The sequence below is a fragment of the Polynucleobacter sp. MWH-Creno-3A4 genome (assembly GCF_018881885.1).
In the GTDB taxonomy this organism is placed as follows: domain Bacteria; phylum Pseudomonadota; class Gammaproteobacteria; order Burkholderiales; family Burkholderiaceae; genus Polynucleobacter.
In genome coordinates this window covers 1-57,671 of sequence record NZ_JACXSA010000002.1, presented here as the reverse complement: position 1 = coordinate 57,671, position 57,671 = coordinate 1, and the positions used below count along the sequence as shown (strand labels likewise).

Below are 57,671 nucleotides of genomic sequence, written 5' to 3'. Positions count from 1 at the left end.
GGAATAGGAAATCAACAAGGTATAGCCATCCGGCTTGGCTTTAGCAACATACTGATAAGCAGTATTTCCACTAGCACCAGGTTTATTGTCCACAATCACGGGCTGCCCAATCACACGACTGAATGGTTCACTTAAGAGTCGCGCAGAAGTATCTACCAGACCTCCAGGAGGATTGGGAACCACCAAGGTAATCGGACGATCCGGAAAGGTTTGTGCCATACCCAGCTGCGCTGCAAGCGCTACAGTAAGCGCTACTAAGGTATTGCGAAATAAACATAGGTATGCCATTGATGTCTCCACAAGTCTTTTTATCGTTGCCCAACCTTCACACTACCAAACACAGCCTGAGCTTCCCGGGGTAAACAACGCCAATAACGCTCATTGGCCACGACCTTGCCATCCAAGGCTGCAGCTGCTTCCCAAGCCCAACGGGGTTTATATAAAAATGCTCTAGCCAGGGCAATTAAATCTGCATCCCCATCTTGCAAAATTGCTTCTGCCTCATGTGGATCGGTAATGAGACCTACCGTCATCGTTGGTAAGCCAGATTGCTCTTTGACAACTTTTGCAAAAGGGACCTGATATCGAGGGCCTAACTGAATGCTTTGTTTTGGTGAAATGCCGCCTGAAGAAATATGCACAAAATTGCAACCCAAGGGTTTTAATTGCTGGGCAAAATTGGCTGTCTCTTCTGGAGTCCATCCACCTTCTAACCAATCACTAGCTGAAATCCGAATACCCAATACCCCTTGATAAGCAGCCCTCACAGCGGCAAATAATTCCAAAGGAAACCGAATGCGGTTTTCAAAAGAGCCTCCGTATTCATCCTGACGTTGGTTGGAGATGGGCGATAAAAATTGATGCAAGAGGTAGCCGTGGGCCCCATGCAGTTCAATACCATCTACGCCGATACGCTGGGCTCGCTCTGCTGCCATCACAAAATCAGCAATAAGCTGTTTGAGTTCTGCCCTAGAAAGTTCATGCGGCAAACGTTCGCCTTCAAGTTGAGCAATCGCTGAAGGTGCGACCATTTGCCAACCACCTTGATCCTGTGCAAGGAGTTGTCCGCCATTCCAGGGAGTAGCACTCGAAGCTTTGCGCCCTGCATGCGCTAATTGAATGAAGACTGGTGTTGCAGGTGCCAACGCTCTCGCACGACCCAACTTATCTTTCAATGCAGCCTCAGTACGATCATCCCAAAGCCCTAGACAGGCTGGAGTAATTCTGCCCTCTGGAGTCACTCCGGTAGCTTCAATAATGAACAGGCCAGCGCCACCATTCAGTAAATTGCCCCAGTGCATGAGATGCCAGTCCGCTGCCTCGCCATTGACGGCGGAATATTGGCACATGGGAGCCACCACAATCCGATTAGCCAACTCCAGGGGGCCACGTGGGGAATTAAGGGTGTAACTTGAAAACAAGAGACTCATGGGGTGCCTTATAAAGCCAAAAAGGCTCAAAATAGACGAAAATTACCGTAAAGCGATAGAATACTTAAAAAGCAGAATATACGAGACAGTGAAGTCCTGCCGGCTAAATTGCCCCAGGGCTTTATTTATCCAAAAACCCCTAAATTACCCTAAATAAGAGACTATGAACGCACCTCAAGCCTTTGAATCCACCGTAGATGTCGGCCACTATATTGGCGGCAACATCGTTAACCCCAAGGATGGGCGCTTTGCTGACGTATACAACCCCACCAAAGGAATAGTAGCCCGTAAAGTGGCTCTGGCTAGCCGTGCTGAAGTCGATGCTGTTGTTGCTGTTGCTCAAAAGGCTTTCGAGTCCTGGAGTCAGACCAGCCCACTACGTCGCGCACGCATTCTCTTTAAGTACCTTGAATTACTGAACGCCAATCGTGATGAATTGGCTGCCATGATTACTGCAGAGCATGGGAAGGTTTTTACCGATGCTCAAGGTGAAGTCACGCGTGGCATTGAGATTTTAGAATTTGCTACTGGCATCCCTGAATTACTGAAAGGCGACTACAGCGAGCAAGTTTCAACAGGTATCGATAACTGGGTTATGCGCCAACCGCTTGGAGTGGTGGCTGGCATCACTCCATTTAACTTTCCAGTCATGGTTCCAATGTGGATGTTCCCTGTAGCAATTGCTTGTGGTAACACCTTTATCCTCAAACCAAGCCCAACAGACCCATCTGCATCTCTTTTCATGGCCAAGCTCTTGAAAGAGGCTGGTTTACCAGATGGCGTATTTAACGTTGTTCAAGGCGATAAAGAAGCAGTAGATGCTTTGATTGAAAACCCAGATGTGAAAGCGGTCAGCTTTGTTGGCTCGACTCCAATCGCTAACTATATTTATGAGCGCTGCGCTCACTTTGGTAAGCGTTCCCAGGCCTTGGGTGGCGCTAAGAACCACATGGTCATCATGCCTGATGCCGATATTGATAAAGCAATCGACGCATTAATCGGCGCTGCTTACGGCTCAGCTGGAGAGCGTTGTATGGCAATCTCAGTAGCGGTATTAGTAGGAGATGTTGCCGAAAAAATCATGCCAAAACTGATTGAACGCACCAAGACCCTCAAGGTTAAGGATGGTATGGAGCTTGATGCTGAGATGGGCCCGATCGTTTCCAAAGCTGCGCTTGAGCGCATCACTGGCTACATTGAGAGTGGCCTAGCTTCTGGAGCAAAGCTCTTAGTGGATGGCCGTGGCTTGAAAGTACCGGGCAATGAGAACGGCTTCTTTATCGGCGGCACTCTGTTTGATAACGTCAAGCCTGATATGAAAATTTACCTTGAAGAAATCTTCGGGCCTGTTCTGTCATGCTTGCGTGTGGCTAACTTTACCGACGCCCTGAATCTCGTCAATTCTTGTGAGTTTGGCAATGGTGTTGCCTGCTTTACTAGTGATGGGAATATTGCCCGAGAATTTGCTCGTCGTGTTCAAGTGGGCATGGTTGGCATTAACGTTCCTATTCCGGTCCCGATGGCTTGGCATGGCTTTGGCGGTTGGAAGAAATCCATCTTTGGCGACATGCATGCTTATGGCAAAGAAGGTGTTCGCTTCTATACCAAACAAAAGAGTGTGATGCAGCGCTGGCCTGAGAGCATTGCCAAGGGTGCTGAGTTTGTGATGCCTACCTCAAAATAAACTCTAGACTTTAGAGTCAAAAAAAATAGCGATCTCCGGATCGCTATTTTTTATCTTGCTTACTCTGACTACTGAAGCGTATTTTTAAGAACCGGAATCATGGGCATGGCCAATACGTCAATGCCCTCTTCCCGCAAAGCCTCTGCCTCATCAAGAGTAGTCTGCCCCCGAATGCTACGCTCTGGGGACTCTTTATAGTGAATCTTTCTAGCTTCTTCTGCAAATGAAGCGCCAACATCCTCTGAACGACCCATCAACTCCCTCATGCCTTTCAGAAACGCTGCCTGCACCTGAGCTTCAAGATGAGTATGGTCAGCACCAGTTAGGGCCACCACTTCACCGCTTAAGTGACCGGTATCGGCTTGGGCAACCGTTAACTCAGTAGAGGAGGATTTAGCAATATGGGGAGCAGAAGGCATGCGGGTGATTTCAGTGCTATCGCACACTGGGCACGCAAGCATTCCTTTGCCTTGCTGGGCAACACAATCTTCTTCAGAGGCAAACCACCCTTCAAAATGATGATCCAAAGGGCAAGCGAGGTTATAAACTTTCATAAAACCTATATAGGGGCAAAAGTACTAAATTCAATACCCCCATTTTAATCGGGTTTATAGCTCAGCTATTCAATTGGGCTTGGGCTCACTAAGCCACGGCGGTAGCGGTCAAGCCAGTACACTGAAATCGTCGTTTTGACGTCTGTAATCTCCCCAGACTCCACCCACTCAATGAGCCTCTCTAAAGGTGCTGCAAAGACGTCTAAAAACTCCTCTTCATCCAATTTGCTAGCCCCAGGCACTAAACCTTCAGCCAGATAGATATCAATAAATTCAGTGGAATACGAGATGACTGGATGGATGCGACGGATAAAGCTCCACTTTTTTGCTGAGTAACCCGTTTCTTCTTCTAGCTCACGCTTCGCACAAAACAATGGTGCTTCATTAGGATCTAATTTACCTGCTGGAATCTCAATACAAGTTTTGGCAATGGGATAGCGATATTGGCGTTCTAAAAGAACTCGACCATCGTTCAAGACCGCAACAATTGCAACAGCTCCCGGATGCGTTAGATACTCCCGAATAGCCTCCTGACCATCCGGCAATGAAACAGTGTCACGCTTCATTTGCAAAAAGATACCGCCGTAGATATCCCCCCCAGAAATACGATCTTCGCGTAAGTGCTGGTCGCCGCCTGGTAAGTCTTCAAATGATTTTTCAGTCATAGCTAGATACCTTCATGCAAAAGAATTTCCCCATCATACAAAACTTCAATGTCCATTGCGTGAGCCACAAACAATAAAGGCTCCAGTCAGGAGCCTTTATTGGTCAAATAAATGAATCTTAGGACCCTAATAGAGTCCGACGCATTGCATCCAAACATAAGCCCATCAAGCTAGAAGGCACTATGCCAAGCACTAGCACCAAGATCGCATTCAATCCCAATATTCCTCTAGCGGCTCCTGATCCACTGACGGTCACCTCATGCTCAGGCTCATCAAAGTACATGACCTTCACGACGCGCAAGTAATAAAACGCACCAATTAAAGAGGCAATCACCGCAATAATTGCCAAGAAGGTGTGTTCAGCATCAACTAAGGCCTCAAGAACTCCAAGCTTAGCTGCAAAACCAACGGTTGGCGGAATGCCTGCCAAGGAGAACATCATGACGAGCCCAATGAAAGCGTACCAAGGATGCTTCTTATTCAAACCCTTTAGACCATCTAAAGTTTCGCAGTCATAGCCTTTGCGAGACAAAGCCATTAATAAGCCGAAAGTTCCGAGTGTTGTTAATACATAAGTAATCACATAAAACAATGAGGCGCTAAATGCATGCTCATCGAATACAGACAACATGCCCAAGAGTACAAAGCCCATTTGCGCAATAGCTGAATAGGCCAACATACGCTTTACATTGGTTTGGGCAATCGCTGTAACGTTACCAACCACCAGCGAGAGGACAGCCAGCAGCACTAGCATTGGTTGCCAATCACCCAAGAGAGGTAATAAGGTATTGACCAATAAGCGGAACAATAATGCGAATGCAGCAAGCTTGGGAGCGGCAGCAATCATCAGGGTGACGGCCGTTGGTGCGCCTTGATAAACATCCGGCACCCACATGTGAAATGGCACAACACCAAGCTTAAAGGCTAAGCCAGCTACGATGAATACCAAACCAAAAGCCATGACTAGATGGTTAATTCGGGGATCAGCTACAGTTTTAAAGATTTCAATCAAATCAAGTGAGCCAGTCACACCATATAGCATCGACATGCCGTAGAGCAAGAAGCCAGAAGCTAATGCTCCCAAGATGAAATACTTAATACCGGCTTCAACACTCTTCTCCTGAGTGTGACGCATTGCTACTAGCGCATAGGTTGGCAGTGCCATTAACTCCAAACCGAGATACAGAGTCAATAGATTGGCGCCAGAAATCAATACAAATTGTCCAAGCAGTGCCAACAATGCCAGCGCAATGAAGTCAGGGCGGAATAAAGCTCGATCTGTGAGATATTGCTTTGAGTAAATCAAAGCAACCAAGACCGCTCCACAGGAGCAGGCTTTTAGTAAATTGGATAGTGGATCTGATTGAAATAGGTCATTCATTGCAACCAGGGTTGGATCACCTAAGCGGCCAACAAAAGCAAAAATCAAGAAAGCGAGCAGAATGATCGAGAAGAAATAAAAGAATCCAACGCCACGTGGGGTATGGAAAATATCTTGCTCAACTCCAGGAGTAGAGGCCACTCTCTCTGGAACAAAAACGCTTGCCACCAACAATAAACAAGTGGCAACCAGTAAAACAAGTTCCGGCATGATGGCGTATAGGTCGAATGCTTGCATTTGCGTTTACTCAGAGTTTGCTTACAGCAACATGCTGTAGCAGATTAATTACGGCTGGATGAATGATGCCAGTAAATGGCTTTGGGTAGATACCCATTCCCAGTACGCAGATGGTCAACACTGTCATCATGAAATATTCACGTGCATTGAGATCTTTTAATGCCTCCACGTGTGCATTATTGACGGCACCAAAGAACACGCGTTTTACCATCCAGAGTGAGTAAGCTGCACCGAGGATCAAGGCAGTAGCAGCCAAGATACCAATGACAAAGTCATAGTCAACTGCAGCCAAGATCACCATAAACTCCCCCACGAAACCAGAAGTTGCAGGTAAACCGCAGTTAGCCATTGCCATCAATACCGCAAAAGCGGTAAATGCTGGCATACGATGCACAACACCACCGTAATCTGCGATTTGGCGTGTATGCATCCGATCATATAAAACACCGATCGAGAGGAACATAGCACCAGCTACGAAGCCATGAGAAATCATTTGCACAATGCCGCCCTCAATACCAAGCGGGCTAAAGAGGAAGAAGCCGAGCGTTACAAAACCCATATGAGCAACAGATGAATAAGCAACCAACTTCTTCATATCTTTTTGCACTAGCGCTACTGCGCCAACATAAATCACTGCTACCAAAGAAAGGAAGATGACAAAAGGTCCAAGGTATTGGCTAGCATCTGGGGCAATTGGTAATGAGAAACGCAAGAAGCCATAAGCTCCTAGTTTGAGCATGATGGCCGCCAAAACTACTGAGCCACCCGTTGGGGCCTCAACGTGAACGTCTGGCAACCAAGTATGCAAGGGCCACATAGGCACCTTCACAGCAAAGGCCATAAAGAATGCTGCAAATAAGAGAATTTGTTCAACAATATCTAAGCGAGCATTTTGCCAAGCCAAGATATCGAAGGTATTCGTGACGTTGTAAAGGTAAAGCATTGCAATCAAGGTCAACAATGAACCTAACAAGGTATACAAGAAGAACTTAAAGGCAGCATAAATGCGATTATGTCCACCCCAAACACCAATAATGATGTACATCGGAATCAAGGTTGCTTCAAAGAATACGTAGAACAACAATGCATCTAGCGCACAAAATACGCCGATCATCAATCCCGAGAGAATCATGAAGGAAGCTAGGTATTGCGAAACCTTTTTATCAATAACTTCCCAGGCGGCAATCACTACAAAAATATTAATGAAGGCAGTTAAAACAATGAACCACACTGAAATGCCGTCAATACCAAGATAGTAATTAATGTCGTAACGCGGAATCCAGCTGAGCTTCTCTACAAACTGCATTCCTGGATTAGCAATATCAAAATGAATAACTAGGGGTAAGGTAGAAATAAACCCAAGGATTGCGCCGATCAGCGCTAACCAGCGAACGCCTGCAGATGGCTTCTCTGACCCATAAAACAAAATAATGAGTCCGAAAACAATCGGGGTCCAGATGGCATAAGAAAGAGTCATAGTGGCTACTTAAGTAACAAAGGCCTAGCGAACAAAAGGCAGGTAAGCATACAAAACCCAAGCTAGCAATACTGCTAAGCCTGCAATCATTGCAAAGGCGTAGTGATAGAGATAACCGGATTGCAAATGGCGGATGACGCCGGCAAAACGCCCTACAGTGTGTGCGCTGCCATTAACAAAGAAACCATCAATCACCTTCTGGTCACCGCGGTGCCATAAGATGCCGCCTATCCAAATGAGGCCTTTCGCAAATACTGCTTGATTGAAATCATCAAGATAGTATTTGTTATCAAATAGCTTCTTAATTGGTGCAAATGCTTCAGCTACCTTGGCGGGTAATTTAGGAGCCCATAGGTAACCGATGGCTGCAGTCAATACGCCAAGGACTACGAGGAGCAGAACCGGGGAAGTAAAGGCATGGATTGCCATGGCAATCGGACCATGGAACTCTTCTTCGAGTTCTTTCATGACTGGATGACGTGCAAGATCAATAAAGATTGAGTCACCAAAATACGTCCCGAATAACAACGGCGTAATCGTATAAAAGCCAATAATGACGGATGGGATAGCTAAGAGGATTAATGGCAAGGTCACTACCAAGGGTGACTCATGGGGTTTCTCGCCGGGTGCCAAACCATGATGTGCGTGATCATCACCCTGCTCTGCATGCTCATGATGGTCATGTGCATGCGCATCAGCGTGACCCCAGCGCGCTTTACCGTGGAAGACCCAGAAGTACAAACGGAATGAATAGAGTGCCGTAACAAAGACGCTCGCCATTACTGCGAAATAGGCAAAACCAGATCCTGGAATATGGCTAGCAGCAACTGCTTCAATGATGGAGTCTTTGGAATAGAAACCAGAGAAGAATGGTGTACCGATCAAAGCGAGATTACCTAGCAGCATCATGAGACAGGTAATTGGCATGTACTTCCACAGGCCACCCATTTTGCGCATATCTTGCTCATGGTGCATCCCTAAAATCACGCTACCAGCAGCAAGGAATAACAACGCCTTGAAGAACGCATGGGTCATCAGGTGGAAAATAGCAACTGGATACGCTGACACACCTAGAGCGATCGTCATGTAACCCAACTGAGACAAGGTGGAATATGCAACAACGCGCTTGATGTCATTTTGGACAATGCCCAAGAAGCCCATGAAAAGCGCTGTAATCGAGCCAATCACCAAGATAAAGCTCAAGGCCACATCAGAGAGCTCAAATAATGGTGACATCCGTGACACCATGAAGATACCAGCAGTAACCATGGTGGCTGCGTGAATCAATGCGGAAATCGGGGTTGGACCTTCCATTGAGTCTGGCAACCAAACATGCAATGGAAACTGAGCTGATTTACCCATCGCGCCGATGAATAAGCAAATACAAATTACAGTGATTAAATTCCAGCTAGTGCCTGGTAATGTTTGCGCTGCCAAAGCGGTATTTTGAGAAAAAATAACGTCGTATTGCATTGAGCCGGTGCTTGCTAGCAATAAGCCAATACCAAGAATGAAGCCAAAGTCACCAACGCGATTGACTAAGAATGCTTTCATATTGGCAAAGACAGCAGACTGGCGCTCAAAATAGAAACCAATCAAGAGATAGGACACAACGCCCACTGCTTCCCAACCAAAGAAGAGTTGGAGCAAGTTATTACTCATCACAAGCATTAACATCGCAAAGGTAAATAAAGAGATATAGGAGAAAAAGCGGTTATAGCCCTCTTCACCATGCATGTAGCCAATCGTATAAATGTGGACCATGAGCGACACAAAAGTCACTACGCACATCATGGTGGCTGTTAATGGATCAATTAAGAAACCAATGTCTAAATTGAGCTCACCCAATTGCATCCAACGATAAACGGTGCCATTGAAGTAAAAACCATCCATTACCTGGGACAACACATTGCAGGACAGTGCAAATGCAATAGTCACACCTAAGATGGTGACGAATTGACAGGCGCCATGACCAATGCGGTTACCGCCTAATTTGGTACCAAAAAAACCAGCGATTATCGAGCCAATGAGTGGCGCCAGCGGAATTGCGCAAAGAACAGGAATATTTAAGGTCAATTGCATGACTAGCCTTTTAGGTGGTCAAGATTGTCAGCATCAATGGTGTCGAGCTTACGGAACAGCACAACCAAGATTGCCAAACCAATAGCTGCTTCAGCAGCTGCCACAGTCAGAATGAAAAATACGAATACTTGACCCGCCATATCTCCTAAGTAATGAGAGAAGGCAACAAAATTCATGTTTACCGCAAGGAGCATCAACTCAATTGCCATCAGCAAGACGATGACATTTTTACGGTTTAAGAAAATACCAACGACGCTGATAGCAAATAGGATTGCACCAAGCACCAAATAGTGAGCTAGAGTGATATTCATTTCTTTTCTCCTCTAGCATCTTGTTTCGCAGCCATATCCGAACCCATTTTGACAATGCGCATACGATCAGCAGCAACGACATTGACCTGCTCATGAATATTTTGCGTTTTAGAGTCTTTGCGATTGCGTAATGTTAGTGCTACTGCCGCAATAATGGCTACCAAGAGGATCACACCAGCAACCTCAAAGGCATAAACATAATCCACAAAAATTAATCTACCCAAAGCGAGCGTATTGTTAGCGGCGATCTCTTCAGGCATCGCCTGAACCGGCACATTTGTACCGATGAAGCTGCGAATGATCACAATCGACAACTCCAGCACAATCACTGCGCCCATTAGGAAGGCAACTGGTAAAAACTTTTTGAAATCACGGCGTAAATGTTCGATATCGAGATCTAACATCATCACCACAAACAAGAAGAGCACCATCACGGCACCAACATAAACCAGAATGAGCGCCAAACTCAAGAACTCGGCCTTAAGCAACATCCACAAGCCAGAAGCGCAGAAGAATGACAGGACTAAGAACAAGGCTGCGTGCACTGGATTGCGAGCTGTGATCACACGAACTGCCGAAATGACGAGCAAACCCGCAAATCCGTAGAAGAAAACAGAAAATAATAAGGATGGATCGAATGTCATAGTCATCTTTGCTCTATCCGCTTAGCGATAAGGTGCATCTGCTGCACGGTTAGCGGCAATATCTTTTTCGTACTTGTCGCCAACAGCTAAAAGCATGTCTTTGGTGAAATACAAGTCACCACGTTTGTCGCCAAAGTATTCAAAAATATTGGTTTCGACAATAGCGTCAACTGGGCAGGCCTCTTCACAGAACCCGCAGAAAATACATTTGGTTAGGTCGATGTCATAACGGGTGGTACGACGAGTACCATCATCACGCTCTGCCGTTTCAATGGTGATGGCATAAGCAGGACATACTGCTTCACAGAGTTTGCAGCCAATGCAACGCTCTTCACCATTTTCATAGCGGCGTAATGCATGCAGACCGCGAAAGCGACTGGATAAAGGTGTCTTCTCTTCTGGATATTGAATCGTAATTTTTGGCTTAAAGAGATAACGACCAGTAATGGACATACCAGTCAAGATGTCTTTGAGCATCAAACTATCGAGGAATTGGGAAATTTTCTTAAACATGATTGATCACCTTATTTCCAGATATTCCATGGCGATACAACCCATGCACCGACAACCACCACCCAAAATACTGAAATGGGGATAAAAATCTTCCAGCCCAAACGCATAATTTGGTCATAGCGATAACGTGGCAATGTCGCCCGCAACCAAATAACGCAAGATAGGAGGAAAAAGGTTTTGCCAAATAACCAGAAGAATCCAGGAATATCGCGCAAAATCGGTAAATCAACAATTGGTAACCAACCACCTAAGAACATGATCGAAGCAACTGCCGCAATCAGAATCATGTTGGCGTATTCAGCTAAGAAGAACATCGCAAAAGACATGCCTGAATACTCAACCATGTGTCCAGCAACAATCTCAGATTCACCCTCTACTACGTCAAATGGATGACGGTTGGTTTCAGCTACGCCAGAGATAAAGTAAATCAGGAACATTGGCAATAATGGCAGCCAGTTCCATGAGAGGAAGTTCAGTCCAATGCTAGCAAAGTATCCCTGCTCTTGAGAGCTAACAATGCTACTTAAATTCAGAGAGCCGGATGTCAGCAATACACATACCAAAGCAAAGCCCATCGCGATTTCATAAGAGATCATTTGAGCAGATGCGCGCATTGCACCCAGAAATGGATATTTTGAGTTGGAGGACCAGCCCGCTAATATGACACCGTAGACACCAATCGACGAAATTGCCATGATGTATAGAAGACCCGCATTGACATCAGCAAGGACCATCTTGGCTTGGAAAGGAATCACAGCCCAGGCAGCAAATGCCGGCATGATCACCATAATCGGCGCAATGAAATAGAGAACCTTGCTAGCCTGAGTTGGCGAAATGATTTCTTTCATCAAGAGTTTTAAGGCATCCGCAATTGGCTGCAATAGGCCCAAAGGACCTACCCGGTTTGGTCCAAGGCGGATATGCATCCAGCCGATCAGCTTTCTTTCCCAAAGGGTTAAGTAAGCAACACAGCCAAACATTGGCAAGACAATAATCACGATTCTCACTAGTGCCCAAACTAATGGCCAGAACGGCCCAAAAATCGCCGCGCCTTGAGTGGTGATGAGGTTCAAGAAATTATCCATCTCGCCCCTTACGCCTTGCTCACAGTTACTGGACCAAACATCGATCCCAATTTCGCACTCGCTATAGTGCCGGCAGAAATTCTGACGGCGCCTGAAGCAAGATTAACTTCTAATATCGCTGGCAGATCAACAGACTGACCTTCTTGAGTCACACGAACCGCGTCACCTTCTTTTAAGCCAAGCTCTGCAAATAATCCTGGATTCAAACCGACTTGGTTGCCACGCTTTGCATCACGAGTCAGCTGTAATGCTGGCGAGCGACGCACAATTTGATCGCCAGCATAAATATTCACATCAGCTAAGCGCTCCAGACCATTCAAAGCCAATGCATTGCTATTGGTAACGGAAGGATTTATCGCTTGATTACTTAAGCGAGTGCAATAATTTTCAGGAAGCGCTTCACCTAAAACTTCTTCGGGCAAGTTAAACAAGAAGCTATCTAGATTTAATAAACCACCAAGAACACGTAAAACTTTCCATGCTGGACGAGAGTCACCCAAAGGCTTGACTGAAGGCTGAACAGTCTGAGCTCTGCCCTCTGCGTTAACGAAAGTAGAAACAGTTTCTGTAAACGGTGTAATTGGCAGAATAACGTCAGCTACCTCAAGCAGATCGGCACTCTGATAAGCGCTCAATGCGATCACCGTATTGGCTTTTGCTAGGGCTGAACGTGCTTGCGTAGGGTTAGGCAAATCCGTATCAGGCTCAATATTCATGAGTAATACCGCCTTGCGATCACCAGAGAGAACGGATTGGACACCAGCACCATTTGCATTGACCAGTGAGGCGCCAACTGCATTTCCACCAACAGGCAAGAATCCTAAAGTAGCACCAGTCTGCTCTGCAATATATTGAGCCAAGACATGCAAGTCTGATGCCTGTGGATGGGCAATTGCAGCTGATCCAATGAATACAGCCTTGCTTGAGCCCGCAAGCAAACTATCTGCAATCTTTTGCGCTTGAGCTGAGACCGGGATATTCGGAGTGCCTGCTGGAGCGGAAACAGACTTCGCTTTCGCTACCGCTAAGGCTACTACACTTAATGTATTGAGCCATGCGCTTGGTGCAGTAGCAATACTATTTGCTGGAATGAGCCAATCATCACCACCCGCATCAATACGCATGAGCTGTAAACCACGTTTCGCTGCGCTACGAATTCTTGCAGCCAGAACGGGTTGATCTTTACGTAAAAAGCTGCCAATGATCAAAGCACGATCAAGTTCACTGACTTTAGCAATTGGCATACCTAGCCACGGAGCGCTTGATGCCGACTGAATATCAGTTTGACGTAAACGGGTTTCAATTTGCTTGGAACCTAAGCCACGTATCATTTTTTGCAAAAGGTGCAATTCTTCAGTGCTAGAAATTGGATGGGCTAAAGCACCAATAGACTCCGGCCCACTTTCTGCAGCGATTGTCTTTAGTGAATGTGCAACATAATCAAGGGCTGACTGCCAGTCAGTCTCTAACCACTTGCCACCCTGCTTCACCATTGGCGTTGTTACACGATCAGCGCTATTTAAACCTTCATAAGAGAAGCGATCACGATCGCTAATCCAGCATTCATTAACGGCTTCATTTTCCAAGGCAACCACACGCATCACTTTGTTGGCCTTCGTTTGAACAGTTGTGTTTGCACCCAAACTATCGTGTGGGCTAACTGAACGTTTGCGTGCCAACTCCCAAGTACGAGCACCATAGCGGAATGGTTTGCTGGTCAATGCACCAACAGGACAGATATCAATCATGTTTCCAGAAAGCTCGGAATCTACCGTTTGCCCAACAAAGGTTGTGATTTCTGAATGCTCGCCACGATTGATCATGCCCAGTTCCATCACACCAGCTACTTCTTGGCCAAATCGCACACAACGGGTGCAATGAATACAGCGGGTCATCTCCTGCATGGAGATCAATGGACCCACATTCTTATGAAACACCACACGCTTCTCTTCGTCATAGCGTGAGTTTGATTTTCCGTAACCCACTGCTAAGTCTTGTAACTGGCACTCTCCACCTTGATCGCAAATTGGGCAATCCAATGGATGGTTAATCAGCAAAAACTCCATTACGGAGCGCTGTGCTTCTACCGCTTTAGCTGAATGGGTGAACACCTTCATGCCTTGTGTCACAGGTGTTGCACAAGCCGGCAATGGTTTTGGTGCTTTTTCAACCTCGACCAGACACATACGGCAATTAGCAGCAATCGATAATTTCTTGTGGTAGCAGAAATGGGGGACGTAAGTACCGAGTTTGTTCGCGGCGTGCATCACCATCGAACCTTGCGGAACTTCTACCGTCTTACCATCTAATTCGATTTCTACCATGCTCACTTTAAGATGTCCCGTGCTCAATAACTTATAAAGGTTGTGCAGAATCTAAGCAGCGCTTATGTTCTACGTGATACGCAAATTCATCCATGTAATGCTTCAACATGCCACGTACTGGCATTGCAGCTGCATCACCTAAAGCACAAATCGTGCGACCCTGAATGTTTGCAGCGACGTCGTTGAGCAGATCCAAATCCTCAGGACGTCCTTGACCGTGTTCAATACGGTGAACAATGCGCCATAACCAGCCGGTACCTTCTCGGCATGGGGTGCACTGGCCACAAGATTCTTCGTGATAGAAATACGATAGGCGCTCTAAGGCACGAACCATACAACGAGTGTCATTCATCACAATCACTGCGCCCGATCCCAACATGGATCCTGCTTTAGCAATGCTGTCGTAATCCATCGTCAGGTCCATCATCTGCGCACCAGGAACTACTGGGGCTGACGATCCACCAGGAATAACCGCTTTCAATGCTTTGCCATCACGCATACCCCCTGCGAGCTTCAAGAGCTCAGCAAATGGCGTACCTAATGGAATCTCATAATTACCAGGATGAACAACATCACCTGATACAGAGAAAATCTTCGTACCACCATTGTTAGGCTTACCAAGATCTAAGTAGGCCTGACCACCAATAGCCAAAATGAATGGCACAGCCGCAAAGGTTTCGGTGTTATTAATTGTTGTTGGTTTGCCATACAAACCGAAGCTTGCTGGGAATGGTGGCTTGAAGCGTGGTTGGCCTTTTTTACCTTCTAAAGATTCCAGCAAGGCAGTTTCTTCACCACAAATGTAAGCACCCCATCCTGGAGAGGCATGCAATTGGAAGGAGAAATCGCTACCTAATATTTTGTCGCCCAAGTAACCAGCAGCGCGCGCTTCTTCCAGGGCTTCTTCAAAGCGTGAATACACTTCCCAGATTTCGCCATGGATGTAGTTATAGCCAACGGTAATTCCCATGGTGTACGCACCAATGATCATGCCTTCAATCAAAGCATGCGGGTTGTAACGCATGATGTCGCGGTCTTTAAAAGTGCCTGGCTCACCTTCATCGCTATTACACACGAGATACTTTTGACCTGGAAATTGGCGTGGCATAAAGCTCCACTTCAACCCTGTTGGGAAGCCTGCACCCCCACGACCACGCAGTGATGAAGCTTTTAATTCCGCGATGATGGCATCAGGGGCTACCTTGTCATTGATGAGTCGACGAAGCTGTTGATAGCCGCCGCGACTTTCGTAATCTTTTAAACGCCAGTTGTTGCCATTCAATCCAGCCAGGATCAGTGGTTTAATGTGACGGTCGTGCAAGCTGGTCATGCTGCTTTCCCTTCTGCACGGAGCTCATTTAATAGAGCATCAATCTTTTCTTTGCTCATGAAGCTACACATCCGCTTGTCATTGACGAGCATTACTGGTGAATCGCCACAGGCGCCCATGCACTCACCCTCTTTCAAGGTAAATGTGCCACAAGGTGTGGTTTCATTAAAGCCAATACCTAAAGTATCTTTTAGATAGCTAGCCGCAGTTTCACCATGAGTTAACTGGCAAGGCAAGTTTGTACAAATCACCAGCTTGTACTTACCAATCGGCTTGGTGTTGTACATATTGTAGAAAGTAGCAACCTCTTCTACTGCAATTGTTGGCATATCTAAGATTTGAGCAACAGTCTCAATCACTTCAGGCGAGACCCAACCTACTTCAGTTTGAGCAGCGATCAAGGAAGCCATCACAGCAGACTGCTTTTGCTCTGGGGGATATTTCGCGACGTTACGAGCAATATCTGCCAGCGTTTTATCGGATAGTTGAAGAGTACTTGTCATTAAATAATCCTTGGCACGCTGAATTAGCGGTCAATCTCCCCGAACACAATATCTTGGGTACCAATAATGGTGACGGCATCAGCCAACATGTGGCCACGTGACATTTCATCCATGGCAGAAAGATGAACAAATCCTGGCGCACGAATCTTCATACGGTATGGCTTGTTAGCGCCATCAGAAATCAAATAGATACCAAACTCACCTTTTGGATGTTCAACTGCGGAGTAAGCCTCGCCATCTGGAACGTGAATACCTTCAGTAAACAATTTGAAGTGGTGAATCAATTCTTCCATATTGGTTTTCATATCCACACGCTTCGGTGGTGAAACCTTGTGGTTATCGCTCATCACTGGACCTGGGTTTGCTTTTAACCAAGCAATACATTGTTTGATGATGCGATTGGATTGACGCATTTCTTCCATGCGCACCAAATAACGATCATAGGAATCGCCGTTGACGCCCACTGGAATATCAAAATCGAGACGGTCATACACTTCGTATGGCTGCTTCTTACGCAAATCCCACTCGATGCCAGAGCCACGCAACATGGGGCCAGTAAAACCGAGTTGCAATGCACGCTCAGGAGTCACGATACCGATATTGACTAAACGCTGCTTCCAAATACGATTATCTGTTAGCAGGTTGCAATACTCATCAACGTTAGCGTCAAAGCCATTGGCAAACTGCTCAATGAAATCTAGCAAAGAACCGCTGCGGTTTTCGTTCAGACGCTTCACGGCTGATGCGCTACGAACTTTAGACTTACCGTATTGAGCCATTTGATCTGGCAAGTCACGATAAACACCGCCCGGGCGATAGTAAGCAGCATGCATGCGCGCGCCAGATACAGCTTCGTACATATCAAAGATATCTTCACGATCACGGAAGGCGTACAAGAACACTGCCATTGCACCAACGTCAAGACCGTGACAGCCAATCCATAACAAGTGATTCAATAAGCGCGTGAGCTCGTCATACATCACACGAATATATTGAGCACGCAATGGCACATCGACTTGCAATAATTTTTCGATTGCCAAAACATAAGCGTGCTCATTGGACATCATCGAGACGTAATCAAGACGATCCATATAAGGCACGTTCTGAATCCAGGTACGGGTTTCAGCCAATTTCTCTGTTGCACGATGCAATAAACCAATGTGGGGATCAGCACGCTGAATAACCTCACCATCAAGCTCGAGCACTAAACGCAATACTCCATGAGCCGCAGGATGTTGAGGACCGAAATTGAGGGTGTAGTTCTTAATTTGTGCCATGACTTAAACCGGACCTCCGTACTGCTCTTCGCGCACGATACGAGGGGTAATCTCGCGGGCTTCAATCGTGACCGGCTGATAGACAACGCGTTTAAGCTCTGGGTCATAACGCATTTCTACATTACCGCTGATAGGGAAATCTTTTCGGAATGGATGACCAATAAAGCCATAGTCAGTCAAGATACGACGCAAATCATCATGACCCTCAAACAAGATGCCATACAGATCAAATGCTTCACGTTCAAACCAGTTTGCCGAGCTCCAAACCGGAGTAATAGATGCAACTAATGGATAGCTATCGTCTGGCGCAAATACTCTAACGCGCAAACGCCAGTTGTGCTGCAAGGACAGCAAATGGCTCACAACACCAAAACGCTGGCCACTCCAAGCACCATCACGGAAGTCTTGGTAATCCACGCCACACAAATCAATTAATTGTTCGAACGCAAGAGCAGGATCATCACGCAGCAACATGGCAGATTCAAAATAGGTATCTGCCTTCACAACTACAGTGACTTCACCCAAAGCAATCTCAATCGAAATGGCGCGCTGACCGAGAACCTTTTCAAGGTTGGCAGCCAATTGATTTAAACGTTCAGACATGTTTTAGGCCTTCCTTGCAATCGTGCTGGTGCGTGCGATCTTAGATTGCAACTGAATAATTCCATAGATCAAGGCCTCAGCAGTTGGAGGGCAACCAGGAACATAAATATCGACTGGCACGATGCGATCGCAACCGCGCACAACTGAATAAGAGTTATGGTAATAACCACCGCCATTGGCACAGGAGCCCATAGAGATTACCCAGCGTGGCTCAGGCATCTGGTCATAAACCTTACGGAGCGCTGGAGCCATCTTGTTACATAAAGTGCCGGCCACAATCATTAAGTCGGATTGACGTGGGGATGGACGGAAAACGACGCCAAAGCGGTCTAAGTCATAACGGGAGGCACCCGCATGCATCATCTCCACCGCACAGCAAGCCAGACCAAAAGTCATTGGCCATAAAGAACCATTGCGAGTCCAGTTGATTAACTGGTCTGCAGTAGTAGTAACAAATCCTTCTTTGAGAACGCCTTCTAATGCCATATCTATCACTCCCAGTCGAGAGCGCCCTTTTTCCAGATATACACAAATCCCACAATGAATTCCAAGAGGAAGATCACCATGGAGGCGTAGCCAAACCAACCGATATCACGCAGAGCCACACCCCAGGGAAATAGGAATGCGGTTTCTAGGTCAAACAGAATGAACAAAATGGCAATTAAGTAGTAGCGCACATCGAACTTCATACGCGCATCTTCGAACGCTTCAAAACCGCACTCATAGGGAGATAGTTTTTCAGCATCAGGCTTCGAAGGAGCCAGAATTTTTCCGAGGAACATGGGGACTAATCCCACCCCAATACCTACGAGGATAAACAGCAGAACAGGAAAGTAATAAGCGAGATTCAAAATGGTCCTGAGTTGTTTTTCTGGTAAATCGTCAAAACAGCAAATTATTAATTATTCCACTACCTACAACATTGATTTATAGCAAAAACTCCCTACAAATTCGTATTTTTGGTGCCGACGGCGAGACTCGAACTCGCACAGCCTAAGCCACTACCCCCTCAAGATAGCGTGTCTACCAATTTCACCACGTCGGCATCTTGCAAAACCTGTCAATTCTACTGCATTGCACCACTAAACTACGCCGTTTTTCGGACATCAAAATCCGTAAAAACCGACTTTTTTACTTAGGAACTGCAGGTTTTGTTGGGTCCTGCACTGGAGCGGCTGGAGCAGCTGGGGCTACCACTGGAGCTACGGTCCCAGAGAGGACGCCAGGACTGACTTCCTTTTTGTTGCCAAGCCAAGTAATTCCCAAAGTGCAAACAAAGAAGATGCCTGCAAAAATCGCGGTAGCGTGGGATAAAAAGTTAGCAGAACCACTAGCGCCAAATAAGCTGCCTGAAGCGCCAGAACCAAAAGCCGCACCCATATCTGCGCCCTTACCTTGCTGCAACAGCACTAGCAGAATCACAGCCAATGCTGAAATTATCTGCAACACGATCAATAAAGTCTTAAGCCATTCCACAATTCATCTCCAAATTAAAAATCTATGCCTGGCAAATGGCCAAAAATTCCTTGGGGTCCAATGAAGCGCCCCCAACTAGTCCACCATCAATATCCGGCATTGCAAACAATTCAACGGCATTATCAGGCTTAACACTGCCGCCGTACAAAATTCCAACGTGAGAAGCAACATCCTCATCAAACTCAGCCAATTGCAGGCGAATTGCCCGATGCATATCTTGTGCCACTTGAGCGCTGGCAACCTTACCAGTGCCAATTGCCCAAACAGGCTCATAGGCAATTAAGCAATCAGCCAATCGGTCTTGCAATACGCTCAATTGCTTTGCTACCTGCCCACAAACAACTTCAATCTCCCTGCCTGAATTGCGTTCATCAGCAGTTTCACCCACACAAATCACTGGGGTCATTCCACTATCTAAGACTTGCAATGCTTTGGCGGCAATCAATTCATCTACTTCATGCTGCATCTGACGGCGCTCTGAATGGCCAACAATGACATAAGTGCAACCCATCTGTTTCAGCATCGAGGCTGCCACTTCACCGGTATAAGCGCCAGAGATATGAGCAGACGCATCCTGTGCGCCAAGGCTCAGAAACGCTAAAGAACATTCCTTAATCAAGCTAGCACATTGCGCTAAATAGGGAAACGGTGGACAAACCGCAAACTTGCGTCCAGAAGGCATGCCACTTTCCATTCCGCGGGCAACGGTCTTGATCCAATCTTCATTACTAGCAAGATTGCCATTCATTTTCCAGTTGCCGATGACGATCAGTGGGCGCATGATGATGAGAATCTTCTAGACAGTGAGAATAATCTTGCCTACATGCTCAGAGGACTCCATCAAACGATGGGCATCTGCCGCCTGATCAAGCGTAAAAGTTTTGTAAATCACTGGCTTTAATTTGCCAGCATCTAGCAATGGCCAAATACGTGCATGCAACTGTTGCGTGATTTGCTTCTTGAATGAAACTGGACGTGGGCGCAAGGTCGAGCCAGTGATAGTTAAACGACGACGCAAAATTTGCCCCGTATTCACTTCCGCTTTTGAACCACCCATGATCGCAATGATCACAATACGGCCATCATCTGCCAAGCAATCAATCTCACGCTGTACATAGGCACCAGTCACCATATCGAGCACGACGTTGACGCCTTTACCATCAGTTGCTTTTTTAATTTCTTCTACAAAGTCTTGAGTCTTGTAGTTAATTGCTAAATCAGCGCCTAATTCAAGGCAAGCAGCGCACTTTTCATCGGTACCTGCTGTTACAAATACTTTATGACCTAAAGCCTTAGCAATCAAAATGGCTGTAACACCAATACCGCTAGATCCACCCTGAACCAGTAAGGTTTCACCCTCAGACAATTCACCACGCATGAAGACATTGCTCCAAACGGTATAAAAAGTTTCAGGTAATGATGCGGCCTCTTGATCTGTAAAACCTTTTGGATAAGGCAAGCACTGAGCAATGGGGGCTGTACACAATTCTGCATAGCCGCCACCTTGCACCAAGGCACATACCTTATCGCCAATTTTGAGACCAAAAAGATTATCAGCATGCGATAGATCACCACCAACGATCTCACCAGCCACTTCCAATCCTGGGATATCAGATGCACCTGCAGGCACTGGGTAATGGCCTTTACGCTGCAATACATCTGGGCGGTTAATGCCAGCTGCAATCACCTTAATGAGAACCTCGCCAGTTCCTGCAGCAGGAGCTACTGGATCTGGACGAGTGGCTGACACCAGCATTTCTGGTGCGCCAAATTCTTTGATTTCCATTACGCGCATAAGAGCTTCTCGCTTGTACTAGAGGATCAATGCTTAAGCTGTTTCGTCTGTAGCAGGAGCAACTTCAGCAACTGTCTCTGCATTTGCATCAGATGCACCAGCTAAAGGAGCAATTGTGCCACCCTCATCTGCCATCGCAGCTTTGAGAGACAAGCGCAAACGACCGCGCTCATCAGCAGCCAACAACTTCACACGAACCACTTGGCCTTCTGCCAAATAGTCTTTCACTTCTTTTACGCGCTCATTAGAGATTTCAGAGATGTGCAAGAGACCATCTTTGCCAGGAAGAATGTTTACCAAAGCACCGAATTCGAGCAACTTCACTACTGGACCTTCGTAGATTTTGCCAACTTCAGCTTCTGCAGTAATGCCTTCGATGCGGGCCTTGGCTTCTGCCATACCTTCAGCACTGGTAGATGCAATGGTTACAGTACCGTCATCTTTGATATCGATGCTGCAACCCGTTTCTTTAGTCAAGGCTTGGATAGTTGCGCCGCCTTTACCAATCACTTCACGAATCTTATCAGGGTGAATCTTGAATGACACCATGCGTGGAGCATGAGCAGACAATTCGGTGCGAACTGAACCCATTGCTTCTTGCATTTTGCTCAAGATGTGCAAACGACCTTCTTTAGCTTGTGCCAAGGCCACTTGCATAATTTCTTTAGTAATACCTTGAACCTTAATGTCCATCTGAAGTGCAGTAATACCATTCGCAGTACCCGCTACTTTGAAGTCCATATCACCCAGGTGATCTTCGTCACCCAAGATATCAGTCAACACAGCAAAACGATTGCCGTCAAGGATCAAGCCCATTGCTACACCTGCAACGTGCGCTTTTACTGGAACACCAGCATCCATCATGGCTAAACAGCCACCACAAACAGAAGCCATTGAAGAAGATCCGTTCGACTCAGTGATTTCTGAAACAACACGGATGCTGTATGCAAAATCTTCTGGGCTTGGCAGAACTGGAATCAATGCACGTTTAGCCAAACGACCATGACCAATTTCACGACGCTTAGGACTACCTACGCGGCCAGTTTCACCGGTAGCAAACGGAGGCATGTTGTAGTGGAACATGAAACGATCGCGGTACTCACCTTCGAGCGCATCGATGATTTGCTCATCACGGGCAGTACCCAAGGTCGCAACTACCAATGCTTGAGTTTCACCACGGGTAAACAATGCTGAGCCGTGGGTACGTGGCAATACGCCGTTACGAATTTCGATTGGACGAACAGTGCGTGTATCGCGGCCATCAATCCGTGGCTCACCATTCAAAATCTGGCTACGCACAATCTTCGCTTCGATTTCAAACATGATGTCGCTAACAGCAACAGCGTCTACTTCACCTTCTTCAGATAATTTAGCCAAAACTTCTTTAGAAATTTCTTTGAGCTTGTCTGAACGAGCGCCCTTTTGACGAATCTGATATGCCTCACGCAATGGCGCTTCAGCCAAAGCAGTTACCTTAGCAATGAATGGCTCATCTTTAGGAGCAGCTTGCCAGTCCCATTCAGGTTTACCAGCTTCACGTACTAGATCATTAATCGCATTAATCGCTGTTTGCATTTGGTCGTGACCATACACAACTGCACCCAACATGACTTCTTCAGAAAGTTGATTGGCTTCAGATTCCACCATCAATACAGCAGCTTGTGTGCCAGCAACAATCAAATCGAGCTCGCTAGTAGTTTGTTCTGTACGGGTTGGGTTCAAAAGGTATTGACCATTTGCATAACCAACGCGCGCTGCGCCAACTGGACCAGCAAAAGGAATGCCAGAAACAGCCAAGGCTGCAGAAGCAGCAATCAATGCTGGAATATCAGCTGGGACGTCTGGGTTAATAGACAACACATGCACTACAACCTGCACTTCATTCAAGAAGCCCTCTGGGAACAAAGGACGTAATGGACGATCGATCAAACGGGAGATCAATGTCTCACCTTCAGATGGACGACCTTCACGGCGGAAGAAACCACCAGGGATCTTGCCTGCTGCGTATGTCTTTTCTAAATAATCCACTGTTAGTGGGAAAAAGGATTGGCCAGGCTTTGCTGACTTAGAGGCAACTACGGTGCCCATTACCACTGTGTCATCCACATTAACGATCACAGCGCCACCAGATTGGCGAGCAATCTCACCAGTTTCCATTGTTACTTGATGATTGCCCCATTGAAAACTCTTCACTGCTTTTTTAAACATTGTCATTCTGATCTTCTCCAAATTGTTCACACAAGACTCACATGAGGATTGCGCTTGTCGTGGGATAACGCAGTGTCACGACAACACTGGAGCGTTTAAAGATTACAAGGGATGCCATTCCAGGGAGACTCTGATCAATGCTCAGAAACTCATTGGAATGACACGATCCCCTACACAAATAATCTACAAGCGCCCAAAAAAACATGCCATCTGCTTAAGACTGATTCTGCGAAGAAACAACCCTAAGATAGATGGCATTGCATACCGATAAGAATTACTTACGGAGACCTAATTTCTCAATCAATGCGCGATAGCGATCCAAATCTTTGCCCTTGAGGTAATCCAAGAGGCGACGGCGACGTGAAACCATCTTCAACAAGCCACGACGGCTGTGATGATCTTTAGCGTTAGCCTTGAAATGGGGGGTTAATTCATTGATGCGGGCTGTAAGCAATGAAACTTGAACTTCAGGGCTACCCGTATCGTTTGCGCTGCGCGCGTTGTCTTTGACGATTTCCGCCGTTTTAATATCAGCAACTGCCATTTTTAATACTCCCAACTTGCGAACACATGAGCTTTCACCCAATTTGTGTCGTGCGATTAACAAAAATAAAACAAAAAAGCTTTATAAATCAAAGCCCTCGAATTGTAGCAGATGAGGACTACAAACTAAGAGCCTACTTTGAAATATTGGTATGCTCTAGCAATCCATTGTAGTCAAATAAATAAAATATCCATATAAATCAATATCTTATGAAAATCTATCCAATTCTGCGTACTTTCCTCGCCTTGGTTATATTGGGTTTAGGCTTAAATCAAGCCACATATGCCCAATTCTCAAACCCTTTTAGCTCAGACAAAACGGTTGCCCAACAAAGGCAAGACCTCCTCAAAAAGAATGACGAAATTCTGCAACATCTCTACAAGATGAGGCCAAAAGTAAAAGAGCTAATTGACCAGTCACCTGGATATGCCACCTTTAGTAACTTTGGTATGAAGATTTTGATTGCAGGTGGCGGCACTGGGACTGGAGTAGTGATTAATCAACGTACTAAAAAGCCGGTATTCATGGATATGGCTGAGGTTCAAGCGGGACTTGGCTTGGGAATTAAGTCATTCCAAAATATTTTTATCTTCCAAACCGAAGCTGCGCTCAATGACTTTGTTGACTCTGGCTGGACTTTTGGTGGACAGGTCACCGCTGCAGCTAAATACGATAAAAATGGTGATGCCTTTCAAGACGCTGTTAGCGTAGCGCCTGGTGTCTTGATGTATCAGCTCACTGATGCAGGCCTTGCTGCTGAGATCACTGGCAAGGGCACTAAATACTACAAAGATTCCGAACTAAATAAGTAAGCACTCAGATGACGCGAATAGCCGCGATAGCTTATGGCGTCATCTGTGCATTGAGCTTGGCTTGACTAGGATCATGCAATTTATTTAAGGCTGATAAATAGGCCTTAGCCGATGCAGCAATGATGTCAGGATCTGTGCCAACGCCATTCACAATGCGGCCTCCTTTTGCTAAACGCACTGTCACTTCACCTTGGGACTGCGTACCAGAGGTAATCGCGTTTACGGAATAGAGCAACTGCTCTGCCCCACTTTTGGCGATCTCTTCAATAGCATTCAAGCTTGCGTCTACTGGGCCATTACCTTCTGCTTCTGAGCTGACTTCTGTATTGCCCATCCGGAAAGTGACCCGTGACTTTGGACGCTCACCTGTTTCTGAGTGCTGACTCAAAGAAATGAAGTGGTAATGCTCACCCTCTTCTGCCGCTGCAGAATCAGACATGATGGCGATGATGTCTTCATCAAAGATTTCTGCTTTTTGATCTGCCAAGGCCTTGAATCTTGCAAATGCTTCATTTAACTCCGCCTCTGCCTCAACCGTAATACCCAACTCATGTAAACGTTGCTTGAAAGCATTACGCCCAGACAATTTACCCAAGACGATTTTGTTTGTAGACCAACCTACATCTTCAGCGCGCATAATTTCATAGGTTTCGCGGTTCTTCAAAATACCATCTTGATGGATGCCGGAAGCATGGGCAAAGGCATTAGCACCAACAACAGCCTTATTAGGTTGCACCACAAAGCCGGTTATTTGAGAAACCAATTTGGATGCTGGAACTATCTGCGTAGCGTCAATTCCGCAGACCATATCAAAATAATCCTTACGGGTACGCAAGGACATCACAATCTCTTCCAAGGCAGTGTTACCAGCTCTTTCACCTAAACCGTTAATGGTGCACTCGATTTGACGAGCCCCGCCAATCTTCACGCCGGCCAAAGAATTTGCAACAGCCATACCTAAATCATTATGACAATGAACCGACCAAATGGCTTTATCAGAATTTGGCACGCTAGTCCGCAAGGTTTTTATGAACTCACCATACAACTCGGGCGTTGCATAGCCCACAGTGTCCGGAATATTGATCGTAGTGGCACCCTCCTTGATGACAGCTTCGACTACTCTGCATAAAAAATCCATCTCCGAGCGATAGCCATCTTCTGCAGAGAACTCAATATCTTCCGCCAAATTTCTGGCAAACCGAATAGAGCGCTTAGCTTGTTCCAAAACATCCTCTGGAGACATGCGCAATTTGACAGCCATATGCAAAGGGCTGGTTGCCAAGAAAGCATGAATCCGTTTTGACTTAGCTGCCTTTAAGGCATCAGAGGCACGCGTAATATCTTTTTCATTTGCTCTGGCCAAAGAACACACAATCGAATCCTTCACTGCAGCAGCCACAGCAGAGATTGCCTGAAAATCACCTTCAGAGCTTGCCGCAAAGCCGGCTTCGATGACATCAACCTTAAGGCGCTCTAATTGGCGCGCAATGCGAACCTTCTCGTCTTTGGTCATTGAGGCGCCAGGGGACTGCTCGCCATCACGCAAGGTGGTATCAAAAATGATTACTTTATCGCTCATCATTACTCTCCGGTTCTAACTACAGTCTTTACTAATATTCAACTTGAATCTAAAAACAAAAAACCCCAGCAAATTGCTGGGGCTGGTATGTGGTGGTTAATGAATTATCTAGATTTCATCAACTCAGGCCTTACCCGCCCCAAGCTTTAGGCTTAGTGCTAGTAGAAGAAGGCTGGTTAAGGAAAAGTGCATCAACATGGAATTAATATACCCGAAAATTCCAAAATTAGCTAAAACGCTTACCGCTGAGTCGTTCCCAGCCCCAAATCACATAGCCGGAGATGGAATACACCACAAATAGACCAAAAAGGGTCAACGGCGGGTTTGAGGAGATCAAAACAAAAGTGAGGATCATTAAAACCATGACGCCAAACGGTACGCGATAGCGCACATCCAATGCTTTGCCGCTATAGAAACGGGCATTGGAGACCATGGTCAAGCCAGCGTAGACGGCTATGAAAAAGGTAACCCAAGGAATTGCTGTATCTCGGACGGGAATCTTGTTATCGTCAGCCAACCATATGAATCCGGCCATCAATGCGCCTGCGGCTGGACTAGGTAAGCCCTGAAAAAACTTTTTATCAACAACACCCGTATTTACATTGAAGCGGGCAAGCCTGAGTGCTGCGCCTGCGCAATAGGTAAAAGCAGCCAACCAACCCCACTTACCTAAATCTTTGAGAGCCCACTCATATGCAACGAGTGCTGGTGCCACTCCAAAGGACACCATATCCGCCAATGAGTCATATTGCTCACCAAATGCACTTTGGGTATTGGTCAAGCGTGCTACACGGCCATCCATACCATCCAATACTAGAGACGCAAAGATTGCAATTGCCGCCACCTGAAACTGATCATTCATCGCGTTAACGATGGCAAAAAAACCACTAAAAAGTGCTGCAGTCGTAAACGCATTAGGCAGCAAGTAAATGCCTTTGCCACGTGGACGAGGCTTATCGTGCACCTCTTCTACTTCGTAATCAACACCATCACCTAAAGCGTCTACCCAATCACCCTCAGACTTCAAAATGCGTTTGTGTGAGAGGCGACTGCGATCTATACGGCCACGACGACGAAATGTACTCAAAGCGTATCCCGGTTAATCAATACAAATCAATCTAAGCCTGGCAGACGCGCCAAAGCCGTGTTTGTAGCAAATACTTTATCACCCACAGTAACGAGAGGGTCAGCAGTAAGAGGCAAGTAAACATCAACCCGTGAACCAAAGCGAATGAAGCCATAGCGCTCTCCGGCTTTAAGACGATCGCCCACATGGATGTAGCACAAGATGCGACGGGCAATTAAACCTGCAACTTGAACTAAGGTGACGATCTGGCCGTTAGCATCGATCACTACAGCATTGCGCTCATTTTCAGTAGAGGCTTTATCCAAATCGGCATTCACAAACTTGCCTGGAAAATATTGAATCTCTTTCACAAGGCCATTGATGGCACTGCGGTTAGAGTGCACGTTGAAGACATTCATAAACACACTGATTTTGAGTGCTTCACGTTCAGCATAAGGATCATGCGCTTTTTCAACTACGACAATGCGACCATCTGCTGGAGACAACACGAGATCACGACCCAGCGCAGGAATACGCTGAGGATCGCGAAAGAACTGTAGAACAAAAAAGAAGATGATCCAGAGCGGCCAAGACCAAGCAATACCGCCCAAAAAATGGACTAGCAAAGTCAGGGCCCCCACTAGTGCCAAATACGGCCAACCTTCTTTCGCAATAATGGGGTGCGGATACATCATCTTTGTTCTGAGCCTTTTTGGTTTACTACTTTCATTGGAATGCGGAGTGATCGGCTTAGTTCTTGGTTTGATCAACCAATTTATTCTTTGCAATCCAAGGCATCATGGCACGCAATTTTGCGCCAACAACTTCGATGTCATGCTCAGCATTCAAACGACGACGAGAAATCAATGTAGGAGCACCTGCCTTATTTTCTAGGATGAAGCTCTTTGCATATTCACCAGTCTGAATGTCTTTTAAGCACTGACGCATTGCGTTCTTCGTATCTTCAGTCACAACGCGTGGGCCAGTAACGTACTCACCATACTCTGCATTGTTTGAGATTGAGTAGTTCATATTGGCAATACCGCCCTCGTAGATCAAGTCAACGATCAACTTGAGCTCATGCAAGCACTCAAAATATGCCATCTCTGGTGCATAACCTGCTTCAACCAAAGTCTCAAAACCTGCTTTGATCAACTCTACGGCACCACCACAAAGAACAGCCTGCTCACCAAACAAGTCGGTTTCAGTTTCTTCACGGAAGTTGGTTTCGATAATGCCGGCACGACCGCCGCCATTGGCAGTAGCGTAGGACAAAGCTAAGTCACGGGCAGAGCCAGATTTATCCTGGTAAACAGCGATGAGGTGTGGAACACCGCCGCCTTGAGCGTAAGTGCCACGTACAGTGTGACCTGGCGCTTTCGGAGCAATCATGATTACATCCAAATCCGCACGTGGCTGAACTTGACCATAGTGAACATTGAAGCCGTGGGCAAAAGCCAAGGCAGCGCCTTGCTTAATATTGCCATGCACTTCTTTGTTGTAAACCTCAGCGATTTGCTCGTCTGGCAACAACATCATCACGATGTCAGCATCTTTTACGGCTTCAGCAACTTCTTTAACAGCCAAACCTGCATTCGCTGCTTTGCTCCAAGAGGCACCGTCTTTACGTAAACCAACGGTAACGTTAACGCCGGAGTCTTTGAGGTTCAATGCGTGTGCGTGTCCTTGTGAACCATAACCAATGATGGTGACTTTCTTGCCCTTAATGAGGGACAAATCAGCGTCTTTATCGTAAAAAACTTTCATGCTCTTTCCTTGTGTTGAAAATGTTGTGTTGCTTTATAAATCAGTTAAAAAATTAAACCTTCAAGATACGTTCACCGCGCCCGATACCAGAACCGCCAGAACGCACGGTCTCCAGAATCGATGCACGATCAATCGAATCAATAAATGCATCCAATTTAGCGCCATCCCCAGTGAGCTCGATGGTGTAGCTTTTATCAGTGACATCAATAATGCGGCCACGGAAAATATCGGTTGTGCGCTTGAGTTCTTCGCGCTCTTTACCTACGGCACGCACCTTAATCATCATGAGTTCACGCTCAATATGCGGTCCTTCACTTAAATCAAATACCTTCACCACCTCAACGAGGCGATTTAAGTGCTTGGTGATTTGCTCAATCACATCATCGGAGCCAAAAGTCACAATGGTCATCCGTGAAAGCGATGGATCTTCAGTAGGCGCAACGCTTAAGGTGTCAATGTTGTAGCCACGAGCAGAAAACAGCCCGACCACCCGTGACAAAGCACCGGGTTCGTTCTCAATCAATACAGAAATAATGTGTCGCATTAGAGATCCTCGCTACCCAAGAGCATTTCTGTAATGCCCTTACCTGCTTGAACCATTGGCCAAACGTTTTCTTCTGGGTCGGTCTGGAAATCCATAAATACCGTACGATCTTTTAAGCGAATTGCTTCTTTGAGTGCACCCTCAACATCAGACTTTTTCTCAATGCGCATACCAACGTGACCATAGGCCTCCGCCAACTTCACAAAGTCAGGCAAAGAATCCATGTAAGAGCTGGAATAACGCTTGTTATAGGTGAGCTCTTGCCATTGACGAACCATACCGAGATAACGGTTGTTCAAAGACACGATCTTCACAGGCGTGTTGTATTGCTTACAGGTAGACAACTCCTGAATACACATCTGGATGGAGCCTTCACCAGTAATCGCGAAGACATCCTGATCGGGGAAGGCTTTCTTAATGCCCATAGCATATGGCAAACCAACGCCCATGGTGCCTAAACCACCAGAATTAATCCAACGACGAGGCTTATCGAACTTATAGAACTGCGCAGCCCACATTTGGTGTTGGCCTACGTCAGAGGTAATGAAAGCATCGCCACCGGTGAGCTCCCACAATTTCTGGACCACATACTGTGGTTTCACAATTTGCGAAGCTTCGTCGTATTTGAGGCAGTCTTTCTTGCGCCATTCATTAATCTGATCCCACCAAGCAGCAAGCTTGTCGCCATTCTTGCGTGGACCAGCTGCTTTTAATTGCGCAGTCATCTCTTGCAATACTTCTTTGAGATTGCCAACAATCGGAACATCAACCTTCACGCGCTTGGAGATAACAGAAGGATCAATATCGATGTGAATGATTTTGCGGGGATGGCTTGCAAAGTGCTCGGTATTGCCAATCACGCGGTCGTCAAAACGCGCACCAATCGCAATCAACACATCACTATGTTGCATTGTCATATTGGCTTCGTAGGTACCGTGCATACCAAGCATACCCAAAAATTGTGGGCTTGATCCTGGGAATCCACCTAAACCCATCAAGGTATTGGTTACTGGATAGCCTAAGAGATCAGCGAACTCTTTCAACTCAGGTGCTGCATCTGCCAAGATCACGCCACCACCAGCATAAATATATGGGCGCTCGGCTTCTTGTAACAAAGCAACAGCCTTACGAATTTGCCCGCTATGGCCCTTCACTACTGGGTTGTAAGAGCGCATCTCCAAAGTTTCTGGATATACAAAGGGCGCCTTGGCTGCTGAGACATCCTTGGGGATATCGATCAGGACAGGGCCGGGACGGCCAGTTTGTGCAATGTGAAATGCCTTCTTCAAAACGAGTGGCAAATCTCTAACATCCTTCACGAGGAAGTTGTGCTTTACCACTGGGCGAGTAATACCAACGGTATCTGCCTCTTGGAAGGCATCTTCCCCAATTGCATAGGTTGGTACGTTACCGCTGATGATCACCATCGGGATTGAATCAGTGTAAGCAGTCGCAATTCCGGTAACTGCATTGGTTACACCCGGACCTGAGGTCACTAATGCAACGCCAACCTTACCAGTTGCACGTGCATAACCATCCGCCGCATGAATTGCTGCTTGTTCATGACGAACCAGAATATGTTCGAACTTATCTTGTTTGAAAATTTCATCGTAGATGAAGAGCACTGAACCACCTGGGTAACCCCAAACGTATTCAACACCTTCCTTGTGCAATGCATGCACAAGCATTTCAGCGCCAATCATTTCTGGGGGCGCTGCTACGGGATTTGTATTTGCTGAGTCTTTATTAGCTTTAGTAGCTAAAAATTCTGCGCTGCTTGTATTCATTTTCTTTCGTCCTTTGCAATTTTCGGCAAAAAATTGTTTGGTCTGTTCTGTCTCTTGCTTGTGGCCCGAGTTCGAACGGCGCTGCTACCGGAAAAACCACTTCGTAAATGAGAATCTAGGTAGTAAGCCCTGTATTCTATAGCAATCCCCTAAAATAGCCCAATTCTTACTGATTCAGGTCTAATCCATTGCATGGCATCAGCCCAAGAACTATCTGATTTTCTGAGCAGTGTTGAACAGCGGGCTTTCAAGCAAGCGGTATATGCCGTGCGTGACGACGATGCCGCGCTAGATATTGTTCAAGATGCCATGATCAAGTTAGCCGAAAAATATGGTGATCGCCCTGCTGCTGAACTTCCACTAGTTTTCACTCGAATCTTACAAAATCGGATTCACGACTATTTTCGACGCCAAAAGGTCAGAAATACTTGGGTCACCCTGTTTTCCAATATGGGTAAGAAAACCGATGAAAACGAGGATTTTGACCCCCTAGAGTCACTTTCAGCCCCAGATGACAGTGAAATTCACCAAGACGGCTCCCAAAAAATGGAGCAAAGTCAGCTTTTACAGGCTTTGGAGTCAGAAATAGCTAAATTACCTGTACGTCAACGAGAAGCCTTCCTAATGCGTTATTGGGATGAGCTAAGTATTTCTGAGACTGCCAAAGCAATGAGTTGTAGCGAAGGTAGTGTCAAAACGCATTGTTCTAGAGCAACACAAACCTTAGCTAAAGCATTGAAATTAAAAGGAATTACGCTGTGAAACACTTTGAAGAGCAACTTACTGAGATCCAGGCTGACCAATTTGGTCGGGCTAGTGCCGCCCTGCTTAGCCATGGCGCCCAAAGCCTGCCTACTGGCATCAAAGAACGCCTCCATGCTGCTCGCATGAAAGCCCTTTCCGTCAGAAAAGCAGAAAAGGTGCGCGTTCAAACCAGAATCTTGGCTGGAGCTACTGGCAATTGGGGTTCACAGTCCAGCGGTCTTTGGGATGCAATGAGTTGGGTAGCGCCCCTCGCTGTTTTGGTCTTCGGACTCATTGGCATTGCTCAGTGGCAAGATAACTCTCGTATTAATGACATTGCTGAAGTCGACGCAGCCTTGCTGTCTGATGATGTCCCTCCAGATGCTTATGCTGATAGTGGTTTTATGGCCTTTTTAAAACACGGTCCACTATCTGATGCTGACGACAGCGCTACAGATTCCCTATCCAGCAAATAATTAGTTATTTCATCAATGCCACTTCATTTGAAGTCTCTATTCGCTAGCCTCTCTAGCGCGCTAGTCATTGCGGTCTTTTGCTGCGGCATTACCCCTGCGATGGCCCAAACTGCTGGGAGTGCTGCTCATGGTAAATCTACCGCTATTCCAGAGAAAACACCTGACGGTACTTGGGAAAGTCTCAAGCCAGCACAACAACAGATTCTGAATCCGCTCAAAGACGACTGGGACTATATGTTGCCCGACAGTCGCAAAAAGTGGACTCAAGTAGCCAACATCTACCCAAAGATGAGCGAACAAGATCAACAACGCTTGCAGTCACGCATGGCTAGTTGGTCTAACCTATCGCAAAAAGAGCGTCGGATTGCACGTGAAAATTACCTCAGTAGCCTCAAGTTCCCAGCTGAGAAAAAAGCAGAGGCATGGAGCGCCTATCAAAAACTCAGTGACGAGCAAAAGAAAAAATTAGCTGGAGTTGAAGCTAAGAAAAAACCGAAGGCGGTCAATGCTCCGACATTACAGCAGCATGCCATCAATCCACAGACAACCCCTCCCCCGCCTGCTCCTAAACCTAGAAGCATGACGACTGAGGGAGCTCCACCAGCCTCTGATACCGGCTCGGCTTACTAAGCCTGCTTGTATTCTGGGGTAGTACCATGACACCAACTGAACTCAAGGCTTTACCAGCACCCCATTTTTGGCGACGGGTATCGTGCTCCCTCTACGAGCAATTGGTTCTACTGGGTGTGATTTCCCTTACCTTTCTACTTCCCAATCTGGGCTTAGGCATTTTGTTTGGCGTCTCGCTGCCCAGCTGGCTTACCTTCTTATATCTCTACATCGTCCTCGGGATTTATTTTGTTTGGTACTGGACTAAATCTGGCCAAACACTGGCAATGCAAACCTGGCGCATTCGAATAATTGATCTTCAGGGTCACACCTTAAATAGACCTCAAGCCCTATGGCGCTATGTCTATAGCTCCCTGTGGATGATTCCTTGTATTGGATTGCAATGGGCATTGCATTTAGAGAAATGGCAAATCATTGAGATGCTATTTACGGTTGCACTGTTCTTATGGCCGCTCACTATCTACCTAGACCGTAGAGATTCAGCACATCGTCAAGCCTTGCCAGACCGCTTTGCCGGAACCCGTTTAGTTGAGTTACCAAAGAACCTAGTAACCCTCTCGTAGGCACTCCATCGCAGTAGCAGCCTGAATCTTTTGTCCGAAGCGATACCCTGCCAATAAACAAGCAAGCACCCCAAAGGTAATGCCCAGCGCAAGGGCTTGAAAAAAAGCATGAAATTCAATTTCTAGTACAAAGTGCCCCAAAGCCCAAGCGGCAATTCCAGAGAATAATCCGGCTAAGGCACCAGCGGTAATACCAATGACGAGCAATTCAAAACAAGCGATGCTTGCTAAGGTTTGACGTGAGGCTCCTATCGCTTTTAATACAGCGGCATTTCGATAGCGGTCATCTTGAGTAGCAGCCATTGCGGAAATTAAAACCAGGACTGCTGCTGCAATCGTAAAGCTAAACAGTAAACCCAAAGCGGCAGAGAGTTTATTGAGCACATCCTGAATTTGACGCAGGGATGTTGAAACATCAACTACCGTTAGATTCGGAAAAGATTGGCTTATCTGAAAATCCAATACTGCTTGATCGGGGGTCTGATAGTAAGATGTGATCCATGACTGTGGCAAAGCATTTAGTTGAGCAGGCGGCATGATAACGAAGAAATTCACGCGCATAGAACTCCAGTCCAATTTGCGTAATGAGGTAATGGGTGCGGTGATTTGTTCCCCAGCCACTTCAAAAGTGAGCTGATCACCCATCTTGAGATTGAGGGTCTTTGCAATACCCGTTTCCATCGAAATCTGTGGACTATCTCCAGAGATCCACTGCCCCGCAGTAATACGATTACCAGGAGGTAATTGCTCGGTATAGGATAAATTGAACTCCCGATCTACCAGCCGCTTTGCATTGTCTTCTTTAAAGTCTGCAGAAGAAACTTCGCGTTTATTAATGGCGATGAGACGGCCGCGCACCATGGGGTAGAAATCAGGCTTACTAATACCAGCCGCCACCAGTGATTGAGTAATTGCGGATTTCTGTTCGTCTTGCACATTAATCATAAATCGATTGGGTGCATCGGGAGGAATATTGCCCTGCCAAGCACTCAGTAGATCCTGTCGTAAGAGCAAGATCATTAAGAGCGCCATTAACGCGATACCCAACGCGGTAATCTGCATGACTGCAAACCCCATTCTTCTGCTTTGCGCTGTAATAGCAAAATGGATTGAGAAACGCTGCGTCTGGATGCTTGCCAAGGCGTTTAATACCAAGTATGCGCAGCTTAGAAATACCAGAATTGCTCCGCCAAAACTGAATCCAGCCCAGAGAGCCAACTTCCAATCTTGTGCAGCGATGGCTACTAATGCAGCACAGGTGCCCAGACCACAAATGCCCACCCAAAATGAAGATGCATTGATGCTATTGAATTCTTTACGGATTAAACGTATCGGTGACACTTTTACCAGGGCCATTAAAGGCGGTCCTGCAAAGCCAAGCAACAAGAATAGTGCCAAGAGTGAACTCCACACTACTGGCCACATGGAGATACCAGGCAGGTTCGTCAAAATCAAATTGCCCAGCAATGAAGTCAATATCAACTGAACAAGGTAGCCTAGAGCCGAGCCCAATCCAGCAGAGACAATCCCCAAAAACACAATATTCAAAACTTGTTTTTGAAGAATCCATCCTGAGGTAGCGCCAAAACATTTCAGAACGGCACAGCTGTCTGCTTGCTTGATGGCATAGCGACGTGCAGATAGCGCAATCGCTACGGATGCAACCATGGCTGTTAATACCGCGATCAAGGATAGAAAGCGCTCTGCCCGCTCTAGCGTTTTACGCAATACGGGCTGGGCATTATCAAGCGTCTCAATACGTATACCTCGCAAGTTTTGCGACTCAATGGCTGCTTTTGCCCATTGTTCATAAGCAGCGATTTGATCATCTCGACCCGCGAGCAATAATCGATAGGTCGCCCGACTTCCCGGACCAAGTAATTCTGTTGCAGATAAATCGGCTAAGGACATCATCACTCGAGGCGCAAAGTTCATGAAGCCAGCACCACGATCTAACTCACGCTCTAATACGCCTGCAATCACAAATGATTTTTGACCAAGCTGCATCTGATCACCCAGCGTTGCTTGCAAGCTACCCAACATGGCTGGATCAACCCATACGGATCCACTGGGTGGGCTAGAGATTAACGGTGTTAATGGAGAGCCGTTAGCAAGACCTTGAACTTGAAGTGCTCCGCGCAAGGGATATTGAGGACTCACTGCCTTCAGAGAGGCAAGCTTGCTCTGCTGCCCTACCGTAGCCATACTGGGGAAGACTACTGTTTGCGCTATCTGCAATTGCTTGCTGTGCGCCTGCTCAATGAATGTCTCTGGAATCGGTTGATCGGCAGCGATTAATAAATCGGCCGCCAATAACTGACGGGCATCGTACTGAAATGCCCTTTGCATACGGTCAGCCAAAAAAGAAACACTGGATAAGGCTGCGACCGAGAGCGTGACTGCAAGCAATAAGCTGATTAACTCACTAGAGCGCAGCTCTTGTCTTAAACCTCTGCAGAAGCTTGATAGTAACTGTCTCACATTACTTGAACGAGAAAAATTTGCCAACCAAATACATTGGTTGGCATCGTATGAATTACCGAGAGATTACTTTGCAGGTGCCTGACCTAAAGGCGGCGGTAAATTACCAGCATATTTATACAGCTGGGTCTCATACTCTTTCAAGATCTCAGCCAAGGCTTGTTGTTGACCCAATACCAATGCTGCAGGGGTATTGTCTTTCAGAGCAATACGCTTGGTATAGCTATTAGCACCGATCAAGGGATTATTTTTACCGCCATATTCAACGGTTAAGAAAAATTCCATACTCACAACAGCCTCGGGCTTAACGCGATAGTCGCCATAGAAATCATTGACAGTGACCTGCAAGCTATAGAAAGGAAAGAAGGCATTTCCTTGTCCAACCGCTGCTGAAAAAATATTGGCTTTGTTGAGCCACTGTCTCTCGGCGTTGCCAATCATCTCTGATGGGATCGCTGAATACACGTTATAGAAATCTTTTTCATAACGTTGATCACCTAAGCGATACACCAAAGACCTTCCATCAAATGGAGGTGCAACACTGACAGTGCCAATTTTTAACCAGAATGGGGTACGTGCTGTTAAAGGTGCTCCGGTGCGCTCGGGCATCACCATCCAGCTAGTTGGGGTCACCGGAGCGCGGGTTGGCAATGAGCATGCCATCAAGCCTGCAGAAAGGATGCCCCAGAATAAATATTTAATCATTTAGATGCTCCTGTCTGTCCTTGGGTACCGTTCGAAGGAAGTACGATCTTGGGAGGTGGCTCACCCCAAATCAAGCTTGCAGGTGACTGACTAGCAATCCGGGTCAGTTCGTTGAGCTGCTCGCTGGTTTGCTTGAGGTTCTCGATCGTATATTGAGTATCGCCCTGCATACTGGTAATCGTTTGACGTAAGGCCACCATCGAACCCACCAACTCTCGCATCAATACATTCAACTCATCATTATCAGTAACTTTCGCAAGGCGGCCGAGAATGACATTCATATTCTGAACAGAAACCGCTAAACCTTGATTACCCTTGCCATCTCCAGCCATGATGGTATTCAGATTAACTAGGAGTTGATCAAACTTTTGAGTGGTGCTATCAAGATCTATACCATTGAGTGTGGAAATAAACTTCTGGAGGCCAGAGAGAATTTCATCCGCCTGATTGGGCATTGAGGGAATCACTGGATACTCAGACTTCCAGTTGAACACCAGCGCTGGCGTGAGGTTTGCGGGTGCCACAAAATCAAACTCGACATAGTTCACGCCCGTAATACCCATGGACTTTACCCTGGCGCGCAAATTATTCGCAACAAACTCTTGGATTTGGTCTGGGCTCACCTTATCACCATAAATTTGCATCCGCACAACGACGTATTGGCGACGCTCATTGAAAGGAACATCCCTTTCATAGATATCGCCCGATAAGCCAATCAAGGTAACCTGACCAATTTTGACGCCCCTAAAGCGCACATCCGCACCCGTATCTAAACCAGTAACCGATTGCTTGATATAGGTTTCCACCATGAAGGATTTTTGAAAGATTTTTCCCCCTCCAAAAATCAATATCACAGCAATCAGTACGGCAATTGCTGCGAGCACAAAAACACCTAAGCGAAAATAATTGGGATTTGAGTTAGCGCTCATGCTACGTCCTTGCTCATAATGCGATTAAAGAATTGATGCACCCTAGGATCCGTACTGGTATCCCGTAATACCTTAGGATCGCCTTCGGCAATAATGCCTTTAGCACCCTTGTCCAACATAATGACTTTGTCAGCAATCGCGTAAATACTGGCAAGCTCATGCGACACGATCACAAAAGTAATGCCTAAATTTTTAGATAGGTCCTGGATAGTGCTATCGAGATCAGCGGAGGTAATTGGATCTAAGCCTGCAGACGGTTCATCCAGAAAGAGGATTTTGGGATCCAATGCCATTGCCCGAGCAATTGCAGCCCGCTTTTGCATACCGCCACTAATCTCGCTCGGCATGTAGGATTCATAAGGTAACAACCCTACGAGATCCAACTTGCAACGTGCCAATAAATCCATTTGGGTTTGGGTTAAATTGGTGTATTCCTGCATGAAGAGTGTCACGTTATCCAAAAGATTCATGGAGCCAAATAATGCGCCTTGCTGATACATCACACCAAAACTGGTCATGATCTTCTGACGTGCAGCACCTTGGGCTTTAGTGATGTTTTGACCTTCGATCAAGACATCACCAGACAGGGGCTGATAGAGACCAAAGAGGTTCTTTAATAAGCTTGATTTACCGCAACCTGAGCCACCCAAGATCACAAAGATTTCTCCGTTATTCACTGAGAAATTGAGATCCTTCATCAAAATATTTGAACCATAACCCACAGTGAGGTTTTGGACATCAATGGCGTAGGTGGAATTATTTGGCGCGTCCATTAGAAGCCAGTCTTGTAAGAAATAAAGGCGAAAATACCGTCAACCAAAACAATCATCACGATACTGCTCACTACCGCACGCGTTGCGGAGATACCCACCGCAGCTGCGCCGGTGCCTGTCTGCATACCACGCAAGCAGCCCATTGCTGAAATGACAATACCAAACAGCGTGGCTTTAATAAGACCTGAACAGACATCTTCCACAGTCACTGCGGACAACATACCGTTATAGAAATTCACAAAAGGAATGCCATAAATCAACATGGTGAGCATCGATGCAATCACGCTCACAATATCGGCATACAAAGTCAAAATCGGCGCAACCAAAATACCAGCCAGTACTCTTGGCACGACCAGAAAACGGATCGGGCTTAATCCTCCGGTTACCAGAGCATCAACCTCACTATTAACTGTCATGGTGCCAATCTCTGCTGCAAAAGCCGCAGAAGATCGACCTGCAAGCAAGATGGCGGTAATCAAAGGCCCCATCTCTCGCACAATTCCTAATGCGGCCAATGGGCCCACAAAGGAAACTGCGCCAAATTGCTGCATACCAATAGCAGCCTGGAAAGAGAGAATCACACCAATCAAGAAGGCCACTAAGCCCACAATTGGCAAAGCGGCAATACCCGCTTGAACGGCTGCATTGACGAAATCACCCCAACGCACTTCATTTGGGTGGCGCAAAGACCAAAATAGATCTGCTGATAGATGACCGGTAAATGAGACTAAACCCCGCGTGTCATCAATTAAGTTCTGCGCTGCCATGCCGGTACTCACCACAAAACTTCTTTGAGGTTTGACTACCGGAACTGGGAACAAATTCGCAATAGGGTCAAACTCTTTAAGCAGAGGTTGATAGCGAGGATCTAACCCGACAATCGAAAATGTTCCACCAGCAGCTTGCTGCATTTTTTCAAGATCGATCAGAAAAGCAATTCCAGCACCATCAAATGAAGAAATGGCTGTGGCATCAAAAATGAGATTGTGTTGACCAGCAGTCTTTAACCACGCATCTTGTTGTTGACGAATCTGGGTCCAGACATCTGCAAGGGTGTAGACATCCACTCTGCCGGTAATGACCACTTTTGCATTTTCAGAGTTGGACTGCTCCCACTTCGCTATCGAAGTTTTTCCAGTAGAAGAGTCAGGAGTCATTGGCATCATTAAACAAGTGGCTGGTTCGTGGTTTTGATACTACAGGATTGTTACAGCATAAGCCTAGAAAAGTGCCCTAAAAATAGTGCCTTAGAGCTCAAATTGAGAACCTTCCGAATATAAGGGATCTTCATGAAAGGCTAAAGAAAAATGAAAAGGGCCCAGTTTTTCAACTAGGCCCCATATGGGATGGTGCGGCTGGCAGGAATTGAACCCACGACCCCTTGGTTCGTAGCCAAGTACTCTATCCAGCTGAGCTACAGCCGCAACATCCATAATTATGCCATGGAAGAGAAAAACTACATCACCCCTGCCGGCCACGAACGTATCAAAACCGAGCTTCTACAGCTTCTGAACCTTGATCGGCCTGAGATTGTGAAGGTGGTTCACTGGGCAGCCTCCAATGGCGATCGCTCAGAAAATGGCGACTACATTTATGGAAAAAAGCGCTTGCGGGAGATTGATCGCCGTATTCGCTTTCTAAACAAGCGCCTGGAATTCGCGGTGGTTGTCGATAATTCGGCCAGAAAATCGGGTGATGCTGATGCAGAGCAAGTCTTCTTTGGGGCAACGGTGCGTTACTCAGCACTGAGTGGTCCGGAAGTCGGAAAAGAGACCACCATCACAATTGTAGGGGTTGACGAGGTAGATTTAGATAAGGGCCATGTCAGTTGGGTATCGCCAATTGCTAAGGCACTGATCAAGTCGCGCTTGGGTGATTGTGTCGTAATCCAAACGCCCACAGGACCTTGTGAGATTGAAATCTTAGATGTGCAATATCTTTAGGAGGTGCGTATGCGCGTTACGCGTAATACGTCATGATTGGTGCGTAAGCTACGCATCACTTTAGAGAGATGCAGACGATCGTAGACCTGGATAGTGAAACGAATCATGACTGAGTCTTCTTTGTAGCGATCTTCCATCGAGACATTCATGATGTTGGAATCTGCTGCTGTGACACTGCTAGCAACCCGCGCCAAAACACCCTTGCCTTGACGAGTATCAATTGCTAAATCGACTTCAAATTCACGATGAACATCTTTACTCCACTCAACCTCGACCCACTTATCGCCATCTTTGGAGAGCATCCTTAAGGCTACCGGGCAATCATTGGTGTGGACTTGTAGACCTTCGCCCTTACCCAAATAGCCAATGATGTTGTCCCCGGGAATCGGATGACAGCAGGTCTGGAAGTGAATGGAATTACCTTCGCGCCCATCCACCAAAATCGCTTGACGTTGATGGTGATGCTGATGGACTTCGGGGGGCGATACCATCCAGTCTGCCGCGCCCAGACGCATCTGCTCTGTACCGCCCTCATCATCAATCAGAATTTTGAGGCGAATCGCCAACTCTTGTGGTGAACGACGCCCTAGGGCAATATTGACGCAGGCTTCCTCGCGGGTTTTATCCCCAGTCCAGTGCATGAGTTTTTCCCAAATATCGGGGGTCAGTAAGGCTGCATCGACCCCCTGCTGGCGCAAACTATTTGCTAATAAACGCTCGCCCAATTGCAGTGATTCTGAGTAATGCTTAGTCTTTAAGGAATGGCGAATCGATGCGCGTGCTTTACCGGTGCGCACAAAAGCTAACCAACCCGGATTCGGCTGGGAGTTTGCAGAGGTTACTACTTCAATAATGTCGCCATTTTTTAGCTCACTGCGCAATGGCAATTGCAAACCATTGATCTTGACGGCAACGCAGGTATTGCCCAGGTCGCTATGAATGGAGTATGCAAAATCTAAAGCGGTAGCGCCACGCGGTAATGCCCGAATTTGACCTTTAGGTGTAAAGACATAAACCGCATCTGGGAATAAATCAATCTTGACGTGCTCTAAAAACTCTTGAGAGTCACCACTACTATCCTGAATATCAATCAAGGACTGCAGCCATTGGTGAGCACGATTTTGGACTTCGCTCATATCTGGAGAGCCATCCTTATAGGCCCAGTGCGCTGCAACCCCAGCCTCCGCTACAGCATGCATGTCCTTGGTACGAATCTGAAACTCGACCGGCACACCTGAAGGCCCCAAGAGAGTCGTATGCAAGGATTGGTAGCCGTTGAGCTTTGGAATCGCAATGTAATCCTTAAACTTGCCAGGCATCGGCTTAAAGAGTGAATGCAAAATGCCCAGCGAGCGATAGCATTCATCAATGCTATGAACTGTCACCCGAAATGCGTACACATCTAAGACTTGCGAGAAACTCACACGCTTAGTCCGCATCTTGTTATAGATGCTGTAAAGGGTCTTCTCACGGCCACGCAAATCTGCATCGAGATTGGCTTTTGCAAAGGCCATCCGTGAAGCTTGCAAAATCTTCTCAATGATCTCTTTGCGATTACCGCGCGCCCGCTTTACTGCAGTCTCAATGACCCGAAACCGCATTGGCATGGAGTAACGAAAACTCAAGTCCTGCAAGTCGCGGTAAATAATGTTCAAGCCCAGGCGGTGAGCAATTGGGGCATAGATCTCGATTGTCTCGGCAGCTACCCTACGGCGTTTCTCCATCGGCACCGCATCGAGGGTGCGCATATTGTGCGTGCGGTCTGCTAGTTTGACGAGAATGACGCGAACATCGCGCGCCATCGCCATAAACATTTTGCGAAAGCTCTCAGCTTGCGCTTCAGCATGACTTTGAAACTCGAGCTTATCGAGTTTGGTGAGACCTTCAACTAGCTCAGCAACTTTAGCGCCAAACTTCTCAACCAAGTCTGCCTTGCTACAGCCGGTATCCTCAATCACGTCATGCAATAAGGCAGCCATGATGGAAGGTGCATCTAGACGCCAGGTAGCACAGAGCTCAGCAACCGCTACTGGATGGGTAATGTAAGGTTCGCCACTATGGCGGTACTGACCTAAGTGCGCAGTATCTGAAAACTGAAACGCTTTCTTGATCTGCGTAATCTCCTCAGGCTTGAGATATGTCAGCTTAGCCAGCAAACCTTCAATCGAGACAACTTGGTGCTTTAAGGGAAGATTGGGTGCTGAGGTAGGTCCAAATAAATGACGGCTCGACTGCGCGAGTAGACTCGCCAAAATCGATTTTTTACCACTGTCTTTGCTAGATTGAATTGCTGTATCTGAAGGTGTACTTAATAGATCAGCTTGACTTGCTACTACCGGAGTCTCTTTGGACGAGACCCCGCCTACTAATTCCGATGTTTTGCGAATGCCTAAAGGGAGCTCCACACCGGAACTCCTAAATTACAAAGGTACTTTGGTCAACATGTCACGGTCGGTAACGCCAGCAGCAACTTCACGTAATGCAACAACTGTGGCTTTGTCTCTGGACTCAACACGTGGGGAGTGACCTTGAACCAATTGGCGAGCGCGATAAGTCGCAGCCAAAACCAGTTCAAAACGATTGGGGATAGTTTTAAGGCAATCTTCTACAGTAATACGGGCCATCCTGAACTCACTTAAATTTAGCTTCAATACCTATAGGATAACTGATTAGACCCCGAGCCGCCTTAAAAGGGCTGGATTTCTGGCCATGCTGGGCCCAGAACGCAGGCGGCTAGCAGCCAAAATGTGCTTTAGATCCACCAGGGCCTGTTCAAAAGAATCATTGACCACGATATAGTCCGCCTCATGCGCATGTAATAACTCCACATGGGCTGCTGCCAGGCGCTTTTGAATAGTCGCCTCATCATCCTGACCACGATGACGCAAGCGTTGCTCTAAAGCCTCAATCGACGGGGGAAAAATAAAGATCCATTGGGCCGCAGGAATCAAGTTCCGAATTTGTTGCGCGCCCTGCCAGTCAATTTCCAATAAGACATCACTGCCCGCTTGCATTTGAGATTCGATCCACGGTTTCGAGGTGCCATAAAAATTGCCATGTACCTGCGCCCACTCTAAATAATGTCCTTGATCTCGTTCAGCCAGGAAGTCTTCTTGAGAGAGAAAGCGATAATCTTTGCCATCTACCTCTCCCGGTCTCGGTGCACGGGTTGTGGTGGATAAAGACAACTTGATTCCGGCATCATCTTGCAGCAAAGCATTCACTAAAGAGGATTTGCCTGCACCGGATGGCGCAACAATCATCAACATGCTGCCTTGATAAGATGGGTTTTGACTAGCGCTTGTCATGGGAAGATTTTACGGACTATTCTAGGTTCTGAACTTGTTCACGCATCTGCTCAATAAAGAGCTTGAGCTCTAGGGCTGCTTGGGTACATTCTTCTGAGACTGACTTTGAACTCAGCGTATTGGCTTCCCGATTGAGCTCTTGCATCAGAAAATCTAAACGTTTACCCACTGGCCCTTTACCTGCCAATGCAGTATCGACTGCTTGTAGGTGTGTCTTGAGGCGAGCGAACTCTTCGGCAACATCAATACGCACTGCATACAGAACTACCTCTTGACGAATGCGCTCCATCAACTCTGCGCCCGCTTTAGCCTGCTCTTGAGCAGCTAAGGCTTCAGACAAACGTTCTGTGAGCTTTTCTTGATACTGAGCCACATACTGTGGCACCTTAGGCTCAATGGTTTTCACAATCTCACGCATCTGAGTGGTGATATGGTTTAAGACGCCAACCAAGGCCTTGCCTTCAGCGTGACGACTTTCTAATAAGACGGCTAGAGCAGCCTTACCCGCTTCAATCGTGGCGGCCACCCAACCCTCTTCCTCACCGCGCGGTTCAGATACGATTCCAGGCCAGCGCAAAATCTCACCCATTCTTAATTCTGGAGCATTAGGAAAGCTCAATTGGGCTTTTTCTTGAAGTGTATAGAGGGCATCTAGACGATCTTGATTCAAAGTACCCAGGGAATGGGGATTGGCTGTCGCAGCACCGCTATTGTTATTGTTACTGCTATTGATACGCCAGGCAGCCCGAAACTCTACTTTGCCCCGAGATAGGCTTTGAGTGACGAGTTCCCGAAGTGCAGGCTCAGCGCCCCGGCATTCATCGGGCAGACGAAAGCCCAGATCCAGAAAGCGGCTGTTCACAGCCCGACATTCCACCTGCAGATCAGCAACTACACCCGCTCCTAGGGAGACTTGGCGAGAAGCGCTGCCATAACCAGTCATGCTCGATATCATATGGACATTGTAGATTCTTTATAGCCCACCAGACGAAATACAGGACAAATCCATGAGTAGCCCAAATTCAAGCACTGTCACCCGCCCAAGCGGCCGCAAACCGAAAGACTTGCGCCCCGTCACGATTACGCGCTCCTTTACCAAGCATGCGGAAGGCTCTGTTCTGATTGCCTTTGGCGACACTAAGGTGCTATGCACTGCCAGTATCTTGGATAAGGTACCCCCTCATAAAAGAGGCTCCGGAGAGGGTTGGGTTACCGCCGAGTACGGCATGCTCCCCCGCTCTACTCACACCCGCAGTGATCGTGAAGCTGCAAGAGGCAAACAGTCTGGTCGTACACAAGAAATCCAACGCCTCATTGGCCGTGCCATGCGTAGCATCTTTAATCTCGAAATTTTGGGTGAGCGCACCATTCATTTAGATTGTGATGTCTTGCAAGCAGATGGTGGCACTCGCACCGCTTCTATCACTGGCGCTTATGTTGCCGCTAGAGATGCTGTGAACCAACTACTCAAAAGTGGTGCCTTGGCACAAGACCCCATCATCGATAGCGTTGCAGCCATCTCCGTTGGGATTTATCAAGGGACTCCGGTACTCGATTTGGATTATCCAGAAGATTCTTCTTGCGACACTGATATGAATGTCGTGATGACTGGTAAAGGTGGAATGATTGAGGTGCAAGGCACCGCTGAAGGCGTTGCCTTCTCCAGGGCAGAGCTGACTGCCCTACTGGATTTGGCAGAGCATGGAATTACTGAACTCACTCAATTACAAATGGATGCTTTGCGCTAAGGAGTATGCAAAAGCTTGTACTCGCCTCTAATAATGCTGGCAAGGTCAAAGAGTTTCAGGCGCTCTTGGCGCCCTTGAACTTTGAAGTTATTACTCAGGGATCTCTCAATATCTCTGCAGCAGAGGAACCACATCACACCTTTGTGGAGAATGCCTTAGCGAAAGCACGCCATGCCAGTGCTGCCAGTGGGCTCCCCGCTTTAGCAGATGATTCCGGAATATGCGTTCATGCATTAGATGGGCGCCCAGGCGTTCACTCTGCTCGCTTTGCTGGTGAACCCGCAAATGATGCTGCCAATAATCAAAAGCTCATTGCTGAGTTACGAAGCAAAACCGATCGCAGTGCCCACTATGTCTGCGCGCTTGTATTTGTCAAAAGCGCCGATGATCCACAGCCCCTCATTGTGGAAACGCAGTGGCATGGAGTGATTGTGGAAGAGCCAAAAGGCACTTACGGCTTTGGCTATGATCCTCACTTTTATATACCGGAACAGAATAAGACCGCTGCAGAACTTGATCCAACAGAAAAAAATGTCATCAGTCATCGCGGCCAAGCCTTGCGTCAACTGATTCAGCAATTGCAGACTCGTGCTTAATGGCTGCGCTCAATCAACCCTCCCTCGCTGCATTGCCACCCCTGGCTTTGTATATTCACTTTCCGTGGTGTGAAAAGAAATGTCCTTATTGCGACTTCAATTCTCATCAGATAAAAGAGGGTAAATCGGGATTTGATGAACAGCGTTATATCAATGCCTTAATTGCTGATCTCGAAACAGAAATCCCCAACACTTGGGGTCGCCAAGTCCACAGCATCTTTATTGGCGGGGGCACACCGAGTTTGCTCTCGGTGGTAGGTATGGATCAACTCCTTTGCGCAGTGCGTGCCCGGATAAACTTGGAACCCGGCGCTGAAATTACGATGGAAGCCAATCCCGGTTCTGTTGAAGTAGAAAAACTAGCAGGCTTTGCTAAAGCAGGCATCAATCGCATTTCTTTAGGAATCCAGAGCTTTCAAGATGAGCAACTCAAAGCCTTGGGTCGTATCCACAATGGTGAGCAAGCCAAAACGGCTGTGCAGATCGCTTTGAATCACTTTAAATCCGTGAATCTAGATCTAATGTATGGCTTACCCAATCAAAGTCTTGAGTCAGCAAAAGCCGATTTAGAGACGGCCCTGTCATTTCAGGCTCCCCACCTCTCCTTGTATAACCTCACACTTGAACCCAATACCTACTTTGCCAACTTTCCACCAAAGTTGCCAACTGATGATGAGATTGATGCCATCTTTGAGCAGAACTTAGAGTTACTGACTAAAGCGGGATACAAACGCTATGAAGTATCGGCCTATGCTCAGAAAGATCAAGAGTGCAAACACAATCTCAATTACTGGCGCTTTGGAGATTACATTGGGATTGGCGCAGGTGCCCATGGGAAAATTTCGTATCCAGGAAAAATTACTCGGCAAGTGCGCGAGCGCCATCCTGAAACCTATATGCAAGCGATGGAAACTAAAGGCAATGCCTTGATTGAGCAAAGAGATATTGATGCTCAAGATCTCCCTTTTGAATTTATGCTCAACGCCCTGCGCTTGAGTGATGGTGTTGATACCAGCACTTTTAGTGAGCGCACCGGTTTACCACTCAGCGTGATTAGCAAAGGGCTTGATGAAGCCAGCAAAAAAGGTTTGCTAGATGAGAACCCCAGCAAACTCAAGCCAACCGCATTAGGCCTGCGCTATCTCAATAATCTGCAAGAAATGTTTTTAACTTAGCTGGTGAATCCGTAACGCGGGCTTACTTGCTAACTTGCTTGCTAACTTCATTGAAAACTTACTTGCCGGTCCAGATGGGTGGCTCACCCTTTAAAAATGCAGCCACGCCATTTTTAAAGTCATTACTACCATACGTTTCACGTATCAGATCTTTGCAATCGGGTAATTGACTAGTAATGATTCTGGCCATGGCGAGCTTGCTGGCTTTTTGTGTGATGGGGGCTAGTTTTGCTAAGCGCTGTGCCAAAGCATCAGCTTCTTTGCCGAGCTGATCTGCTTCATAGGTCGCTAGCAAATATCCCTGTGTTTGTAATTCCTTAGCAGGAATCATTTCCGCTAACAGCAGCATGCGCCGTACGATATTCATATTCAGATGCGCTACCAGCCAGGCAATATTGCCGGGATAGAGGCAATTGCCTAGGGTTCTAGCGATAGGAACGCCGAACTTGGCATCGGGTGTTGAAATCCGAAAGTCACAACAAGTGGCAATTGCTAAACCACCACCGACTGCCATGCCATCAATCACAGCAATGGTTGGAATGGGTAGCATCGCCAATGGATTTAAATAGTCATGAATTGCCTCTTCATAGCGAACGCCATCTTCACCATCTTTAAAGCTGGAAAATTGCGCAATATCGCTACCAGAGACAAACGATTTGCCACCAGCACCCCGAAAGATCGCTACCCGAATGTTCGGATTCTTAGCCAGATCCAAGCAAATGGATTTAAGACTTTCATACATACCAACCGTCATGGCATTACGTGCTGCCACATGATCAAAAGTAATGTGCGCAATCTTATCGCGCACTTCAAGACTAACTTGAGCCACTGGGGATGCTGGTGTGTCCAAATCTTTTGATGTCATCAACTCTACTTATTCTGCTTTGATGTTCAAGCTCTTGACCAAACGCTGATACTTCGCCAGTTCTGCATTTAAGAACAAACTAAATGCTGCAGGCGTCGCAGGTCCTTCTGGTTGTAGACCCTGGGCATCTAGGGTCTTTTTGATTTGGGGATCAGCCATCGCCATTTTGACTGCATGGTCAATCTTATTCACCACTGCAGGGTCCATACCCTTTGGCCCCATGACGGAATACCAGTTGGTGACATCAAAACCCACAATCCCCACTTCACTAAACGTGGGTACATTTGGCAGAATTGGTAAGCGTTTTGGCGTCGAGATTGCCAAGGCTTTTAAGCTTCCTTCTTTAATTTGCTGAAGGTTTGGTGGCAAGGTATCAAAATTCATCGTGATCTGCCCACCCAGCAAATCAATAATGGCTTGACCGCTGCCTTTATAGGGAACGTGATTGAGTTGGATGCCAGCGATTTTGGCAAACAAGGCGCCTGCTAAATGTTGAGTGCTACCGATACCAGAAGAGCCATAAGTCATTTGACCAGGATTCGCTTTAGCCAATGCAATCAATTGCGCTACAGAGTTCACTGGTAGAGATGCTTTAACAACTAGTACATTGGGTACATAACCTAAATAGGTAATCGGTGTGAAATCTGTTGCAGGGTTGTATTGCACATTAGTCAATACAAAGGGTGCAATCGCATTGGAATTCGAGTGCCCAACTAACAAGGTATAGCCATCTGGATTGGCTTTAGCCACGATGTCTGCACCAATAGTGCCTGCTGCACCAGACTTGTTCTCAACAATGATGCTTTGGCCCAAAATCTCGCCCATTTTGGGAGCGAGGGCGCGAGCCACAATATCAGTACCCCCACCAGGAGCAAACCCCACGATTAAACGAATTGGTTTGGTGGGATACGCTTGTTGCGCGATTGACAAAAATGAGGTGCCAGCCAAGGCCAGCGCAATCAGTCCACGCAACATGAACTTAGGTGATTTGTGCAGCATACAGTCTCCAAATATTGTTTTAATTGTGTTTGATACTATTAGACATTCATTCTAAACATATAAAAACCATCGAGACAATGACGAAAACACCTATAAAAGAGGGTTCTAGACCCCTTCCCTTATCTGGGGTCCGAGTGCTGGATGTCAGCCAGGTGATGGCAGGTCCCTACTGCTGCATGCTGCTAGCGGACTTGGGTGCAGATGTCATCAAAATCGAGCCGCCCGGTACCGGTGATCAAACTCGGGGCGCTATGGGTTTCAAGATGAAAGGCTCTGACAGCATGGGCTTTTTAAATATGAACCGCAACAAGCGCAGCGTAACGCTCAACCTGAAAACCGAAGCCGGCAAGAAAGTCTTCTTTGAATTAGTAAAGACTGCGGACATCCTAGTTGAAAACTACCGCCCGGGTGTCATGAAAAAATTGGGAATTGATTATCCTTCCTTGCAATCGATGAATCCCGGCTTGGTCTACGCCAGCATTTCTGGATTTGGTCAAACAGGCCCCTGGGCTGATCGCCCTGGCTTTGATCTTATGGCACAAGCGATGTCAGGTGTGATGAGTGTGACTGGCTATCCTGATGGCCCGCCAGTTAAAGCAGGCGTTCCAGTAGCCGACATAGGTTGCGCGCTATTTGCAGTCTACGGAATTTTGTCTGCTTATATTGGCAAGACTAAAACTGGTGAAGGTCAATTTATTGATGCTTCTTTATTTGATTCTGCCTTGGCATTTTCCATTTGGGATACCGCACAGTACTGGGGTACTGGCGTTGAGCCCTATAAGCTGGGTACCGCAAACCACATGAGTGCACCTTACCAGGCCATGAAAGCCTCTGATGGTTACTTTGTGATGGGTGCTACTAATCAAAAGCTGTGGAAACTCCTGTGCGAAAAAATTGCGCGTCCTGAATTATTTGAAGATGCACGCTTTAAAACCAATCCACTACGCTTAGCCAATCGTTTAGAACTTGCAGCGGAATTAGAAAAAACATTTACAAGCAAATCTTGCGAAGAATGGGTTGATGATCTACTGGCGGCAGGTATTCCGGCGGGCCCTATTAATACTTATCCAGAAGCATTTGATAGCGAGCATGGACGCCATCGCAAGATGCGCATGGAGATTGACCATCCGATTGAAGGCAGTGTTCCCAATATTGGTTTTGCCGTCAAGCTGATGGGTACACCACAACAAGTTCGTAAGCATCCACCACTACTGGGCGAGCATACTAGTGAAGTATTGAGTGAACTCGGTATCGCAGGTGATGAACTCAAGGCTCTTGAGGCTGGCGGTGCGTTTGCACCGGAAAGACAATAATTAGAGCTGATGGCGGAAGAGGTGAGATTCGAACTCACGGAGGACTTTCATCCTCGCCAGTTTTCAAGACTGGTGCATTCAACCGCTCTGCCACTCTTCCATTTGTGTGAATCTCGGTTGGATCCAAGCCCTAGATTATAGAGAACTTTTGGTTTTCTCTTGCGAAATCCCAGTATTTTCAGTGTTTTACGGGTTTTGACATCCCTTCTTGATAAAATCCGCTCATGTCTTCTAGACCAGAAAATCTGTCCGATACCGCCCTTTTGAGCACCCATTCTGCGGTAGACATGGTGCTCGATACCGCTTACCAAAATATCAGTGCAGCGCAGTGGCAAGACCTATTCTCATTTGCGCGCAAATCCCAGTTAGAGCAATTTATTGCCGATCTGTTTGCAGGCAAGCATATTAATCAGAGTGAGGATCGCCCTGCACTACATTCTGCCCTACGCAATCTGTCTAAATCACCAGTAGTACTAGATGGCCAAGATGTCATGCCCGCTGTTACAGAGGTCTGGCGCCGTATACAGGCTCTTTGTAACCAATGGGTAGGCGTGACTGATGTAATCCATATTGGTATTGGTGGATCCGACTTCGGCCCCCGACTAGCCATTGAAGCTTTAGCCCATGTCCCTGGCATTGAGAGTCGCGGCATGCGCATGCACTTTTTAGCCAATATTGATACCGCTGAATTAGCACGCATTCTGGATCGTGCTCTGCCGCATAGCACCCGGGTCGTAATTGTTTCGAAGTCTTTTACCACCTTAGAAACTACGATGAATGCCAAGGCTGTAGTGTCTTGGCTCAAAGCTTCGGGCTGCACTAAGAGTCAAATTGCTAAATCCTTATTTGCAGTGACGGCAAATGTCCCTGCTGCTCAAGCATTTGGTGTTGAAGAAGATCATATTTTTCCGTTCTGGGATTGGGTTGGTGGCCGTTATTCAGTTTGGTCTGCAGTTGGCTTACCCATTGCCTTGCAATACGGCTTTAAAACCTTTGAAGAATTTTTAGCGGGTGCCCATGCAATGGATTTGCATTTTAAGAATGCGCCACTCGAGCAAAATATTCCCGTCATCATGGCCTTGGCTTTATTGCATCAACAAGAAACTCATGACATCAAGGCTTATGCTGCCATACCGTACGCTGATGCTCTGGACTGGTTTCCAAAATGGTTACAACAGTTAGATATGGAGAGCAATGGCAAGTCGGTTGATCGCAATGGCAAGCCAGTAAAACACTCCTCACCAGTAGTCTTTGGTAGCGCAGGTAGCAATGCCCAGCACTCCTACTTCCAGCTTTTGCACCAAGGCACTGATGTTGTGCCGATTGACTTCATCGCGGTTCGCAAGCCTATGAGTGATCGACCTGAGGCGCTTGCCCACCACCGCATTTTGCTATCAAACTGCTTAGCGCAGGCACAGGCATTGGCGCATGGTAAACAAGCCGATAACCCAAATGATGTGTATCCCGGTAATCGCCCTAGCAACCTACTGCTCTTACCAGGGCTCAATGCCTTCTATTTAGGTGCACTACTTGCTCTTTATGAAAACCGTACCGCCAGCTTGGGAGCGCTGTGGAATATCAATAGCTTTGATCAACCTGGCGTTGAATACGGCAAAGTACTTGCTAAACCCATCGAGAAAGCTCTGCTGGATGGCACGCCTGTTGTAGCAAATGACAATATTGATGCCGTCACAGCTGCGCGTATTAATTTATTGAACTCTTAGGATCCTCTGTGCAACTATCCCCCTCTATTTTCAAAGCCTATGACATTCGCGGGATTATTGATGAGACCTTAGATCCATCCATTGCCAAGTTTATTGGTCAGGCTTTTGGTACGGAGATGCGTGAGCTAGGTGAAACCGAGATTGTCATTGGTCGTGATGGTCGCCTATCTGGCCCCTCCTTAATAGAGGCTTTAACTGAAGGCTTACTCTCTACTGGCATTAATGTAATTGATCTAGGTATGGTTGCCACCCCGATGGTCTACTTTGCTGCCAATCAAGAAATCCATGGCAAGAAACCCAAGTCTGGGATCATGATTACCGGCAGCCACAATCCACCGAACTACAACGGCTTCAAGATGGTGTTGGGCGGCGCTGCAATTTATGGTGAGCAGATTCAGGCTCTGCGTAAGCGTATTGAAGCTAAGCAGTTTTCTAGCGGTCAAGGTACACGTAGCACCTTTGATATTTTCCCAATGTACTTAGAGCGTATTGTGAGCGATGTTAAGTTAGCTCGCCCCTTGAAGATTGCTGTCGATTGCGGCAATGGTGTTGGTGGCGCTTTTGCTGGTCAATTATTTCGAGCGCTGGGCTGTGAAGTACAAGAACTCTTTTGTGAGGTGGATGGCCACTTTCCCAATCATCACCCCGATCCTGCGCACATTGAGAACTTGCAAGATCTCATTAAGAACCTACAGACTACCGATAATGAGCTCGGCCTTGCCTTTGATGGTGATGCAGATCGCTTGGGTGTAGTCACTAAAGATGGTCAGGTGATTTTCCCAGACCGTCAAATGATGCTGTTTGCTAAAGATGTGCTCTCCAGAAATCCTGGTGGTCAAATTATTTATGATGTGAAATGCACTCGCAATCTAGCAACTTGGGTCAAACAACATGGCGGCGAGCCATTGATGTGGAAAACAGGTCACTCTTTGGTAAAAGCCAAGCTCAAAGAAACTGGCGCACCCCTTGCCGGCGAAATGTCTGGTCACATCTTCTTTAAAGACCGTTGGTTTGGTTTTGATGATGGTCTCTATACCGGCGCTCGTTTATTAGAAATCCTCTCTAAAGAGAAAGATCCTAATCAGACGCTCAATGATTTACCAAATGCGATCTGCACACCAGAATTGCAACTGGCTTGCGCTGAAGGCGAACCATTTGCCTTGCTAGAAACTATTAAAGCAAATGCCAAGTTCCCTACTTCTGAATCCATCAACACGATTGATGGTGTGCGCGTTGAATATGCCGATGGCTTTGGTTTGGCTAGACCTTCAAACACCACTCCAGTGGTGGTGATGCGCTTTGAGGCTGATAGTGATGAGGCAATTGCAAGAATTCAGGCGGAGTTTAAGGCTGTATTGTTGGCTGCTAAGCCAGATGCCAAGCTGCCGTTTTAAGCTTGGTTGCAGCACTTAATCTTCCCCACAATTAGTCTCACCCTTCTCATCTGCGCTACAAATAGTAGTAGACCCTGCCTTATTAACTAAGGTATTTCCCTTTTTCGTAGATGACGTAACAGTTGATCGAGCCGCCAGCGCAACCTCCTCCGGAGAGGAGACGCTAACCACGCCGGACATCAATCTAGCATCAACCGTCATTTGCACTTGATCTGCATGGTAATCGATGGCTTCACGCAACATGGCACCATCGACACCCGGAACATATGTAGCGCGTACTAAGACTGTGGGAGCATTCGGCGGCGCAACATAACCCAAGGCATCACCAAGGACTGGGGCTGACCACTGATCGCTAGCAGTGCCTGTATTGGGATTACCTGCATAGTTAGTGGGACCGTTAATTGCTAGTGAAGCCATATTACCGTTATACAAATTGAGTTGTGAGGCTCCGCCACTAGAGGCATGGGTTGGTAACATAAATGTGATTGCGGAACCTGGGTCGTAGACTGAGAATGTCACCTGGCCTCCTGTAGCTAAGGCAGAAGCAGTCATTCCTGCAGTGCTATAGGTCTGATCTGAGTAGGTATTGGCGCCACCAACTAAAGTGATGCTACCAACATACTGACTTGAGCTGCTTGCTGGAACTGAAGTTTGGTTAATAGCAGTTTGTGCATTTAAGCTATACAAGGGCTGATATGCACCAACCGGCTGATTAAAGGCAATCGCTGGCGGATTAATCGCTGCATCAGCCAGATTTTGAGAAATAGCCGCCACCAATAAGGTATGGGTATTGCTGGTCACATCATTCACGGCACCAGCAAAAGTAATGCTTGGATCTATAGAAATTAAAGTTCTGACGTAAATCGGATTAGTGTTTAGATACTTAATTGAGCTCGTTAGAGTTCCACGGGTATATTCAAAATAAGGGCGATAGTCATTAAATAACCAGCCAGCAGTAGCGGTTCTACCTAGATAACTTGCATCGCCAATGAAAACACTACCGGTGTATTGCTGGGATGTGGCCGTTAATACATCAGCCAAGATATAGATTTTTCCGCCAGTGATATTCAACGAATTAATTGGCGTCACTGAGCTTATGCTATCGCCCAAGGTTACCGTGCCAGTACCAGCATTAACTGTTAACGCCTGAGTCTTCGCAATAGCGCCATCAATACTTCCTAAGAAATTGATATTGGTATTTTGAGAGTTGAGAGTGACAGATGCTCCTAAGGTCAGATTGCCGTAAGATTGAGATCCAATAGTACTAATGCTACTTAACAAGGTTAGAGGGCCTGTGGAAGTCAGCGCAGGCAAGGTAACTCCAGTAGTTGCAAATGATCCACCAAAAGACTGTATAGATCCACCAGCAATAGCATTACTTGAGCCTGCAATGAGAGATGATCCAGCGTTCAGGATGGTGCCACCTGTATAGGAGTTATTTCCAGTCAACGTCAATGTCGCTGTATTAGATACTGTCACAATTCCACTTCCACTAATTGGCATGCCAATTGATGTAGCGCCTGGTAAATTGAAAGTTAAATTGCCGTTATCGAGCGCCGATGATGTCACCGGCATACCAACAGCAGCGTCATAAATGACATTCGTACCAACCGGAATAATCACGTTAGCAACGTTTGGAGTTCCGCCGCTTGGTCCGAAACTTGACTGCGTAGGAACGGCTCCAGTATTACTTGTGCCTGTAGTGGTCCAGTTTGCAGGATTTGACCAGTTACCGCCATTTGGACCGCTATAAGTTACAGAAGAAAGCTGAGTAATGCTTCCGTTGGCAGGTCCGTTAACCCCACTGCCACTACCGTCACCTGAGGCAACATATACCGCACCACCTGTTACGCTATAGTTTGCAGCATCAGTGCCAGATCCAGAGAAAGAAACTCCTACGGTGTAGCCAAGTCCAGTACCCACATTTTGCGTACTAAATGTACCTGTTGCCTTTGCTTGGACCGCATCACCACTGACAAATGCTCCTGCACCAGTAGTGAGAGTGAGGTTATTCATGGCTATTGAACCATCGTAGACTTTAGTCACGCCTGAAATGCCTAAATCAGCAAAGCTAAGAACCTTAGGCGTGACATTTACCATGCCCATCACCACCAATCCGTTAGTGAAGTTTCCGCCGGTGGTAGTTTGGTTTGTGACGCTAATGCCCTTAGCAATTTGATTGACAATGTTGTAGTTTCCAATATTGATATTTCCAGAACTGCTCAAAATGGAGTTTGGCGCCACGCTGCTTGGGGTCAAGTTAAATTGAGCACTGGTTCCCAAGTTGTCATTAACTGTGATGACGTTGCCTGAAACAGTGACCGGTAGGTTGTTCAAATAGACCGGATTTTGATTGGCATCATATACAAAATAAGCTGCGGTTGCACCGCTATAGTTTTGTGCCGTACCGTAAACAGAACTCACCAAACCAACCTTAACTACCAACTGGTTAGCAGGAGAAATGGTGTAGTTGGCAGGTTGGAATAGAATTTCATAGTTATTGGACGTCAAGCCGCCAGCCTGCAGCACGCCCGCGTGAGTACCCAAAGTGTCATTACCGATATCTGAGCGACTGATCGTGAGGGTTCCAGTTAGCGCACCACTGTTGGCTGAGTCTGAATTCTTAAATCCTGAGAAGGAAACTCCCGCATAACCACCCACGCAACCAGTTCCACAATTGCTTGCTGATCCCTGCACATCAGTTTGAGAAACGAACTTGCCATCACTAATAACGCTAGCAATCAATGTTGTCTTATTAACAATCAAATTACCTGCTTGATAAGTAATGTTGTAGTTATTTGCCAGATTACTTGCCCCACTAGCAGAACTAATTAAGAGATTACCAACATAGGTACCAGCATTAATTGAACCTGAAACAGTTTGACTATTAGATCCACCCTGACCTGTCTGCGAGACATTAGTCAGAATGGTTGCACTGGATACATAGTCGCCATTAACTAGACCAACAGCATTAAATTGATTGGTTGCTTGTGACAGAACATATGCAGCACCATAAGAAGATGACTGATCCAAAGCAGAAATAGTGAGGTTTGCTCTAATTACCGTGAGAATTGCTGCAGGTGCACTGCTGCTGTTAATAACGTAATTAGGGTTACTTAGAGCCGTTGCAGTAATTGGATAGCTACCCACTGATGAAGCCGATCCAGAGCTTCCGTTATACGGTGTTGCTATTGTTACCACTGTTACGTTTGTAGTATCACCATTAATGAGACCGCTGGTTGTATAGGTTAGCGATGGCAGTAAGGATGAACCATAAACCATAGCCTGGTTAGCAATGGTCACATTCAAGACTTTAGGTGTAACAGTCATTGAGCCGTTAATATAAGTAATTGCATAGTTATTCAAGCCAATGTTTGCGGGGTTGCCGCTTGCAACGCTTGGGATGATGACATAAGCCACACCATTATTTACAGTGGCTGTTACTACACCACCGGAGCTACTTAAGTTGACTACGCCTACTGCATCACCCGTTCCAGAGACTAAACCAACCACTGCATAGCCTGTAGTGGCAAGCGCTACGCCGCTACTGTTATAGCTAACAGAATTAGTAGACGTTGTGGAATTGCCGTATACCTTGCTATCAGTAGTAGCAGTGATTGTTAATGA

54 protein-coding genes and 3 tRNA genes (1 of these 57 running past the window's edge) are annotated in these 57,671 nt (G+C 46.7%); 13 read left to right on the top strand and 44 right to left on the bottom strand.

Annotation, left to right across the window (positions count from 1 at the left end; genetic code table 11):
• Together IEN92_RS07770 and IEN92_RS07765 are read right to left on the bottom strand one after the other, a co-directional pair.
• Positions 1-288 carry the 5' portion of a tripartite tricarboxylate transporter substrate binding protein gene (locus IEN92_RS07770; RefSeq protein WP_216162420.1) on the bottom strand. The gene continues 690 nt to the left of window position 1, outside the view, so the window shows 288 of its 978 coding nt (coding positions 1-288); its start codon is at positions 286-288; its stop codon lies off the left edge, out of view.
• 20 nt (positions 289-308) lie between these two features.
• A complete protein-coding gene (locus tag IEN92_RS07765) occupies positions 309-1,430 on the bottom strand; it encodes an NADH:flavin oxidoreductase/NADH oxidase (protein WP_216162417.1) in 1,122 nt (373 codons plus the stop codon).
• 163 nt (positions 1,431-1,593) lie between these two features.
• On the opposite strand from IEN92_RS07765, the gene IEN92_RS07760 reads away from it, so the two are divergent.
• Positions 1,594-3,114 (top strand): CoA-acylating methylmalonate-semialdehyde dehydrogenase, encoded by a 1,521-nt coding sequence (locus IEN92_RS07760; RefSeq protein ID WP_215373234.1) that lies wholly within the window; start codon positions 1,594-1,596, stop codon positions 3,112-3,114.
• A 68-nt stretch (positions 3,115-3,182) separates the two neighbouring features.
• Here the strand turns inward: IEN92_RS07760 and IEN92_RS07755 are convergent, their stop codons facing one another.
• From IEN92_RS07755 to rpsO, 22 genes are all read right to left on the bottom strand, one after another.
• A complete protein-coding gene (locus tag IEN92_RS07755) occupies positions 3,183-3,668 on the bottom strand; it encodes a DUF1178 family protein (RefSeq protein ID WP_215373235.1) in 486 nt (161 codons plus the stop codon).
• 65 nt (positions 3,669-3,733) lie between these two features.
• Positions 3,734-4,333 (bottom strand): NUDIX domain-containing protein, encoded by a 600-nt coding sequence (locus IEN92_RS07750; protein ID WP_216162414.1) that lies wholly within the window; start codon positions 4,331-4,333, stop codon positions 3,734-3,736.
• Between the two features lie 118 nt (positions 4,334-4,451).
• A complete protein-coding gene (nuoN, locus tag IEN92_RS07745; protein WP_216162412.1) occupies positions 4,452-5,951 on the bottom strand; it encodes an NADH-quinone oxidoreductase subunit NuoN in 1,500 nt (499 codons plus the stop codon).
• A gap of 10 nt (positions 5,952-5,961) precedes the next feature.
• Positions 5,962-7,428 (bottom strand): NADH-quinone oxidoreductase subunit M, encoded by a 1,467-nt coding sequence (locus IEN92_RS07740; protein WP_216162409.1) that lies wholly within the window; start codon positions 7,426-7,428, stop codon positions 5,962-5,964.
• Positions 7,429-7,452: 24 nt separating this feature from the next.
• A complete protein-coding gene (nuoL, locus tag IEN92_RS07735) occupies positions 7,453-9,510 on the bottom strand; it encodes an NADH-quinone oxidoreductase subunit L (protein WP_215373239.1) in 2,058 nt (685 codons plus the stop codon).
• 2 nt (positions 9,511-9,512) lie between these two features.
• Positions 9,513-9,821, bottom strand: coding sequence for an NADH-quinone oxidoreductase subunit NuoK (gene nuoK / locus IEN92_RS07730; protein ID WP_215373240.1), 309 nt, complete (start codon positions 9,819-9,821; stop codon positions 9,513-9,515).
• The gene (locus tag IEN92_RS07725; protein WP_215376942.1) at positions 9,818-10,465 is read right to left on the bottom strand and encodes an NADH-quinone oxidoreductase subunit J; all 648 of its coding nucleotides are present in this window, start codon (positions 10,463-10,465) and stop codon (positions 9,818-9,820) included. The genes nuoK and IEN92_RS07725 overlap by 4 nt, the downstream gene beginning before the upstream one ends.
• A gap of 21 nt (positions 10,466-10,486) precedes the next feature.
• Positions 10,487-10,978: an NADH-quinone oxidoreductase subunit NuoI gene (gene nuoI, locus IEN92_RS07720; RefSeq protein ID WP_215373241.1), complete on the bottom strand. Its 492-nt coding sequence runs from the start codon at positions 10,976-10,978 to the stop codon at positions 10,487-10,489.
• A gap of 11 nt (positions 10,979-10,989) precedes the next feature.
• Entirely contained in the window at positions 10,990-12,063 is a 1,074-nt protein-coding gene (nuoH, locus tag IEN92_RS07715; RefSeq protein WP_216162406.1) for an NADH-quinone oxidoreductase subunit NuoH, read from the bottom strand.
• Between the two features lie 8 nt (positions 12,064-12,071).
• Entirely contained in the window at positions 12,072-14,387 is a 2,316-nt protein-coding gene (gene nuoG / locus IEN92_RS07710; protein ID WP_216162403.1) for an NADH-quinone oxidoreductase subunit NuoG, read from the bottom strand.
• Between the two features lie 31 nt (positions 14,388-14,418).
• Positions 14,419-15,717: an NADH-quinone oxidoreductase subunit NuoF gene (gene nuoF, locus IEN92_RS07705; protein ID WP_216162400.1), complete on the bottom strand. Its 1,299-nt coding sequence runs from the start codon at positions 15,715-15,717 to the stop codon at positions 14,419-14,421.
• Positions 15,714-16,220, bottom strand: coding sequence for an NADH-quinone oxidoreductase subunit NuoE (nuoE, locus tag IEN92_RS07700; RefSeq protein WP_216162398.1), 507 nt, complete (start codon positions 16,218-16,220; stop codon positions 15,714-15,716). The genes nuoF and nuoE overlap by 4 nt, the downstream gene beginning before the upstream one ends.
• Before the next feature lie 23 nt (positions 16,221-16,243).
• Positions 16,244-17,497: an NADH-quinone oxidoreductase subunit D gene (locus tag IEN92_RS07695; protein ID WP_216162395.1), complete on the bottom strand. Its 1,254-nt coding sequence runs from the start codon at positions 17,495-17,497 to the stop codon at positions 16,244-16,246.
• 3 nt (positions 17,498-17,500) lie between these two features.
• Positions 17,501-18,100, bottom strand: coding sequence for an NADH-quinone oxidoreductase subunit C (locus IEN92_RS07690; RefSeq protein WP_215373252.1), 600 nt, complete (start codon positions 18,098-18,100; stop codon positions 17,501-17,503).
• Positions 18,101-18,103: 3 nt separating this feature from the next.
• Positions 18,104-18,586, bottom strand: a complete 483-nt coding sequence (locus IEN92_RS07685) for an NADH-quinone oxidoreductase subunit B family protein (protein ID WP_011902891.1) — start codon at positions 18,584-18,586, stop codon at positions 18,104-18,106.
• 5 nt (positions 18,587-18,591) lie between these two features.
• Complete coding sequence (locus IEN92_RS07680) at positions 18,592-18,951, bottom strand: NADH-quinone oxidoreductase subunit A (RefSeq protein WP_216162392.1); 360 nt, start codon at positions 18,949-18,951, stop codon at positions 18,592-18,594.
• A 109-nt stretch (positions 18,952-19,060) separates the two neighbouring features.
• A tRNA-Leu gene (locus tag IEN92_RS07675) sits at positions 19,061-19,145 on the bottom strand.
• A gap of 86 nt (positions 19,146-19,231) precedes the next feature.
• Positions 19,232-19,576, bottom strand: coding sequence for a preprotein translocase subunit SecG (gene secG / locus IEN92_RS07670; protein ID WP_215373254.1), 345 nt, complete (start codon positions 19,574-19,576; stop codon positions 19,232-19,234).
• Between the two features lie 22 nt (positions 19,577-19,598).
• Positions 19,599-20,357, bottom strand: a complete 759-nt coding sequence (gene tpiA / locus IEN92_RS07665; RefSeq protein ID WP_215373256.1) for a triose-phosphate isomerase — start codon at positions 20,355-20,357, stop codon at positions 19,599-19,601.
• Between the two features lie 15 nt (positions 20,358-20,372).
• The gene (locus tag IEN92_RS07660) at positions 20,373-21,371 is read right to left on the bottom strand and encodes an NAD(P)H-quinone oxidoreductase (RefSeq protein ID WP_215373257.1); all 999 of its coding nucleotides are present in this window, start codon (positions 21,369-21,371) and stop codon (positions 20,373-20,375) included.
• Positions 21,372-21,404: 33 nt separating this feature from the next.
• Positions 21,405-23,585, bottom strand: coding sequence for a polyribonucleotide nucleotidyltransferase (gene pnp / locus IEN92_RS07655; protein ID WP_216162390.1), 2,181 nt, complete (start codon positions 23,583-23,585; stop codon positions 21,405-21,407).
• 268 nt (positions 23,586-23,853) lie between these two features.
• Entirely contained in the window at positions 23,854-24,123 is a 270-nt protein-coding gene (gene rpsO, locus IEN92_RS07650) for a 30S ribosomal protein S15 (RefSeq protein ID WP_011902897.1), read from the bottom strand.
• A 209-nt stretch (positions 24,124-24,332) separates the two neighbouring features.
• On the opposite strand from rpsO, the gene IEN92_RS07645 reads away from it, so the two are divergent.
• Positions 24,333-24,935 (top strand): YSC84-related protein, encoded by a 603-nt coding sequence (locus IEN92_RS07645; protein ID WP_216863955.1) that lies wholly within the window; start codon positions 24,333-24,335, stop codon positions 24,933-24,935.
• A 31-nt stretch (positions 24,936-24,966) separates the two neighbouring features.
• Here IEN92_RS07645 and IEN92_RS07640 read toward each other — a convergent pair whose 3' ends face one another.
• The 6 genes from IEN92_RS07640 to IEN92_RS07615 all read right to left on the bottom strand — a co-directional run bounded on the left by IEN92_RS07640 (position 24,967) and on the right by IEN92_RS07615 (position 31,678).
• A complete protein-coding gene (locus IEN92_RS07640; RefSeq protein ID WP_215376947.1) occupies positions 24,967-26,514 on the bottom strand; it encodes a 2-isopropylmalate synthase in 1,548 nt (515 codons plus the stop codon).
• A 226-nt stretch (positions 26,515-26,740) separates the two neighbouring features.
• Positions 26,741-27,601: a CDP-diacylglycerol--serine O-phosphatidyltransferase gene (gene pssA / locus IEN92_RS07635; RefSeq protein WP_216162386.1), complete on the bottom strand. Its 861-nt coding sequence runs from the start codon at positions 27,599-27,601 to the stop codon at positions 26,741-26,743.
• A 26-nt stretch (positions 27,602-27,627) separates the two neighbouring features.
• Positions 27,628-28,275: a phosphatidylserine decarboxylase gene (locus IEN92_RS07630; RefSeq protein ID WP_216162383.1), complete on the bottom strand. Its 648-nt coding sequence runs from the start codon at positions 28,273-28,275 to the stop codon at positions 27,628-27,630.
• Positions 28,276-28,330: 55 nt separating this feature from the next.
• On the bottom strand, positions 28,331-29,347 hold the full coding sequence (ilvC, locus tag IEN92_RS07625; RefSeq protein WP_215373264.1) for a ketol-acid reductoisomerase: 1,017 nt from the start codon (positions 29,345-29,347) through the stop codon (positions 28,331-28,333).
• A gap of 52 nt (positions 29,348-29,399) precedes the next feature.
• Positions 29,400-29,891: an acetolactate synthase small subunit gene (ilvN, locus tag IEN92_RS07620; protein WP_011902903.1), complete on the bottom strand. Its 492-nt coding sequence runs from the start codon at positions 29,889-29,891 to the stop codon at positions 29,400-29,402.
• Complete coding sequence (locus IEN92_RS07615) at positions 29,891-31,678, bottom strand: acetolactate synthase 3 catalytic subunit (protein WP_215373266.1); 1,788 nt, start codon at positions 31,676-31,678, stop codon at positions 29,891-29,893. The genes ilvN and IEN92_RS07615 overlap by 1 nt, the downstream gene beginning before the upstream one ends.
• A gap of 192 nt (positions 31,679-31,870) precedes the next feature.
• On the opposite strand from IEN92_RS07615, the gene IEN92_RS07610 reads away from it, so the two are divergent.
• From IEN92_RS07610 to IEN92_RS07595, 4 genes are read left to right on the top strand one after another with little or no spacing between them, the layout of a single operon-like run.
• The gene (locus tag IEN92_RS07610; RefSeq protein WP_215373268.1) at positions 31,871-32,440 is read left to right on the top strand and encodes an RNA polymerase sigma factor; all 570 of its coding nucleotides are present in this window, start codon (positions 31,871-31,873) and stop codon (positions 32,438-32,440) included.
• Positions 32,437-32,898, top strand: a complete 462-nt coding sequence (locus IEN92_RS07605; protein WP_216162380.1) for a DUF3619 family protein — start codon at positions 32,437-32,439, stop codon at positions 32,896-32,898. The genes IEN92_RS07610 and IEN92_RS07605 overlap by 4 nt, the downstream gene beginning before the upstream one ends.
• Positions 32,899-32,913: 15 nt before the next feature.
• Entirely contained in the window at positions 32,914-33,528 is a 615-nt protein-coding gene (locus tag IEN92_RS07600) for a DUF3106 domain-containing protein (protein WP_216162377.1), read from the top strand.
• Positions 33,529-33,554: 26 nt separating this feature from the next.
• Complete coding sequence (locus IEN92_RS07595) at positions 33,555-34,091, top strand: RDD family protein (protein WP_215373273.1); 537 nt, start codon at positions 33,555-33,557, stop codon at positions 34,089-34,091.
• Here IEN92_RS07595 and IEN92_RS07590 read toward each other — a convergent pair.
• The 6 genes from IEN92_RS07590 to IEN92_RS07565 all read right to left on the bottom strand — a co-directional run bounded on the left by IEN92_RS07590 (position 34,074) and on the right by IEN92_RS07565 (position 40,403).
• The gene (locus tag IEN92_RS07590; protein WP_216162374.1) at positions 34,074-36,572 is read right to left on the bottom strand and encodes an FtsX-like permease family protein; all 2,499 of its coding nucleotides are present in this window, start codon (positions 36,570-36,572) and stop codon (positions 34,074-34,076) included. The two genes, IEN92_RS07595 and IEN92_RS07590, sit on opposite strands and share 18 nt — an antisense overlap.
• 66 nt (positions 36,573-36,638) lie before the next feature.
• On the bottom strand, positions 36,639-37,277 hold the full coding sequence (locus tag IEN92_RS07585; RefSeq protein WP_216162372.1) for a membrane integrity-associated transporter subunit PqiC: 639 nt from the start codon (positions 37,275-37,277) through the stop codon (positions 36,639-36,641).
• A complete protein-coding gene (locus IEN92_RS07580) occupies positions 37,274-38,206 on the bottom strand; it encodes an MlaD family protein (RefSeq protein ID WP_216162370.1) in 933 nt (310 codons plus the stop codon). The genes IEN92_RS07585 and IEN92_RS07580 overlap by 4 nt, the downstream gene beginning before the upstream one ends.
• The gene (locus tag IEN92_RS07575) at positions 38,203-38,979 is read right to left on the bottom strand and encodes an ABC transporter ATP-binding protein (protein ID WP_216162367.1); all 777 of its coding nucleotides are present in this window, start codon (positions 38,977-38,979) and stop codon (positions 38,203-38,205) included. The genes IEN92_RS07580 and IEN92_RS07575 overlap by 4 nt, the downstream gene beginning before the upstream one ends.
• Positions 38,979-40,136, bottom strand: coding sequence for an ABC transporter permease (locus IEN92_RS07570; protein ID WP_255539810.1), 1,158 nt, complete (start codon positions 40,134-40,136; stop codon positions 38,979-38,981). The genes IEN92_RS07575 and IEN92_RS07570 overlap by 1 nt, the downstream gene beginning before the upstream one ends.
• 190 nt (positions 40,137-40,326) lie before the next feature.
• A tRNA-Arg gene (locus IEN92_RS07565) sits at positions 40,327-40,403 on the bottom strand.
• Between the two features lie 18 nt (positions 40,404-40,421).
• On the opposite strand from IEN92_RS07565, the gene greB reads away from it, so the two are divergent.
• A complete protein-coding gene (gene greB, locus IEN92_RS07560; protein WP_216162362.1) occupies positions 40,422-40,922 on the top strand; it encodes a transcription elongation factor GreB in 501 nt (166 codons plus the stop codon).
• Here greB and IEN92_RS07555 read toward each other — a convergent pair.
• Genes IEN92_RS07555 through IEN92_RS07540 form a run of 4 tightly spaced genes read right to left on the bottom strand, consistent with a single transcriptional unit; the run spans position 40,919 to position 45,185 of the window.
• Positions 40,919-43,327: a RelA/SpoT family protein gene (locus IEN92_RS07555; protein WP_216162359.1), complete on the bottom strand. Its 2,409-nt coding sequence runs from the start codon at positions 43,325-43,327 to the stop codon at positions 40,919-40,921. The genes greB and IEN92_RS07555 overlap by 4 nt on opposite strands.
• Before the next feature lie 15 nt (positions 43,328-43,342).
• A complete protein-coding gene (rpoZ, locus tag IEN92_RS07550) occupies positions 43,343-43,546 on the bottom strand; it encodes a DNA-directed RNA polymerase subunit omega (protein ID WP_011902918.1) in 204 nt (67 codons plus the stop codon).
• 45 nt (positions 43,547-43,591) lie between these two features.
• Positions 43,592-44,230, bottom strand: a complete 639-nt coding sequence (gene gmk / locus IEN92_RS07545; protein WP_216162356.1) for a guanylate kinase — start codon at positions 44,228-44,230, stop codon at positions 43,592-43,594.
• Between the two features lie 16 nt (positions 44,231-44,246).
• Positions 44,247-45,185: a YicC/YloC family endoribonuclease gene (locus IEN92_RS07540; RefSeq protein ID WP_216162354.1), complete on the bottom strand. Its 939-nt coding sequence runs from the start codon at positions 45,183-45,185 to the stop codon at positions 44,247-44,249.
• A 52-nt stretch (positions 45,186-45,237) separates the two neighbouring features.
• On the opposite strand from IEN92_RS07540, the gene rph reads away from it, so the two are divergent.
• The 3 genes from rph to hemW are packed head-to-tail and all read left to right on the top strand — an operon-like array spanning position 45,238 to position 47,749.
• On the top strand, positions 45,238-45,978 hold the full coding sequence (gene rph, locus IEN92_RS07535) for a ribonuclease PH (RefSeq protein WP_215373291.1): 741 nt from the start codon (positions 45,238-45,240) through the stop codon (positions 45,976-45,978).
• 5 nt (positions 45,979-45,983) lie between these two features.
• Positions 45,984-46,574 carry an RdgB/HAM1 family non-canonical purine NTP pyrophosphatase gene (gene rdgB / locus IEN92_RS07530; protein ID WP_216162351.1) on the top strand — a complete coding sequence of 197 codons (591 nt, stop codon included), beginning with the start codon at positions 45,984-45,986 and terminating at the stop codon, positions 46,572-46,574.
• Positions 46,574-47,749: a radical SAM family heme chaperone HemW gene (gene hemW / locus IEN92_RS07525; RefSeq protein WP_216162348.1), complete on the top strand. Its 1,176-nt coding sequence runs from the start codon at positions 46,574-46,576 to the stop codon at positions 47,747-47,749. Before rdgB ends, hemW begins: the two co-directional genes overlap by 1 nt.
• A gap of 58 nt (positions 47,750-47,807) precedes the next feature.
• On the opposite strand, the gene IEN92_RS07520 is transcribed toward hemW, so the two are convergent.
• Positions 47,808-48,614 (bottom strand): enoyl-CoA hydratase/isomerase family protein, encoded by an 807-nt coding sequence (locus tag IEN92_RS07520; RefSeq protein WP_216162345.1) that lies wholly within the window; start codon positions 48,612-48,614, stop codon positions 47,808-47,810.
• Between the two features lie 9 nt (positions 48,615-48,623).
• On the bottom strand, positions 48,624-49,613 hold the full coding sequence (locus tag IEN92_RS07515) for a tripartite tricarboxylate transporter substrate binding protein (RefSeq protein WP_216162343.1): 990 nt from the start codon (positions 49,611-49,613) through the stop codon (positions 48,624-48,626).
• 77 nt (positions 49,614-49,690) lie between these two features.
• On the opposite strand from IEN92_RS07515, the gene IEN92_RS07510 reads away from it, so the two are divergent.
• Complete coding sequence (locus tag IEN92_RS07510) at positions 49,691-50,926, top strand: CaiB/BaiF CoA-transferase family protein (protein ID WP_216162340.1); 1,236 nt, start codon at positions 49,691-49,693, stop codon at positions 50,924-50,926.
• A gap of 10 nt (positions 50,927-50,936) precedes the next feature.
• On the opposite strand, the gene IEN92_RS07505 is transcribed toward IEN92_RS07510, so the two are convergent.
• Positions 50,937-51,026: transfer RNA gene (locus tag IEN92_RS07505), tRNA-Ser, on the bottom strand.
• Positions 51,027-51,150: 124 nt separating this feature from the next.
• On the opposite strand from IEN92_RS07505, the gene pgi reads away from it, so the two are divergent.
• Positions 51,151-52,650, top strand: a complete 1,500-nt coding sequence (gene pgi / locus IEN92_RS07500) for a glucose-6-phosphate isomerase (RefSeq protein WP_216162337.1) — start codon at positions 51,151-51,153, stop codon at positions 52,648-52,650.
• 8 nt (positions 52,651-52,658) lie between these two features.
• Positions 52,659-54,044 carry a phosphomannomutase/phosphoglucomutase gene (locus IEN92_RS07495; RefSeq protein ID WP_216162334.1) on the top strand — a complete coding sequence of 462 codons (1,386 nt, stop codon included), beginning with the start codon at positions 52,659-52,661 and terminating at the stop codon, positions 54,042-54,044.
• A gap of 15 nt (positions 54,045-54,059) precedes the next feature.
• On the opposite strand, the gene IEN92_RS07490 is transcribed toward IEN92_RS07495, so the two are convergent.
• On the bottom strand, positions 54,060-57,671 hold a 3,612-nt coding region (locus tag IEN92_RS07490), incomplete at its 5' end, for an S-layer family protein (RefSeq protein ID WP_216162330.1).

Excerpts from the sequence above, each read along its gene's own strand:
- IEN92_RS07660 (WP_215373257.1), bottom strand. The coding sequence starts at position 21,371 with ATGCGCGTAATGGAAATCAAAGAATTTGGCGCACCAGAAATGCTGGTG.
- IEN92_RS07640 (WP_215376947.1), bottom strand. The coding sequence starts at position 26,514 with ATGAGCGATAAAGTAATCATTTTTGATACCACCTTGCGTGATGGCGAG.
- IEN92_RS07570 (WP_255539810.1), bottom strand. The coding sequence starts at position 40,136 with ATGACTCCTGACTCTTCTACTGGAAAAACTTCGATAGCGAAGTGGGAG.
- IEN92_RS07510 (WP_216162340.1), top strand. The coding sequence starts at position 49,691 with ATGACGAAAACACCTATAAAAGAGGGTTCTAGACCCCTTCCCTTATCT.
- IEN92_RS07695 (WP_216162395.1), bottom strand. The coding sequence starts at position 17,497 with ATGGCACAAATTAAGAACTACACCCTCAATTTCGGTCCTCAACATCCT.
- nuoK (WP_215373240.1), bottom strand. The coding sequence starts at position 9,821 with ATGAATATCACTCTAGCTCACTATTTGGTGCTTGGTGCAATCCTATTT.
- rpoZ (WP_011902918.1), bottom strand. The coding sequence starts at position 43,546 with ATGGCCCGTATTACTGTAGAAGATTGCCTTAAAACTATCCCCAATCGT.
- gmk (WP_216162356.1), bottom strand. The coding sequence starts at position 44,230 with ATGACAAGCGCTAGTCAAAACCCATCTTATCAAGGCAGCATGTTGATG.
- IEN92_RS07645 (WP_216863955.1), top strand. The coding sequence starts at position 24,333 with ATGAAAATCTATCCAATTCTGCGTACTTTCCTCGCCTTGGTTATATTG.
- greB (WP_216162362.1), top strand. The coding sequence starts at position 40,422 with ATGGAAGAGAAAAACTACATCACCCCTGCCGGCCACGAACGTATCAAA.
- rdgB (WP_216162351.1), top strand. The coding sequence starts at position 45,984 with ATGCAAAAGCTTGTACTCGCCTCTAATAATGCTGGCAAGGTCAAAGAG.
- nuoI (WP_215373241.1), bottom strand. The coding sequence starts at position 10,978 with ATGTTTAAGAAAATTTCCCAATTCCTCGATAGTTTGATGCTCAAAGAC.
- IEN92_RS07760 (WP_215373234.1), top strand. The coding sequence starts at position 1,594 with ATGAACGCACCTCAAGCCTTTGAATCCACCGTAGATGTCGGCCACTAT.
- IEN92_RS07600 (WP_216162377.1), top strand. The coding sequence starts at position 32,914 with ATGCCACTTCATTTGAAGTCTCTATTCGCTAGCCTCTCTAGCGCGCTA.
- nuoE (WP_216162398.1), bottom strand. The coding sequence starts at position 16,220 with ATGACAAGTACTCTTCAACTATCCGATAAAACGCTGGCAGATATTGCT.
- ilvC (WP_215373264.1), bottom strand. The coding sequence starts at position 29,347 with ATGAAAGTTTTTTACGATAAAGACGCTGATTTGTCCCTCATTAAGGGC.
- IEN92_RS07575 (WP_216162367.1), bottom strand. The coding sequence starts at position 38,979 with ATGGACGCGCCAAATAATTCCACCTACGCCATTGATGTCCAAAACCTC.
- IEN92_RS07690 (WP_215373252.1), bottom strand. The coding sequence starts at position 18,100 with ATGTCTGAACGTTTAAATCAATTGGCTGCCAACCTTGAAAAGGTTCTC.
- IEN92_RS07585 (WP_216162372.1), bottom strand. The coding sequence starts at position 37,277 with ATGATTAAATATTTATTCTGGGGCATCCTTTCTGCAGGCTTGATGGCA.
- IEN92_RS07755 (WP_215373235.1), bottom strand. The coding sequence starts at position 3,668 with ATGAAAGTTTATAACCTCGCTTGCCCTTTGGATCATCATTTTGAAGGG.
- rpsO (WP_011902897.1), bottom strand. The coding sequence starts at position 24,123 with ATGGCAGTTGCTGATATTAAAACGGCGGAAATCGTCAAAGACAACGCG.
- IEN92_RS07740 (WP_216162409.1), bottom strand. The coding sequence starts at position 7,428 with ATGACTCTTTCTTATGCCATCTGGACCCCGATTGTTTTCGGACTCATT.
- nuoH (WP_216162406.1), bottom strand. The coding sequence starts at position 12,063 with ATGGATAATTTCTTGAACCTCATCACCACTCAAGGCGCGGCGATTTTT.
- IEN92_RS07610 (WP_215373268.1), top strand. The coding sequence starts at position 31,871 with ATGGCATCAGCCCAAGAACTATCTGATTTTCTGAGCAGTGTTGAACAG.
- rph (WP_215373291.1), top strand. The coding sequence starts at position 45,238 with ATGAGTAGCCCAAATTCAAGCACTGTCACCCGCCCAAGCGGCCGCAAA.
- IEN92_RS07685 (WP_011902891.1), bottom strand. The coding sequence starts at position 18,586 with ATGGCATTAGAAGGCGTTCTCAAAGAAGGATTTGTTACTACTACTGCA.
- IEN92_RS07520 (WP_216162345.1), bottom strand. The coding sequence starts at position 48,614 with ATGACATCAAAAGATTTGGACACACCAGCATCCCCAGTGGCTCAAGTT.
- nuoN (WP_216162412.1), bottom strand. The coding sequence starts at position 5,951 with ATGCAAGCATTCGACCTATACGCCATCATGCCGGAACTTGTTTTACTG.
- pgi (WP_216162337.1), top strand. The coding sequence starts at position 51,151 with ATGTCTTCTAGACCAGAAAATCTGTCCGATACCGCCCTTTTGAGCACC.
- IEN92_RS07765 (WP_216162417.1), bottom strand. The coding sequence starts at position 1,430 with ATGAGTCTCTTGTTTTCAAGTTACACCCTTAATTCCCCACGTGGCCCC.
- pnp (WP_216162390.1), bottom strand. The coding sequence starts at position 23,585 with ATGACAATGTTTAAAAAAGCAGTGAAGAGTTTTCAATGGGGCAATCAT.
- nuoG (WP_216162403.1), bottom strand. The coding sequence starts at position 14,387 with ATGGTAGAAATCGAATTAGATGGTAAGACGGTAGAAGTTCCGCAAGGT.
- IEN92_RS07615 (WP_215373266.1), bottom strand. The coding sequence starts at position 31,678 with ATGAATACAAGCAGCGCAGAATTTTTAGCTACTAAAGCTAATAAAGAC.
- tpiA (WP_215373256.1), bottom strand. The coding sequence starts at position 20,357 with ATGCGCCCACTGATCGTCATCGGCAACTGGAAAATGAATGGCAATCTT.
- IEN92_RS07595 (WP_215373273.1), top strand. The coding sequence starts at position 33,555 with ATGACACCAACTGAACTCAAGGCTTTACCAGCACCCCATTTTTGGCGA.
- ilvN (WP_011902903.1), bottom strand. The coding sequence starts at position 29,891 with ATGCGACACATTATTTCTGTATTGATTGAGAACGAACCCGGTGCTTTG.
- IEN92_RS07630 (WP_216162383.1), bottom strand. The coding sequence starts at position 28,275 with ATGATGTATCCGCACCCCATTATTGCGAAAGAAGGTTGGCCGTATTTG.
- nuoL (WP_215373239.1), bottom strand. The coding sequence starts at position 9,510 with ATGCAATTGACCTTAAATATTCCTGTTCTTTGCGCAATTCCGCTGGCG.
- IEN92_RS07515 (WP_216162343.1), bottom strand. The coding sequence starts at position 49,613 with ATGCTGCACAAATCACCTAAGTTCATGTTGCGTGGACTGATTGCGCTG.
- IEN92_RS07750 (WP_216162414.1), bottom strand. The coding sequence starts at position 4,333 with ATGACTGAAAAATCATTTGAAGACTTACCAGGCGGCGACCAGCACTTA.
- IEN92_RS07725 (WP_215376942.1), bottom strand. The coding sequence starts at position 10,465 with ATGACATTCGATCCATCCTTATTATTTTCTGTTTTCTTCTACGGATTT.
- nuoF (WP_216162400.1), bottom strand. The coding sequence starts at position 15,717 with ATGACCAGCTTGCACGACCGTCACATTAAACCACTGATCCTGGCTGGA.
- IEN92_RS07580 (WP_216162370.1), bottom strand. The coding sequence starts at position 38,206 with ATGAGCGCTAACTCAAATCCCAATTATTTTCGCTTAGGTGTTTTTGTG.
- hemW (WP_216162348.1), top strand. The coding sequence starts at position 46,574 with ATGGCTGCGCTCAATCAACCCTCCCTCGCTGCATTGCCACCCCTGGCT.
- IEN92_RS07540 (WP_216162354.1), bottom strand. The coding sequence starts at position 45,185 with ATGATATCGAGCATGACTGGTTATGGCAGCGCTTCTCGCCAAGTCTCC.